The sequence below is a fragment of the candidate division WOR-1 bacterium RIFOXYB2_FULL_36_35 genome (assembly GCA_001771505.1).
Taxonomy (GTDB): Bacteria; Margulisbacteria; WOR-1; order XYC2-FULL-46-14; family XYC2-FULL-37-10; genus XYB2-FULL-36-35.
Window position 1 is genome coordinate 1 of the sequence record MEUA01000016.1, and the last position, 55,752, is coordinate 55,752.

Here is a 55,752-nt window from a genome sequence, read left to right on the forward strand (position 1 = left end):
ATAACACAATATTGAGAAGTTCAGTTGAAGTTGGTATGTGAGAAAATTTGTTAAAACTTAACACAAATTTATAAAATAGTTTATAATATAAAAAAACAAAAGGAGACTTACATGACAGAAATATTGCTTGAAATTAGAGTCGTTCTTAACGCAGACCACAATGAATTAAAGGGGAACAGGCTTTATGTTGCCGCATCGGAGCTGAATAATCAAATAAATGAAATAATGCTGGATCTTTTGGCGGAAGAATATAATGTCAAAAAAAATAAAATAAAAATTATGAAAGGCCAAAATTCAATACAAAAAACTATTAAAATTATTTAAATAACAGTTCCTTCAGGCGGCGCAATAGTAATAATCCCTGAAATTATCTTAGAGTTAGGTATGATTTTACGCTTATTATCAGAAGTTATTAAGGTGGTAGAAAATATTTTAATTTCTTCAACTTTACCTATTATTTTGACAGTGTCATTAATATCTCCAATTTCAACATTGTCTCCAAGCTCAAAAGGCTGAGATATTATTATCATCAAACCAGCTGCAAAATTAGCCAGTGCTCCTTGAAGCGCTAAAGCCATTGCCAAACCAGCGGCACCAATTAGAGCAATAAAAGACGTTGTTTTAATCCCTAATTTTTCCAGAAAAGATAAAATCACAAAAATAATTATGACATAATAAATAAGGTTGCCAATAAAAACAACTAGTGTCTTATTTGTTTTTGATTTTAGCATGGCTTTTTGTGCAATATTGGAAACTAAGCGAGCAAACCAAACGCCAAAAACAAGAATAAATATAGCTACCAATATTTCCAGCCCATTAGTAGTAAAATATAATTTTATTGTATTAATTAAATCAAACATATAGTCAAATTATACACTATATGGAGATACAAATAAAATGATGGCGGTTACAACATGTAGCATTGACAAAATAAATAAAATGAGTTTTTTACCGAAGATTTAATTACAGGCGATGCAAAAGATACGGGATTTATACCTATGGGATCTAAAGCTGTTGGTTCTGGAATGACTCCTTACATGCGGATGAAAACAAGAGGTGGGGATTTAGTCGCAGAAGCTTTGCTTACGGGGAAAAAGATTGCAGTGCTTGGAACAGTTGAAGTAAGCGATTTTATGCAAACTTCGGGACAAAGTCCAGCAGGGCTTGATGCAGGCGTTCAACAATTTATAAGTATTTGGAATGCCCTCGGAGGATCTCCTGAAGCTTATGATGATTCAACCTGCTTTAAGCAGCAAGTAAGGACAATGGCAGAATACATGGGATGGGCTTTTATGTATGGAATGGTTCAGCAAGGATATGAAGCATCAATGCCTAGTTGGCCGGCAGGTGCAACGCTTACTTATCCTCTTGCAGACTCTAATGATTTGATAGGTTCTATGGAATGCAAACTTGTATTTAGCGGCACACCATCAGGTGAAATATCAATAACAATGACCGCAAGTGAAGATGGCTATGGGGCGCCTAAATCAGGAAGTTATTCAGGTACATCAACACTTATAATCCCTGAAGGAACAATGCTTGCAACTGCTACAATGCTACTTGAAGACACAGGAAATGGACCAGATCTTACATCAATAACGATTACTGGAACTACTTCTCCTGACGGTAATATTGTTTCTACTGTAATGCTTCCCGGCGGCACAGGCACAGGGACATTAAAAAATAGCGCAGGGACACAGATAGGCACTATCGAATTTACATCAACTGGCGGGACTTTGTATATGGATACCGGAACATCTGAAGCCTTTACTTATTAAAGTTAAAAAGCAGAAAAACAGATAGTTACTTTGAACGATTTAATTTATCTAGAATTTCGGTAATTGTTAAAAACTCTTCAGGCCTTCTAGGTTTTTTAAAGAATTGGCTTTCAAAAAGACCTTCCAGATCACCATAATTATATCCTGTAGGAAAAACAACTCCTTCCTCTAAATTGTTAACAAGCTCTTCAAAAGAAGATGCCCTATTTTGAGCTAAATCATCCTCCAACAACAAAAATCCTTCCATAGGATCAATAAAATATTTTAAAGTAACTATAGTAAAACCGATAATAATACATCTCAAATCCTGTTCCCTTTCTAAAACCAAGGGCAACAATCTAAAAGCAGCCTCTTTCGCAAGTTTTTCCTTGCTTTGGCGTAGAGTATCAATACGAAAAGAGCTTCTTCGAGTGGCTAATTGTAAAGGCCTTATACCTCCAAATACAACACAAGCATTAAGATCACCCCAATAAGAAAAAACATTTGGAACCAATAAATCTAAACCTTTAACAGTGGGAATCCACTCCTTATGATGAATATACGATCCTCTATCCAAATTATAAAGAAACGCAACAATCTTAGGAGCAGGAATCTTTGCCTTCAAAAGCGCAGGCAAGGGAATAAAATATAATCCTTCTCCGCTATTATCAAAATGGAGTAATCTTTTAACTAATTCAGCAAATTCATCGGGAGTATAATCATTATTGCGCGCAGCGTCAACAGAAAATCTTAAAAGTTCAAAAATATTTCGTGACTTTTCATACTCTTTTTCCAGGGAACGATACTTTTTAATCTTTCTAAGATTCCCTGCAAAATGACCTTTAAACTTGGAATTGCTCAAAACATCTGGCATAATTCCAAAACTTGAGCCATATGGCAGCCTTCTATCGTTTTCAACATCCCTGTGAGCCTGCTCTCTCATACAAATAGAGTTTAAGATCTCTACAGTATTTTTTCTGGGAATACCATACCTTATAAACACAACAGCAACCTTTACAGCTTCAAAAATTAAAGAATCACATATTTTTAAAGGAAGATGAGTTTCAAATCCTGATGTACGATCCCTTGAAATATCATTTATTAAATCGAGATAAAAAATCATGTCTTCACGAGTAGGCAAGCCTTCCACATGATACAAATGTTTTATAACCATTGAGAAAGAAGGGTTGAGTCCAAACTCTCTTTGTAATTTCGAAATTTCTCTTGCTAAACCTGTTCTATATCCATATCCTCTCAAAGCAAATAACAATCTATCTACAGGTGTTTTTTTGATAAAGGGCCCTACCCTGTCAAGCGCTCTATTTATCTTTGGACTAGCATACACCCTTTTTTCAACAGTCCTAAAGAAATTCATTTTAATTTCCTCCTTATTTCCTTATCAGTACTAGCTCTGTCTTCATGGTTTTACATCGAACAAAACCAGCTAGAATTGCAAGGTTCTTTATAAAAATGGGACTGTTGCGAAAACCTTAAAATTACGCGTGGAGGTACCGTGCTTATCCCTTCGTTAAGATATCTTTAAACTCTTTTTCCGATAAAATCTTAACGCCAAGTTTTTTTGCTTTATCATGTTTAGAGCCGGGGTCAACCCCTGCAACTACATAATCAGTATTTTTAGAAACAGAAGATGAAGGGTGCCCTCCCATTTTGCGAACTAATTCCTCGGCATCAGGCCTAGTCATAGACTCAAGCCCTCCTGTAAAAACAAAAGTCTTCCCCTTAAATGGTTGTGGGCCAGATTTTTTTTCCGCGATTATATTAACCCCGGACTTTTTAAGCTTCTCAACCAGGTGACGGTTATCCTTTTGGGAAAAAAAATGCTTCACAGATTTTGCAACCTTAGGTCCAACTCCCTCAATTTTTTCCAGGGCTTCTTCTTTAACATCAAACAAATCATCCAAAGAATCATAATGTCGCGCTATTAAAGATGCAACATGACGGCCTACCATCCTTATGCCCAAACCGTATAAAACCCTATAGTGGGGCACTTTTTTGCTTCTTTGAATTGAATCAATAATATTTTGAGCCGATTTATCCGCAAATCTTTCAAGTTTTAACAAATCATCTTTTCTTAAAGAATACAAATCGGCAATATTTTTAATAAATTTATTTTCAACAAGTTGTTCAACAACAGCAGGCCCGACATGTTCTATATCCATGGCTTCTCTTGTCGCAAAATGTATGATCCTCTCTTTAACCTGGGTAGGACAAGAAGCATTTATGCATCTTAAGATAGATTCACCCTCAGGCCTATAAAGCTCGTAGCTACAAACAGGACACCTCTTTGGCATATTAAACTCTTTTTCTTTTCCCGTTCTTTTCTCTTTTATAACTTTTACAACTTCAGGAATAACCTCTCCCGCTCTCTGAACAACAACATGATCTCCTATTTTTATCCCCTTACGTCTTATTTCATCTTCATTATGAAGAGTAGCTCTTTTAACTGTAACTCCCGCCAAATGAACAGCCTTTAAATGCGCAACGGGAGTTATAGCTCCCGTCCGCCCAACTTGAACTTTAATATCTTCGATCACAGTTTCAGCCTGCATAGGAGGATATTTAAAAGCTATAGCCCACCTTGGGGCGCGAGAGGTCAAACCCAAAGTCTGCTGATCATTAAGGTTATTAACTTTTATAACTATACCGTCTATTTCATAATTTAATCTCTCACGCGCCTCATTCCAATATTTAATATATTTTTCAACCTCTTTTATCCCCTCACAAATTTTTATATTTCGATTGACTTTAAATCCTAATTTTTTTATATATTCCAGGTTTTCATAATGTGTTTTAAATTTTGAATGCGGGATAATTGCATAGTAACAAAATATATCAAGCGGACGGGAGGCTGTAATTTTTGAATCTAACTGTCGCAGAGATCCTGCCGCGGCATTTCGAGGGTTTGCAAACTTAGGTTCATCTTCTGTTTCACGCTTTTCATTTAATTTAACAAAATCATCGTAAGGCAAATAAACTTCTCCCCTGACTTCAATGTCTATTGGCTCATTTAGAATTAAAGGTATGCTTTTTATTGTTCTTAGGTTTTGAGTAATATTTTCCCCATGTACCCCATCCCCCCGAGTTGATCCCTCAACAAAAACCCCTTTTTTATAAGTCAAAGTTACAGCTAACCCGTCAATTTTAAGTTCACAAACATACTCGATTTTATCTTTTTTTATTCCTTCCCTAACCCTCTTGTCAAACTCAAGGAATTCTTCTTCATCCATTGCATTATCAAGGGATAAAAGCGAAACTTTATGAGTAACAGAGCTAAAAGATGAAAGAGGTGTTCCCCCTACCCTACGGGTCGGTGAATCATCTGTAATAAATTCCGGATATTTGTTCTCAAGCTCTATAAGCTTTCTAAAAAGCTTATCATATTCATAATCAGAAATTTCGGGTTTGTCTAAGACATAGTATAAATGCTCATGACGTCTAATCTCTTTGCGAAGCTCATTAATCTCCATATGTACTTTTTCCTTGCTCATTTTGGTTATATTGTATTACATGAAAAATCTTCTATCAATGGTTTATTCTTGCAGATGACAAAAAATCTTCAAAAAAATCATACCTGTAGTGCCTTTGAAATAAAAACAAAACACTGGAAAATAAATTGAAATCGAAGCGAGAGTTTGTTCGACAAAAAAACATACATAATACTTTTTAAGGAGAAATAGATGTCAATAAACAGTTTATATTCTACGTTTTTCATGCAAACAGATCATGTGCCGGATTTTTTGGAATTAAAAAACACAATACAATCTTTATCTGAACAAAAAAACAATGCAAAGACAAGGAAATCAAGACGCGTGATAAAAAGGCTGCTTAGGGACGAAAAAGAAAAACTAAAGAGAGCCTTATATCAAAAAGAGTTGATGTACAAACATCTCTATAAAGAGATTTCCAGAAAAACCTCTTATATAAGTAAATATGCAGAAAGAGCTGAGATAGAATCAATTATTTCAAGCAATGGGAATAAGCCTTTAGTCATTATATTTTATGATGAAAATGCCTTTTACGAACCTGCGTTAGACGTCCCCAATAATCAACAAATAGATGCCGATTTACAAGCATATTTGATTTACAGAGATATGGGAGAGACTATAAAATCATTAAATGATAGCAGGCTCCTCGATTTTGCCATATTTAACATGACAACATTAAATAATCTATGGCCCGAAAGCAGAAAATACGGCGCAAAAAACCGGTTTTCAACTGCTCTCTTTTTAAACGGGGAAATGGTTTTTATCTGCAAAGGAGTCCCAAAAACAGAAGAGATGCGAGGAATAATAGCTGATGTTGAAAAAAAAATCCATGAGGACAAAAAGACTGTAAGCGCTGTTGATGAATTAAAAAGAGAGTCTTTATCCCGTAAAACTACTTTGGACATAAATAATCGGGGTTCATCCTTATATCAATTTTCAGATGCTTCAAAAGGGGCTTCCCCTGATGTAGTAAATAACAATTCATCTGCTTTGTATGAAGCTTCTGACCTTATTATGGATTTAAAAACATTTTCTTCTGAAAGATTTTTTCACTCGGCTTTCAATTTTGAAATTAATGGCGAAGGGTTCTACGCAGTTTCTTCTGCTTATTATCCCCACAGTTTAGAGGGACTGTTTGCCCAAACAAATATACAATCTCTTTCTTATGGAAGTACAATTTGCAAAGAAGCTTACATGCCCACAGATGACCCAAGATATAACAGAAAATATGATTTGTACAATTCAGATGGCGTTATAGTGGGAAAGTTGATTCCAAAAGAAAATAATTTAGGCTTATTTGATGTATACTTTTTTGAAGAGCATGACTATGGGTTTCACATTTTACAGTTGGGACATTTTTCACTGCCGCGCCACAAACTGTATTTATCAAAAGGTTTCAAACAAACTTCTTCCCAGTTTATAGAATATAATCCAACTATTGGGAAATACGAGCCCAAAACTTTTTACGGAATGTTTGTTAAAATCCCCGGAACCAACAAAGCAACTATTTATCTTAAAGGGATTGAGCCTGAATCTTCTGTCGTAATAAAAGTAACTGATTTAAAAGGTAATATAAAAAAATATGAATATTCAGCGGATGAAGCATCTTATCCTTTAAGAATTGAACTATTCCCAGGATTCAATAATAAGGTGGAAATAACAATGTCTGATTCCTTAAGGAATTTAGCAGTCAGCAGGGAAAGTATATCCGATATATTTAGAAGTTCTTTTTTCGTAAGAAAATTACAACCAGGGGACAAAAGAGAAATGAGGCTTTATGATCTTATCAAAACATTTGCTGAGCCTGTCGCAGAAGATGCAGAAAAGATAGAATTTAAGTTCAAGGCGGGGTTTGACCCTCAATCTTTACAAACATTATCTGAAAGCATCAACTTCGACTTGAAAATTATGGAAGGCGCTATTAAAGAAGAAGAGCTTGTCTTTATGAACATTTTTAATTTTTTGATGCAGTCAGCACGTGAAGGAGTGTCTTTCAGAAATATACGTGAAGGAGTGGAAAAACTTTTACCAAAACATGAAATATTTTTTTCGGACAATGATAATACGCAAGAAAGTGAACCCCGATTTCCTAATCGGGGTGAAGTCTTTTATACCAACCAAGATATTGCTTTTATTATGAACATATTTTTCAGGCAGGATAAAAACGGCAAAGTTACTAGACGAAATGTTAACCTGGGAAAAATAGAGAGAAGACTTAACTTATTGAGGGAATCTCGCAAAAAAAGGTTGAGAGATGCTTATTTAAAAACCATAGGCAAAAAACAAAAAGCTTATAAACTCTTAACTGACGCATGGAAGGACTCAATAGATTATATGAATTGGGGATGTCTTGTTTTTAATGGTGAAGAAATAATGCTTAACAGAAGAAATGTTGAGGCTGCATTAGAGTCTGATTTTGTGCCAAATGAAATAAAAAACAAACTAAGAAAGTTATTAAATCTTACCAATCCGGAAGATAGCAATAAATCTGTTATAACTTTTGAAATAAACACCGATTAGCTAGTCGACAAATCAGCCTTGAGCGGTTCTATCATGAATAATCTTTCCAAAGTCCTCGGGAGAAAACAAAACAGATTCCAATTTTCCTATTTTGGCCAAATCAACTAAATGTTTTATAGTTAAAGTCTGAGAGATATCAAAGGGATGACTATAGAATCTCTCAAGCTTTGACAGATGTGCTCCACACCCCAAATCATCCCCTATATCAGAAGCTAAAACTCTAATATATGTCCCCTTAGAACATATTACCTCAAAAACTATTTTATCAGGCGCTATCATTTCTAAAAGTTTTAATGAATAGATGGTTACTTCTTTCTCATCCCTTTCTATTTCGATCCCCTTTCGAGCAAGTTCATACAATTTTTTGCCATTAACTTTTTTTGCCGAAAACATGGGAGGCTTTTGTTTTATTTTGCCTGTGTATTTTTTTAATATTTCTTCTATTACGTTGGTCATTGAGGTATGGGGCGACAGGCAAGGTAATTGTCGTGCCTGACCACTAGCAGGAAGAGATATTGGAGTTCCCGTTAAGTCGAGGGTATTGGTCACAACCCCCAACGTCATCTCTGCAGTATATCCCTTATCTCCCTCAAGAAAATATTTAATAAACTTTGTAGCTTTTCCAAAAAAGACAGGCAGCACCCCTGTTGCAAATGGATCGAGAGTCCCCGAGTGCCCAACTTTTGCGGTTTTTGAAATATTTCTTAGTTTTGCGCAAACATCAAAAGAAGTCCAATCTGGCGGTTTGTTGACTAATATTATTCCATCCATATGTTTAGTCTCCAGCAATCAGAAAAGTACTATTTATAAGCATAACTAGTTATTTTTCTAATGCACTTTTTACTAAATTAAGGACTTTAGTCTGAGCTTCTTCCATAGACATGTCAAGTTCACACCCCGCAGCCAAAATATGCCCACCCCCACCACATTCATGCGCAATTTCAGAAACATTGACCTTTCCTTTTGACCTAAAATTTACTTTTATCTTTCCGTTTTTATCTTCCCTAAAAAGAAGAGCTACCTCTATTCCCTTTATGGTTCTTAAATGATCAATTATTCCCGTGAAATCATCTGCCTTTGCTCCGGAATCAATTATCATTTCCCTTGTAATATTTGTCCATACAACTTTTCTGTCATCGGTATGCTTTAAACGCGAAAAAGCAGCATTGCATACTCTTATAGCTTCAATGGTTTTTGTATTATAAATATTATCAGCAAGATAAGAAGGATTAGCGCCGTTTTCTACAAGTTCCTTGGCAACAAGAAAAGTTGTAGGTTTTGTATTGGGGAACCTAAAGCTGCCCGTATCAGTCATAATTCCAACATAAAGAGGAATTGCTATTTGAGGAGTTATTTTAATAAAAAATTCTTTTGCTATTTTATAAACAATTTCAGCGGTAGAAGAAAGCTGCTCAACACAGTTAACATCGCCAAAGTTTGTATTATCAGGGTGATGGTCTATGTTTAAAATTTTATGGGCTATAATTTTTGATTGTCCGATTCGGTCAATTCCGGAAGCGTCAACTGTTACCATCAAATCGAATTCCTTTTTAGGGGCATGCGTCATAATATTTTCAGATCCAGGCATAAACAAATAAGAAGGAGGAACCCCATCGGGAGAATACATTAAAACATCCAATCCCATATCACCTAAAATTCTCCCCATAGCAAGCATACTCCCTAGAGTATCACCATCAGGGTCGACATGACAGACAATTATTACACTTTTTGACTGGGAGATAATACTTTTCATCGCTTGAAAAGTTTTTTTCATAATTCTTTTTGATCCTTTACTTTATTCATTAAAGATAAAACCCTGCTGCCTCGCTCCAAACTTTTATCATAAACAAATAATATTTCAGGAACAAATTTAAGTTTAAGAACATGACCAAGTTCGCATCTAATATAAGAGGTCGCGCTTTTTAAGCCTGCCAGAGAATCTTTTTTAGCTTTTTCATCTCCTAAAACACTAAAAAATATTTTGGCGATTTTCAAGTCGGGTAAAATTTCCACATCTGTGAGACTTACAAAACCAATTCTTGGATCAGAAACTTTTTCTCTTAATATCGAGCTAACCTCTTTTTTGATAAGTTCCGCAACTCTTTCAATTCGACTCACTTTTTAGACTTCTCCCTAATTTCAAAAGTTTCTATAATATCGCCAGGCTCAAAATCCTGATATCCTACAATAGCGATGCCACATTCATAGCCTTCACTTACCTCTTTAATATCTTCTTTGAATCTTTTCAAAGATTCAAGCTTTCCCTCATAAATTTTTTCGCCATTGCGGAAAATCCTCAAACCATGGCCTCTCACCATTTTTCCGGATTTTACAAAACATCCTGCTATAGCGCCAACTTTTGAAAATCTAAAAGTCTGCCTAACTTCGGCGCTCCCTGTTTTAACCTCTTCATATTCAGGCTTCAACATTCCTTCCATAGCTTTTTTGACATCGTCTAAAAGTTTGTAAATAACATCATATATTTTTATATCTACGCCCTCTTCTTCTGAAATTTCGCGCGCGCGAGGAGAAATAGTAACGCTAAATCCTATAACAAAGGCATTTGAAGCCTCCGCCAGCAAGACATCAGATTCAAGGATATTTCCAACTGCGGCATGAACAATTCTTACTCTACGATCAGAAACGTATATATCTTTTAATGATGCCAGCAATGCTTCAAGTGAACCCTGTACATCAGCTTTTACAATAAGGTTAAGATCTCTCACTTCACCCTCTTCAACTTCTTTTGAAAAGTCCTCTAAGGTATGGTGATGACGCGCAGCAATAACTCCTTTAGATAATTTATTCTTTTCCGCCATCATTTTTGCTTCTTTATCACTATCTGTAACATGCAATATATCTCCTGGAGAAGGAACAACAGATGAGCCCAAAACTTCTACAGGAGTAGAAGGTCCCGCGCTTGTAATCCTCTTTCCAGTATCAGAAATAAGAGCTCTCACCTTTCCATAGGTTGAACCAATTACAAAAAAATCTCCTATTTTTATCTTCCCTTTCTTAATAAGAACAGAAGCAACAGGCCCCCTCCCTTTTTCCAGCTTGGCTTCAACCACAATACCAATTGCTTTTCCTTCAGGATTGGCTTTAAGTTCTTGCATATCAGCTACAAGAATAATCATTTCCAATAAATCATCTATACCTGTTTTTTCTTTTGCGGAAATTGGAACCGTAACTGTACTCCCTCCCCAATCCTCAGGTTGCAACCCATGCTCAGAAAGCTGTTGTTTTACTTTATCCTGATTCACTCCAGGCTTATCTATTTTATTTATTGCAACAATTATAGGAACTCCTGCCGCCCTGGCATGATCTATCGCCTCTATGGTTTGAGGCATAACTCCATCATCTGCAGCAACAACCAAAACAGCTATATCTGTAACCTTTGCTCCCCTTGCACGAAGAGCAGTAAATGCCTCATGTCCGGGAGTATCTAAAAAAGTTATCTTTCTATTATTTACCACAACCTGATAGGCCCCTATATGTTGAGTAATACCCCCTGCTTCTGATTCTGCAACTTTCGTGGAACGAATTGCATCCAAAAGTTTTGTTTTTCCGTGATCAACATGCCCCATGATTGTAACTACAGGAGGTCTATTCTGAAGTTTATTCAAATCTTCTTCCAATATCTCTGATTCTATCCCCTTTTTTGCTTCTGAAATAGGAATTTCAACTTCCACATTACAAGAAAACTTGGCTCCAAGTTCAACTGCAATATCAGAAGAAATTTTCTGGTTTAATGTTACCAATACCCCTTTGATCATCAATTCTTTAATAATATCAGAAGATTTAAGCTTTAACTTTTCCGCAAAATCTTTTAATATAATGCCGTCAAAGGGAATTTTAATTGAGGTTTTAAATTGAGAGGTTACCTCTCTCTCTTGATTTTTTTCTTCATCAACACTAGGTTCTTCTGCTTTTTCTATCGTTACAACTTCCTCTTTAAGAACCTCTTTTTTAACTTGGTCTTCCTTATGCTCAACAATTTTCTCTTTAATTTCTTCTTTTATGGGAAGAGCTTCCTTTTTTCCAGAAGGGGTTAATAATTCTCTAATAACTTTTACAGCTTCCTCGTCAATGGATGAAGCCGCGGTTTTTGCATCAATCCCCATATCTTTTAAAATTAACAAAACTTCTTTTGTTGTCTTTCCAAATTCTTTAGCTAATGCTCCAACTTTTATTTTTTTCACTTATTATTCCTTCTCTTTTTTTTCCGGTTTATTATCAACCTTCTTTTTCTCTTCCTCTTTTTTTTCGTCGGAAACTATGTCTATCTTATAACCTGTAAGCTTTGCAGCCAATCTCACATTTTGGCCTTCTTTTCCTATTGCCAAAGATAATTCTTTTTCAGGAAGGATAACCTTTGCGCTTCTATCCTCTTTATTGATTTTGACATCAGAAACTTTTGCGGGTGAAAGAGCATTGGAGATAAAAGCCGAATCATCCTTAGACCATTCTATAATATCAACCCTTTCCGTGTCCAACTCTTTTGTAATATTTTGAATTCTAGAGCCCATCGGGCCAACACAGGTGCCAACCGCCCCAACATTTTCATCATTAGACAAGACCGCAACCTTAGTTCTTTTTCCCGCCTCACGCGCTATAGCTTTTATCTCAAGGATCCCTTGAGTTATTTCAGGTATCTCTGATTCAAATAATTTTCTAATAATATCAGGATGTGATCTGCTAACTACTATAACAGGACCTTTTGGGGTCTTCTTTACATCTACAATCAATACCTTAACCCTATCCTTAGGCCTGAAATTTTCAGAAGGTATACTCTCAGAAAAAGTAAGAAAAGTCTCAGCGCGTCCCAAATTAATTAAATAACCACCAGGCTCCTTATTTTGTATCGTACCATTTACTATAGTTCCTACCTTACCAATATATTCCTCGTAAACACCCTCTTTTTCCGCCTCACGAATTCTTTGAATAATAACCTGTTTGGCCGTTTGCGCAGCCATACGCCCAAAATCCTTAGGGGTTACATCAAACTGAATTATATCACCAAGATTAGCGCCCTTCATGTTTTTTTTGGCTTCTTTAAGAGAAATTTCCAAATCTTCATTTACAACTTCCTCAACTACAATCCTACCCCTGTATATCCTAGCCTCTCCATCATCATCTATTTTTGTTTCCAAGTGCTCAGCTAAAGGAAATCGTTTCTTATATGCGGACAATAAAGCATCTTTTATTGCATTGATTAAGCTCTCTTCAGTAATACCCCTACTCTCCTCAATTTCAACCAGCATAGCTTTAAAATTTGTTATTTTCACAACAAAAACCTCCATTTAAAACGAAAAGTGGGCGAAAATCCCACTTCTATAATTAAGTACTATAGCTTTTGATTAATTATAGCACTGTACAAAAATGTGTGCAAGAAGATTTTAATAAATTCAATTTTCTTGACACTTTCTTTTTGATCGATATAATAAAAGTGTGGAATATTGATAATAACGCTCAAACCTGATAATGACAAAAAATAAATCAATAAAAATCACCCTTATCTCTCCGCGAACGGGATTATATCGTTATAGAACAGGTGTATTTTCATTTTTTTTAAGATATGCCCCCATGAATTTAGTTACATTATCCTCTTTGATTCCAGAGGAAATTAATGCGACAGTCGAAATTCTCGATGAAAGCGTTGAAATAATCAAGAAGGAATCAATAATTGCGGATATCGTTGGATTAACCGGCATTACTGGAGTATCAAAACGGGCTTATTCCTATGCTGATTACTTCCGTTCCAATGGTATTACTGTTGTAATGGGGGGACCGCATGCTACACTTATGCCCCAAGAAGCAAAAGAGCATGTAGATTCGGTAGTGGTAGGACATGCCTATGAAACATGGCCACAATTACTAAAGGATTTTATAAAAGGGGAATTAAAGGATTTTTATTATCCCCCCCAGAAAATTGACTTTTCAAAAGTACCATCTCCTGACAAAAAATGCTTTTCCAACAAACCATTTATTACATTAAACAGTACTCAAGCCGTATTTGGCTGCCCTAATAATTGTGAATTTTGCGTTACGCCGGTTATTTGCAAGGGGAAATACGAACATCGCCCAATCGCAGATGTTGTTTATGAAGTATCTCACATGAAGGGGAAGTATATTACATTTCTTGACCCAAGCCCTGTTGAAAATCCCTTATATTCAATAAACCTCTATAAAGCGCTCAAACCATTAAAAAAACGATGGGGAGGTTTAGCGACAACGCGCATCGTCGATAATAAGGAGTTACTAGACGCAATGGCAGAAAGCGGATGCTTCGGTTTGCTGATCGGCTTTGAAACATTATCACAAGACAGCAATGTTGCCATGGGCAAGGGGTTTAATAGTGTAGATAAATATTATAAACTGGTTAAAGAACTTCATTCGCGAGGTATTGCTATAATGGGCTGTTTTGTGCATGGCTTGGAAACAGATAACAAAGATTGTTTTAAAAGAACCATGGACTTTGTATACAAAGCCAACATTGATCTTCCTCGTTTTACTATATGCACTCCATTCCCGGGAACCCCTTTTTTCAACAGATTAAAAAAAGAAGCTAGGATTCTTACGGAAAACTGGACTCTTTATGATGCCCAACATGTGGTATTCAAGCCGAAGGGGATGGCAGTTGAAGAGCTTGAAAACGGCCATCTATGGTGTTGGGAAAATGCTTATTCCTTAAAAAATATTTTAAAAAGATTGTCCTGTTCAAGGGCCTTTTTGGAATATACTTTACTGGCAAATTTAGGATATAGATTTTATGCAAGGGGACATCATCGTTTTAATTCAGCTTATATGGAAAATGATTGGAAAACATGAAAATCACATTTATTATGCCAGCTGTAGGCAAAAAAAAATCAGAAAGTTATGTCCGTTCATGGATAATGGAGCCATTAGGACTTGCAATTTTATCTTCTTTAACCCCACCTGAAATAGAAAAGAAATTTTATGATGATCGGCTTGAAGAGATACCTTATGATGAATCGACAGATCTTGTAGCAATTAATGCTGAAACTTATACGGCTAAAAGAGCCTATCAAATTGCTGCAAAATATAAACAAAGAAATGTGCCTGTTGTAATGGGAGGATATCATCCCACTCTTATGCCGGAAGAGGCGGCAGAACATGTAGATGCCATAGTCATTGGAGAAGCTGAACAAATATGGGAAATACTGTTAAATGATTTTAAAAATAAACAACTTAAGAAATTTTATAAATCCTCTACAAAAACGAGTTTAAACAATATTTTTCCTGACCGAAGTTTATTTAAGGATAAAAAGTATTTCCCTGTCACCCTGATTGAAACAGGACGAGGATGCAAGTTTAATTGTGAGTTCTGTTCAATAAATGCTTTTTACAAACGTACCTACTCAACTCGGCCAATTGATAATATTATTGATGAAATAAAACGCACCAGGGCAAAAAGGATTTTTTTTGTGGACGATAACATAGTCAATGATAGAAATTTTGCTTTTGAACTGTTTAAGAGGCTAATTCCATTGAAAATCAATTGGATAAGTCAAGCGTCAATGCATATCCACAATGATGACCAACTACTTGCCCTGATGAAAAAAAGCGGCTGTCGCGGAGTATTAATTGGGTTTGAATCATTAAATAAAGAAAATTTGGAAGTAATGGGAAAACATGTCAATAATGTCCAAAACGGTTATGAAAAAGTTGTAGCCCAATTTCATAAGCACAAAATGGCGATCTACGGAACTTTTATATTCGGATATAATGACACTCCCGATTCTTTTAAGAAAGCATATGATTTCGCTTTAAAAAACAAACTTTTTTATGCCGCTTTTAATCACTTGGTCCCCTTCCCCGGAACAAGCCTTTATGAAAAATTAAAGAGAGAAGGCAAATTATTGTTTAATAAATGGTGGCTTGATTCCGGTTGCTATTTTGGCAATATCTATTTTAAACCAAAAAATCTTACTCCAGAAAAACTTGAACAATTATGTTATAAATACCGTTACAAGTTTTTCAGTTTAGCATCAATTATTAAAAGAAGTTTTAATTTTAGGGTTTACTGGCAAGATATAATTTTCCTTTTCATTTATTTTGCTAACAATTTATTTGCTAACCGAGAGACAGATAGCAGGCATTTTTTGCCTTTTGGAGACGCTAATGACCAATAATAAAACAATAATAACCATAAAAAAATGTGCAAATATATCATTTCAAAAAAAAGATGAGATATTTGCTCTCCATTTGCAATATTTTGACAATACTACATTCGAAAAGTTCAATAAAGATTTTACGGAAAAACAATGGTGCATTATTATCCAAGATATTTACAATAAAATTGTAGGATACTCAACCATTCAACTTATTTTTGATAAGATTTTATCTCTTCCCGTTCTGGTTCTATTTAGCGGGGATACATTGGTTTCGAAAGAATATTGGAATACAAATGCTTTAGTCATAGGATTTTCTAATTTTATAGAATACATAAGCCAACTATTTCCAGATCATAAAAAATACTGGCTATTAATTACCAAAGGATACAGAACATACCGCTTTCTGCCTCTATATTTCAAACAATACTATCCGGCTTATAACATAGAAACACCAAAAGAAATTAGTATTTTAATGAATAGTATATGCACAAAAAAATTTGGTGATAGATACGATTCTCAGAAAGGATTGGTTTTGTCCAATGATAAAAATGATTTTTTAAGGCCGGAGATGGCAGTTGTCCCTCCGGGCAAGAAAAAGGATCCCAATGTTTGCTACTTTTTAAGACGCAATCCCAACTATCACAAAGGTGATGAATTAGTTTGTCTAACAAGTATCGAAAAAGAAAATATTATTAATCGATTATTTTATAGATACATAAAAAAATATCCCGTCAGCATAGATAAGTAACATGGCTGTTTATTATTTCTTTGTAAATATTATTATCTTACTCTCCTGTCTATATGAATGGAGCCTGTTTTTTTTATTTAGCAGATCAGCAAAACAAGTCCAACAGAAATTATTAAAAAACATCTTAAGCACAAACACCAAAACAATTTATGGGCAAAAATACAATTTCAGTAAAATAAAGTCATATAAAGAATTTACAATGCTCCCTTTAACGGAATACCAGGATTATTTCGAATACATTTCTAAAATACGTCAAGGAGATGGTTTTGTTTTAACTTCAAACCCAATTCAAACGTTAATACCAACAAGCGGAACAACACAAGGAAGCAAACTTATTCCATTTAACAAAAAAATAAAAAACCGATTTCAAAAAGGACTTAATGTCTGGCTGTTTAATTCATATTTGAGATGTCCAGCTATTTTAACAGGTCAACAGTATTGGTCAATGAGTCCTATAACAAAAGCTTCAAATGCTAAAAGCGAAAAAATATCTGTCGGGTTTACTGAAGATTCTTCATATTTTGGAGCTGTCAAGAAATACTTCATACAAAAGCTTTTTGCAACTCCCGTTATGCTGCAAAAAATTAGCGATCCTATTGCGCATGAATATCTTACCTTGCTTTTTATGATTTGTGCGAAGGACTTGTCTTTGATATCAATTTGGAGCCCGACTTTTCTTATAGTAAAGCTAGAAAAACTGTTATTTTATTATGATCAAATTATAAAAGACATTGCGCAAGGAACCATAAGCCACAAAATTAAGATTGATCCTGTAATCCGTAAACTACTATTTTCCAAGCTCAAACCAAACCCGAAAAGAGCTAAGGAGCTGTCTGCAATAAATATTTCAGATAAAAATAACTGGCAAAAAATTTGGCCAAAACTCAAAATTATAAGTTGCTGGACAGATGGCAGTTCAGCCACATTTGCTTATAAATTAAAGGGCTTGTTTCCAAAAGTCAAAATCGAGGAAAAAGGGCTTATCTCAACTGAAGGAATAGTAACAATTCCATGGTTTACAAAACAATTAAAACCAGTTGCTTATCGTTCCCATTTTTTTGAATTTCAAGATATTGAAAACAAAAAAATCTATCCATTATGGGAAATTGTAAGAAACAAAAGATATACAGTTATTTTAACAACAGATGGCGGGCTATATCGATACAAATTACACGATACGGTAGAGGTGACTGATTTTATAGGGAGAATTCCATCTCTTAAGTTTATTGGTCGTGAAACAGCCATTGTTGATATGGTTGGAGAAAAAGTTTGTGAGGAACATATTCAGGAAATTTTCAACCGTTTAACTCACTATGATTTTATTTTTAAGCTGGTTAGCCCATCTATAAAAGAAGGCAAACTTGCCTATACTTTGTTTCTTGAGCCTAAAAACTACCACAATTATAATTTTGCCCATTTAAAGCAGGTTTTTGAAAATGAAATGAGATCTAATTTTTATTATTTACATGCTCAAAACATGTCACAACTTGAGCCTCTTCGCATATTTTTAATTAATCATGGGTCAGGACTTACTACATACATAAAAAATCACCTTAGTCGAGGGAAAAAAGAAGGTGATATAAAATATCAATTATTGACCAGCGACTTATCATGGGATAAGATTTTTAAAGGCCAATATGTTTGAAAATAATGACAAAACAGATCATTACATAATTGAACCAGCAAAAGAAAGTGATGGGTTTGAACTTTGCAATATATATGAAGAAGAATCAGCTCCAGGCAACTTAGAAATAACTTTTACTAGACGAGATAACGCATATCTTTCGATGATGCAGGAAGGAAAGATTGTTGAAGTCATCGTCTGCCGCAGGCGAAACAGTTTGGAGATTGTCGGATTTGGCGCCTATGCTATAAATGAATATTTTTTACACGGAACAAAAGAACAAGTAGCTTATCTTTTTGGAATGAGATGTCGCAAAAAATACCGCAATAAAGCAGGGAAAGCAATTCCTTTAATCTATAGCTATATAAAAAAATCTCTGATGACTCACAAAGTTAAATTTATATTTACATCTATACTTGATGATAATATTAAGGCTCAAAAATTTTTAACAAGGTCACATAAAGGCCTGCCAAATTACAAGTTATTAGAGAAATTTGAAGTATATTCAATCAAGACTACTAAAAAAATATTGAATGTCCCAAAAAATATTGTCTTGGTATCTGCCCTTGATTTTGATGAAAATAAATTTTATGAGTTTGCAAATGAAGTTGGCAGAAAATACCAATTATTCCCTGACATAGAAGAAGTCGCCCCAACTCTAAAAAACTTTCTAAATGATTGTTATTTATTAATAGATAAAACTACGGGTGAACTATTAGCTTGTGGTTTTTGTTGGGATCAACGTTCATTTAAACAATATATTTTACAAGGATACAAGGGCCTTTATAAAGGGTTTTATTTCTTCTCTAAAATTCTAACATTACTTGGCTATCCAAACCTTCCCGTGCCAGGATCTATATTAAATTATTTCACATTATCTTTTTGGCTTGTAAAAGACAATAATTCAAATTATTTGAAATGGTTTATTGATTTGCTTTCCAAGGAAAAGAACTCTTATGATTTTTTTGCCTTGGGTATTGGAAGTTCCCACCCATTAAAAAATACAATTAAAAAACTGCCTCATTGGATATATAAAAGTAATATTTATTCGGTTTCCTGGAAAGATTATCCCAAAGAATCTATTTTGCTAAATAACCCCAACCAAATATATATTGAATGCGGGAGACTCTAATTGATAAAAATATTATTGATATTACCATCGGAATTTAAATATCTGCTTGCGAGGCAAATCAGAAAGCAGCAAGCTCCATTTCATAAAAATCAAAAACAGAATCTCCGGTTAATTGAGCATACAGTTTAAGCCTTAAGTCAGAATCCAATAATTGAAAAAACATACCACGATCAGTATCAGGCAAAAATCTAAACATTAGCCCCAATATACGATTATTTTCACCTGCAAACAACTCATTAAAAACTGCTTTATCTGTTTTATACGATACAGGAATAGATTCCCAAAAACATTGGAAATCTTCTAAATCCAAAACCGCGATTAAATCAATTATGCGGTTCTCTTCAAACAAAGGCCTCATCAAAAGCCATTGCATTCCTCCCTGTCCCCCTCTAAAAAGTTGCATACGCTCCAGTTTGGATAATAAGTTAAACAATCTTATACAATCCTTATTACTTCTGGTATTTGAAAGTAATTTCCCCCGTTGCTCAAAAGACATAAGATGATATACCCGTTTTAATCTATTATCATCTCTTATATCCCAGACATCTAAAAACTCAGTACTGTCCAAAGCAAATTCAGAATATTTTAAAAAAGACTTACAGTTAATACCCATTCTTTGAATGCGAACCAAATCTCTTTTCAAAGAAAAAAAACCTTCTTTGCCCAACTGTTCCAGTTGTTCATAAGACAAGGATACAAAAAGCTTTTTAAGGTTATCATCCCCCAAACCCCACACTCTATCCAATAAATTCATTGAATGTAGTCTTTCCACAAAAAGACTAATATCCTCGTCATTTAAAACTTCAACTATATTTTTTATTATACGAACATCCTCTATAGCAGCTAAACCCTTTTCGACAACAAACATTGAGTCGATCAATTCACGCTTCTCCATATCAGTCAACAAAGAATACAACAATCTACGCCCTTCGGTTTCAATAGATAAAAAGAGATTTCTCTTTGCCAATATATGCTCGCCTAAAAATAAATAGAGCTTTAATAAATCTTGGCCTGAGAGAATAATTTCCTCATTTTCAAAATATATTCCGGCATCTTCACATATTACATCAAAGGAGATATCAACTGAATCAGGCAACTTATCATTCCTCATTCGAAACCTCTTTAGCAGCAATACATCCGCAGCCTCTCTTTCTTTTTCCAGGAAATCAAGATCTTCCTTTCTTATGCGATTTGCATAAATTGCCGTAGGAAGGTGTTCCCCCTGCAATAAATTAGATATACCAAACAAATCAATTCCTTTTCTTCTCTTTAATATTTCCCCACCCTGCCCCTTCACCAACTTTGTACTTCTATTTGTTAATACAATATCCTCAGAAAAACGTTTTCTAACCTTAACAACAAATGAGCTTGTAAAATCTAATACATTAAATTTTATTGTTTTTATTCCTTGTAGGCTATTCATCTGTTCCTCCTATGCAATAAAGGAATATATAAAATATGCCCGGGCGTTATAAGGGCAGGAATGCCAAGTATATCATTATCATCTAATCCATAAACAGGTAAATGCTCTCTATCCTTATAAAAAGACCATCCGGAATCATAAGCTTCAACAAAACATCCTTTCCCTCGTAAAGAAAGAGAATGCAAATAATTATAATATGATACCATATGGAATCTTTCTTCTCCAAAAAGATATGTAGGGAGGTTGGGATATCCATAATTATGAACAAAACCATATCCTCCAACTTTTGTCCTATCCCAAATCGATTTAAATAAACGCGTTGAATCTGGATATAAACAAAGAAGATCATGACACACTACAACAGAAGCTTGAGGAACTTTTGAACTAGTAAAAACATCCTCTTTAGAAAAACTGACGCCCGGCGGCACAGCCGAAAGATCCAAACTTATATCAACAGCCCATAATCTATTTACATCTTCATCTTTTAAAAACTTAAACTTTTTTCCCATCTTAATAATATCTTTTATCATCTGAACTCTTCCACTTGGAATATCAAGAAGAAGAGGAGATTTATCTTCTTTTGCCAAAAAAAACCTTACATAATCAAGAAAATTCTTCCCATTATATTTAGGGACTTTACTTAAGTAGACATCCAAATCACAATTCGCAGGCCACCTATTATGTTCGTCTAAAACTTTTGCCAAGGCATAAGAGGCAAGATAAGCATTAGCGTCAATCCCTTTCTGAATATCTATTTGCTTATCACAACTTAAAGCCTTTAGAAAACTTTCAAGATCTTCAAACAGACACTGCTTATCAGGATCAGAAAAACCCGTAATTTCATTTGAAGATGAATTTACAAGAAAAGTATAAGCCTGAAACCTAAAATGCTCCAAAGAATAGCAAAAAACAATTACTGTTCCGCTTTGAGGGTTTGACAACAAAAAACTGAAGTTCTGTTTTTTTGTAAAAAAGTCCTCCCCTCCTATCAAATAAAAATGATTTGCCCCTTTCAAAACCTTGCCATTAAAATTTTTGAGCAAATGTATATTACCATAAGAAGCCATAAACCCCTCAAGCTCATCTTCCACCCCAAATTGCCTTATAAAAAATTCAACATCTTTTTTTAGTATATTTTTTGTAAACCTTCCCAATGATTCATTCCCCACCAAAAACGGCGGAATTTGATGTTCGGAATTACTAACTGACGCCAAAACCGAGGGCGTATCTATTTTTAAAACATCCTTTTGAGAAAAAAGAATGTTAGAATCTAAGGATTCAGCTTCGTATAAATGAGTATCCCTTTTTCCGTAAAAAATATCATCTAAAATGGCTTTCTCATGAACAGTAACAATCATCTCTTTTTTACTGTCTGGAAATTCATATTTTAAAAGCTGTAAACTTTCGGATACATTAGAAACCATGCTAACACCTCTTGAAACAGGGAGATTGCCAGATCTCTGTTTTCTATCCAAAGAAGAAAGCCTTTTTAATGGAATAGTGTAGCTACATAAATATCCGGAGTTGATATATTCTGCAAGCTGAAATGATGATGAGATTCTCATATATATGATATCGGCCTTCCTCTAAAAAAATTTCTTATAAAAACTACATACAAAAGTCATGCTATAATTTTTAAATGATAAAGAAAACCGATCAAGCAGAAATTCAATCATATCTTGAAGATAGCTCCAACCTGCAAGGAGGATATGCGGAAGGTTTGTTTTTGCCTGAAAATGAAAAAGAGATAGCCTCCCTTCTGCAAGAAGCAAATTCAAAAAAAATGCCGCTGACAGTTTCTGCAGGAACAACAGGAACGACAGGCGGATGTATCCCTTTTGGCGGATGGATATTAGGCACCGAAAAACTTGATAAAATAATAAACATTGACCCAACCAAAAAGACTGCTTTATTACAACCGGCTGTAACATTAGAAAAACTTGAAAGTGAAACAAAAAAACTGGGACTCCTTTACCCCCCTGATCCTACGGAACAGACTGCCTTTATTGGAGGAACCCTGGCTACAAACGCTTCAGGGGCAAGGAGTTTCAGATTTGGAGCAACCCGAAATTGGATAAAAAGAATAAAAGTCACTTTAACCTCAGGAAAAACTCTTGACATAAAAAGAGGATATAAAATACAAGAGTATGGCATTAAAACTCCTAATTATAAAATGCCAAATACCAAAACTTCTGCCGGTTATTTTTCCACCCCCGAAATGGAGATGATAGACCTGTTTATCGGATCAGAAGGGACTCTTGGAGTTATAACAGAAATTGAAATTAAGCTTATTCCGAACTTTCATGATACTTTTGACATCATTGTATTCTTCCTAAATGAGGAAACAGCCATTACTTTTGTTGAAAAGGCAAGAATTGAAACTGATGTTTTAAAATTGGAATACTTTGACAATAAGGCTCTTAACCTCCTTAGGCCTTCTTATCCAAAACTTCCTTCTCATGCCGCGACAGCCGTTTATATGGAAACAGAAATTACGGAATCGATACAAAATACCTATCTTGATAAGTGGGCCAGGCTTTTAGAAAATTTGGGAGCTGATATGGAAAAATCATGGCTTGGTGTAACCAACAAACAAAAAGAAGAACTTAAAGAATTTCGTCACAGTATGGCAGAGCACATCAATGAAAAGTTTAAAAAACACCACTCAATTAAGTTCGCAAGCGACATCGCAGTCCCCGACGGCAAATTAATGGAGATGATCAATTTTTACAACGACAAGCTATCAGCCATAAGCCATAAGCTATTTCATGTAAAGTTCGGACATATTGGACAAAATCATCTGCATGTTAATTTGGTCCCCAATACTCCAAATGATATTCCTCTGGCAAAAGAGATTATTGCCGATTTTGTAAGAAAAGGGGTATCGCTTGGCGGGACATGTTCCGCGGAACACGGAATTGGCAAAATAAAACACGACTATTTAAAAATGATGTATGGAGACAAAGGAATTGAAGAAATGATAAAGATTAAAAAAACATTCGATCCGCAAGATATTTTAAACAGAGGGAATATTTTCCCCGCCAATCCCTAAGCTTTATTCCAACCACAACCTAATTTCCCGGCAATTTCAAGCTCTTTTTAACGATATATATGTAGGAAAACAATGGATATAAACAAACCTCGAGGAATAAATGGTAGTCTTTGGGATTCTTCTCCTTACAAAGGAAGTACTTCTTTTAAGCTTAACTTCGACAGAAAACCACCTTTAAATCCTGAGATAAGGGGAAAAATTTTAGCTTTCACTGATAAGGCAATTTCTATGTTTAATCCTGTCTTTGACATAGATCTCACTATTATCAATTTTGCTTTGGGGTTTGAATCGGCAGAAAAAGCGCTCGCCAAAATTGGAAATTTTCTTAATAATAATGATTATTTTGTAAGATCAAGAGCATTAGAAGGGATAAAAAGAATAACCAGAAGAGAGGGAATATTAATTGGAGCACAACCAATTATTACTTCACTGTCATGTTTATCAGAACATCATTCAGAACCATTCATAAAATTTGCAGCAACAGAACTTCTTGCGGAAAATGGCATTATTTATATAGACAATTTAACTCCCCCCGGATATAGGCACTCCTTATCAACCTCGCATGAAATAGAACTTGCAAAAATCTTATGCAAATTTGGGAAGTTGGTTCTTGCAAAAGAATTATTATATGAACTCTTTTTCAGCTCATTAGCTATCCATCAATTAGATGCTGCATTAGCCTTGGCAGAAATAGGAGAAATAGGTACAAAGGAAATAAGAAAAACTATCCAATTACACAAAGAAGATCCTGATCATTTTTGCAAAATAAAAATAGCTGAGCTTTTAGCTTTAAGCCAAGAAAAAGAACAGGCTGAAGATATCCTTTTAAAAATTATTAATACCCCTAATCGTCAATCTGTTCATAGACTTGGCGCACTAGAAGCTTTATCCAAAATAGGGAGTGAAAAAATATTTAGTTATCTATTTGATCATGAAGAATTGTTTGCCCTTAATGAATCACTTGCAGGAAGCTTAATAAGTAATTTCATAGAAAACTATGATTGCCGCGCATTTGTAACCCCCACCTTACAGCATCATTTTATGCCAGCTAATATAGGACAGGCAGCTAAAATAGCAGGCGTAATTCAAACTATTGTTCCAAGCAGGCAATCTAGAAAACCAAAAGTCAGTAGAAGTTTTACAAACAGAGGAATACATCTAGGGCTAAGAGGCGGGGGCTCACAGGGAGGAGGTGATTTTGATCGGATTGAAACTCTACCTATTACTGTATTAAGGGGAGAAAGGGTCAATCAAACAGCCACTGCAAAAATAGCAAGTAGAGGAGAAGTTGCAATAAATAAATCAACTTCACATCAAAGCAGGAATGTTGTAATAGTTCTTGATCCAAGGCTTTTAAAAGAGACGACCAGGGAAAATTTATCGGTTTTAGTGGGAATGTTAGCTCAAAAAGCCCTTGTGCAAAAAGACAGAGTTATGCTTGTTATAGGAGACCATACTTATATTCCCCTATCCGCAAACCCCAGCCATTTAAATAAAATAATAGGCTCAATTTTATCTTTTCAAGAAAAAGAAGGGAATATTCCGCTTGTTTCCATGGCAAGACAAAATCTTGTCAGAAAAAATCTTTCTCCAGGATCAAAATTAGTGCTAGTTTCCAGGTTTAATAACACAACCCAAAAAGATTTAGCTTTAATGGCAAGTATCCCGGGAAGTGAATTTGAACCTATAGTTGTTGATTCTTCTGAAAGGAGAAAACACCAAAATCTAAAATTATCTACGGGGAAATATTGCTTGAAACTTTCTGATGAAGCACGCATGCTTTGGGATCTTCATTATTTCAGATTATTTTTAGGAAATTTGTCATATCGGATGCTACAAAGAGTCTATCTGCCGGATAAAATTATTGACGAAAAATTACTGGCATGTAATGTTGACAAACAATTAAAATCACCAATAACAGACAAAACAGCTGAAACAATCCAAGAACTTTCAGGAAAAGGGAGAATAGTAGAAGAGGAGGCTTCCGTAAGAAAAACACCTCCTCATTTTATAAATGAATTATTGAAAATAACTCTTGCCATAACAGATGATGAAGCCAGAAAAGAATCCTTTAAAGCTCTGGTAATACTAGCAAAATTAAATGGATGGAAAGAGGTTTTTGATTTTATAAATGATAGAATAAAACAGGCGTTAAACTCAGATAGTTTGCATGAGAGAGAGAAAAAAAGCCTGGAAAAAGCAAGCGTCGAATTGGAAAGAAAAGATATGCCGGAAGCTTTATTGATAACCGAAGAAGAGAGAGGCCAAATACTAGAAGACTATTCTTCCCTTTTATCCGCAAAGTTTGAACCTCATACAGTTGCCTATGTATTGTTATCAAAAATGCTATCAGATAAAACAAATATATACCAAAGAGATATAAATAAATTCCTTTGTAGCACATTAGATAAGCATGGTGTTGTTTTGATGGGAAAGGGAAGCATGTACATCAAACTTAGATCTTACGGACCTCTTGATACATCAATAGAAGAAATATGTTTTCTTGCATTTGGCCCATCAAATAAAACATTAGAAGAGCTGGCAGAGATAGAGGCTTTTACAGGTTATCCTAAAATCAAAGAATATAGACCGACACTTCAACCATCTTTGCTGCAAAGAATAAAAAGAAAGCTAACTTCCTTCAGAACTTTAATCTGGGGCGGATTAATTGCTTCATTAATGTTCATTTTTGGATATTTTATTCAAGAATCAAGTCACAAGTCAGAAGAGCTAGGAAATAATGACACCTCTGATTTAAATTCAGGGGCCGCAGACAGTAACGCAGAAAAACAGAATCTTTTAACTTTAAACCCACCACCTGCAGGTAGAAATGCCTATTTAATGGGAAGTATAGGAGGCAAAGTCAATCCTTCAACGTGCGGTTATTCCCCAATTCCTGAAATTACGGCAAAATCCCTTGAAGAAGAAGGGGAAAGCTTTATATCAGCAAGAGCCACAAATGGTATAAAGTTAGGTTCCCCACTTCATATAACAGGAGGAAGAATTATTTCTTCAACCAAAGAGACAATCACATATCAAGTTTCAGATACCCCTCCCCCTGCAATCGCACATATTAAACTTTCTGATTTTAGAAAAGAAGCCCCTTACATATATGGGAAAGAATTATATGACACTTTAACTCAGCCTGTCTTAACTTTAGATGAATTAGAAGAAAGTTTTCCAGAAGTAGCAAGAGACTGGAAAGAATTAAGCCCTAAGTTAGAAGAAATGCCTCTTTTAACTGCTATTGAAACGATACGACAAAACATAGGAAAGATGTTTAGCTATCATCATTATAAATCTTTTCAGCAAAAACTTAAGTTAGGTTTTATTCAAACGCTCTCCCATTATGGTTATTGCGGAGGGGGGGCATTATACCTAAAAACAGCTATTGATTATAGGGGAGGCGTCTGCGCAGAAATGGCAGAGATAGGAAACAATTCTTTAAGAATAGAAAAGATCCCTACCATTAAGATAAACGGTTTTTATGTCCCCGAAGATGGGGTTGTAACAAGTTTAGGTTCACACGCCTATATAGCAATCCCATTGCCACTTGAAATGGGAAAATTCTATGGGTTGCCGGTTGAATTTTCTGTGGCTGCTTTTACCGATCCTAATCCTTCGCAGCAACATTTTATCTCTTCAAATAGTAGAAATAAATTATCAAAAACTCTTCGAGGTACTGCTCTATCACTTGCGTTTTTGGTCTCTGCAGCATATATTTACAGATTCCTGGCAGCTAAGTTGATTCCATATAAAAAAAGCAAAATTGGAGCATCAGAAAAACCATCCCCCAAAGACACTAAAGATGATAAAACATCACAAAAAAGAAAAGAGGAACTCGAAGTGCCGGAAATTATGCGTCCTGTGGTAAAAGCTTGGCAGCGGGCCACTCCCGGCAAGCGAAGGGAAATAGCATATTCTTTGGAAACTCTTTACATGATGCTCGGGAATAACCAAACAATAAGGAATCGCATACTTCAAAACCCTCAAAGAGTAGTTGACGGGAGTAAATATTTTGCCGGTTCAAGTATTGATTATAATAGTGATATTCCACCATATATGGATCAAATATTATATAGATATACTACCGTCAAACAAGGACATTACACAACTTTAAAATGGAGGAAACTTTTTTCTCTTAACCCTACTACGAGTGAAAAGGGATCTCTTTTTTAAAATTAGGCAGAAAAACATCTGCACTCTCAAGCTCTTGAGCCAAGATGTTTTCAACCCCCAATTCATCGGCCCATTTTAGAACTTTTTGGTATTCTTCTAATGTTATCCTTCTATCCAAAGGAGGAAGATCTTTTGCTTTATAACATGGACTATATTGCGCCATGATAGAGAGCCAGATTTCTTTGGATATTGAGGCGAGAAATTTCAAAGAATCGTAACTCCCTGCCAAATCTGCCGGTAAAACAAGATGCCGCACTATTAATCCTTTAATTGCAATCCCTTTATCATCAAGTTTTAGATTTCCAACCTGTTTATACATTTCATAAATGGCTTCACGATTCCGTTTAACATAGTCTTTTATCCCTGAAAATTTATAAGCCGCAGTATCATCTGAATATTTCATATCAGGGAGATAAATATCAACTATTCCTTCGAGCCTTTTTATTGTCTCCGCAGAATCATATCCATTGGTATTATAGACAATGGGTATACAAAGCCCGTTTTTTTTTGCGATTTTCACCGCGTTTATAATCTGGTTTACATATTGAGTCGGAGAAACCAGATTTACATTGTGGCATCCTTCATTTTGAAGGAGAATCATTTTATCTGAAAGAATCTCTTTTGAAATTTCATTTCCCATCTTCTCCCAACTTATCTGCCAATTTTGACAATAAAGGCAACGCATTGTACAGTTTGAAAAAAAGATGGTTCCCGACCCTTGTCTTCCGGAAATCGGCGGTTCTTCGCCAAAATGAGGAGAGATAGCAGCTACTTTAACAGTTATTGCAAACTCCATTTTTTGCCATAAATTTCAACATATTTTTTGGCGGATACTTCCCATGAATAATCTGAAAGCATTATTTTCTTCATCAAATACGTCCAATCTTTTCTTTTATTAAAAGTTAATACCGCGCGTTTAACCGCATCAAACAAAGCTTCGGCCGTATATTCTTCAAAAACAAATCCGTCTCCTGTCGCTTTTTTGATGTCATAATTATGGACAGTATCAGCAAGACCCCCTGTCTTTCTAACTATTGGCACCGTCCCATATTTAAAAGCAATCAACTGCCCCAACCCGCAAGGTTCATATTTAGAGGGCATAAGAAACATATCCGATCCAGCATAAATTAATTCCGCAAGCGCGGCATCAAACCCCAAATTCACTCCTATTTTTTTAGGATTTTTTTTCTTTGCATCCTCAAATAATTTATGATATTTTTGTTCCCCCGTTCCAAGCAAAACCAACTGACAATTTAACTTCATAATTTCATCTAACGCCTCAACTAATATATCAAACCCTTTTTGATCCGCAAGACGGCTTACTATTCCTATTAAGGGAGTAGTCTTTTTTAAAGCAAGTCCATTTTTCTTTTGTAATGCCTGTTTGTTTTCATACTTTAGTTCTATAGAATTGCCAGAAAAGTTTTTAGGGATTAATTTATCGGTCGCAGGATTCCATATTTCATAATCTATCCCATTTAATATTCCAAAAACCCTCTCTTTTCTACTATCAAGAAGTTCATGAAGACCAAATCCAAATTCCTTAGTTTGTATCTCCTTGGCATAAGTCGGAGAGACCGTTGTTATAATATCTGCAAATACAAGCCCGGCCTTTGAAAAAGACAGTTGATCCCAAAATTCAAGTTTATCAAACTTAAACATTTCCCAGCCAAAACCGGTCAGAAGTATATCTTCTTTTGGGAAAAGACCTAAATATCCCATATTATGGATAGAATAGACTGTAGTTGTTTTTCTGAAATCATACTTAAATTTAAAATATGGAACGATAATGGCCGTTTGCCAATCATTACAATGCAAAACATTAGGAACCCATCCAAGTTGTTTTATAAACTCACAAACCGCCCTGCAAAAGAAAGAAAACCTTTCACAATTATCTTTATAATCTATTCCATCCTCTTGATATAATCCCTTTCTTTTAAAATATTTATCATTTGACACAAAGTATACCGTAATATTACTGCCCGGCAATTTGGTTTCATAAACAGAAGCAAATTCGAAATGATCTCCTACAGGAATAGATATTTTTGAGTAAATTTTTTTAAGATCATATTTTTTTTCATCAATCATGCCGTATTTAGGCATTATAATTCTGATATCATGGCCAAGCGCTCCTATAGCTTTAGGAAGCGCCCCTGCTACATCTGCTAAACCACCTGTCTTAGCAAATGGAACAACTTCAGAAGAAACATACAAAATTTTCATAGTGTAATTATTATATTATATATTTTTTACCGAGTCGAGTTTTAAAGAGTGATTTAAAGAGTGATAATCTTTTTTATTTTTTTAGAATAATCATCAATCAATCTTTGAGCAAGGTTGCTAGACTTAGCTTCCGCATATATTTCAATTGTAGGATTGGAAGGATGAGGGAGAATTAGTATCCATTCACTTTTATCCTTAAAATACACTTTGAGGCCATCCACCAATTCGATCTCTTTTTCCTTTATGGTTTCCGTTAGTGTTCTAATAACCCTCCCCTTCAATTCAGATTGGCATACTATATCCATCCTTAAAATGTTACTTTTCGGTATTTTGGAAGCTATTTTAGAAAGAGAGATATCCATTTTACTTAAAAGTTCCAAAATTTTACATGTTGCAAACATTGCATCAAAGGAAGGTTGAAATTCAGGAAAAATAAAGCCCCCCACCCGCTCACCCACAAAACCGGCTTTCCCGAGAGAAGCTACCTCCATCATATCTCTAAAAGATACCTTTGTTTTTAAAACCTTTCCCCCAAACTCTTCTGCGATTTTTAAAATCGCAAGGCTTGTATTTACAGGCACAGCAATAGTAGATTTTGGATATATCGATAAAACAAGATAAATAATCATAGCCAAAGCATCATCTCCAGAAAAAACATTCCCTTTTTCATCACATATAAAAAGTTTTTCAGCTCCAGCATCAAACATAATCCCCGCAGAAGCGTCTACCGATTTTACTATCTGTGAAAGTGTCTTTAGGGATCTGTCAAAAACTTCTTTCGTTTTGGTTATATTAATTTCATCTACATGAGCATTTAAAGTAATAACCTCACAACCCAATTCACCAAGAATATGAGGGAAAATCTCAGAGGCAGCTCCGTGAGCATAGTCAATAACAACTCGACACTTTTTCTTCTTTAATGATCCAAGCTCAAGTTTTGAAAGGACGCCTTCATGATACTGTTCTGCCACTCGATGAAAAGGAAATGATAGTTCTCCCACATCCGAAGTAGAAATTTTTTTAAACTCTTCGCCAAAAAACAAGCGCTCTATTTTCTTCTCTTTTGTAGAAGAAAGATTCATTCCGTCTTCATCAAAAAACTTAATATCAATAACTTCCTGATCAAAAGGTGATTTTCTGACATGAAGCCCGCCAAAACTTTTAGAGCTTTTCAAATCATAACGGGTTACAGGTATTGGCACATTTTCCAAGTTAAAGATATTAACGCCAGCAGACAATATTCCAGAAATTAATGCACGATAAATCATCCTAGAGGCTTTGTGGGCATCGCGGGAAGCTGTAATATGAGTCCCTTTGCCAAGAAAATTACCATACGCAACTCCCAAGTTAGTCACAAATTCAGGAGTTAAATCAACATTAACCGTACCTGTAACGCCAAACGGTCCAAAAATAGTTTTGGGATAACGTCCTCTTAAAACCATAGTCCTCGAAACAATGGAATTTTCCTCAATAATCTTCCCAGGCCAAATTTTGACCCTCGGTTTTATGACAGCATATTTCCCTATTTTGATATCATCAGAAAGAATATCTCCCTCATCAACAATTACTCCATCATCAACTTTACATCTGGATCCTATAGTCGCTTTATCTATTTTGACTTGAGTTCCAATTTCAACATCATCCCACAAAATACTATCTCTTATTATTGACCCCTGGCCAACAACAGAATTGCTTCCTATGACAGAATTTATAATAACAACATTATCTGAAATGACAACATCTTTGCCTATGACAGCAAAACCTTCTATCCTCGCACTCTGTGAAACGGAAGCGGTGTTGTCCACGACAGGCCCTGTATCTCTAAAAATATCGGAAGGAACTTTAACATATTCATCAAGACTTCCTATGTCCTTCCAAAAACCTTCCATGACAAGTCCATAAAGCTTTTTTTTCTGCTCCATAAGTATTGGAAAAAGATCATGACTAAAGTCAAAAGATTTTTTATCCGGTATTTGGTCTAAAACCTTTGGATCTAAGATGTATACACCTGTGTTTATGGTGTCAGAAAAAACCTCACTCCATGAAGGTTTTTCCAGAAATCTTTTTATTCTGCCGTCTCTGCTTGTTATAACAATGCCATATTGTAGAGGATTTTCCGATCTGGTAAGAAGAATCGTGGCAGAAGATTTTTTTTCTTTATGATATTTTATAGCATAAGCTAAATCAAAATCTGTTATAAGATCAGCGCTAATAACAAGAAACGGTTCTTTAAATTTTCCAGCGGCAAGTTTTACAGCCCCTGCCGTCCCGTAATCTTCTTGAGCTTCTATATAAGACATTTTAACGCCAAAATATTTGCCATCGCCAAAATATTTTTTTATAATATGAGGTTGATGGAAAAGAAGGGCAGTAATATCCCTTATGCCATGTTTAGCCAAAAGCTCCACAACATACTCCATAAGAGGACGGTTAGCAATCGGCACCATAGGTTTTGGCGTATTTATTGTGAGAGGATGAAGCCTTGTCCCCAACCCCCCCGCTAAAATTATTGCTTTCATGTTGTATTTCCTAAATGATTATACACCCCAACAACTTTTAAAATCCAGTGAAATTAAAGGTTATAATGCAATAACTCTATAAATAAGCTCTATAATCAAGTCCCATGAAAAGATTGTCTTTCCATTCGAGGTCTTTTACATAAGATTCATCAATGGAATTTGATCTTATCTGATCGTATAATTTTGTAAACCTGCCAATGTGATCCTTAAACCTCTTTACAGCATATTCAACCATCGTACCCATTTTCATTATAAATCCCCAGTCGGAAGATTGAGCCAAAAGAAGTTCCCGCGCCGCCTGGTTTAACGCCCGACATAAAATACCATCCGCATTTGGATAACTCTGCGCAAGTTCAACCATCCTGTCCGCCGCCTTGTGAAGATGCCTGTACATCCAATCGTTACAGCCCGAAAGCCAGACCTCAGCATATCCCTTGTATCCCCATGAAGAAAGGGATGGAGTTGAAACCTGGTTTTTTGGATTCTCCTTTAAATATTCAAAAGGGGTAGTAAGTTTAAAAATATTTTGATCACAAGCTATTTTTCTTATTAAAAAGTTGAGCCATTCCGGCCCTTCATACCACCAATGGCCAAAAAGTTCTGCATCATAAGGAGATAAAATAATCGGTTTCTTGCCCAAAAAATCATATAGATATTCTATTTGTTGCCCCCTGTTAAACATAAAATTACCTGCATGATCCGCGGCTTTATAAAGCGCTGATTTCCTGTCATAAAGTTCTTTGTAATCGGTGTTTCCGGTAATCTTATGATATTTAATCCCAGTGTTTATTCTTATACCATCAGGAGATATATAAGGTTTTACATAATCAAAATCAAGGTCAAAGCCTATATCACGATAAAACTCCCTGTAAACATAATCGCCGGGATAACCTTCTTCCGCACTCCACACAGCCTTTCCCGATTCTACATCTCTTCCAAAAGCGGCAACGCCACTTTTGCAGTAAACCGGAGCAAATACACCATATTTTGGTCTGGGAGACCCATGGAGGATACCGTGAGTATCTGTTATAAAAAACTTTATCCCTGCATCTTTTAAAATTTGATCATCGGAAGGATTATACCCGCATTCCGGAAGCCATATCCCGTTGGGGCGTCTGCCAAAATGCTTCTCATATTCAATAGCGGCAATTTTTATTTGAGCCTCAACCGCCTTCTTGTTTACCTCCATAAGAGGCAAGAAACCATGGGTCGCGCCGCAAGTTATAATTTCAAGTTTTCCCGCGTCCTGGATTTTTTTAAACCCATTAAGCAGGTTCCTGTGGTACCGCTCAACAAAAGCAATCCTCGACTGGATGAAAATGCGATTGTACATGTGTGCCAACTCATTTAAAGGGCCATCCCACTTTGTCCTTTCAATTTCCTTATACGATAACTCTATGAGATTATCCAAATGTTTTATATAACGGTTTTGCAAAAGCTCATCTGCAAGCATTGCAACAAGGGTCGGGGTAATTGACATTGTAATCCTAAAGTCTATCCCATCGGAAATAAGGTTTTCAAAAACATTTAAAAGGGGTATATAAGTTTCGGTTATGGCTTCATAAAGCCAATCTTCCTCAAGAAAGTCTTCATATTCCGGATGCCGCACATATGGAAGATGAGCATGTAATACTAATGCCAGATAGCCTTTTGTCATTTTGAAGTTTCCATTTCCAATTTATTTTGTTTTCCGGTTGATTATAGGAGTTATGTTGCGGCGCTCTCCCCCATCATCCCTTATAGCTTCTATTGGTATTTCATAATTCCCGTCAGGAAGGAGAAAACGAAATGAAAATGTTCCGTCAGAGCGAAGTTTAATTTTTTTCCCCATAACTGTTACGGACGCGGTAGGTTCTGTCGCCCCATAAACAATCAGTTCACAATTAGCAACAAGCCAAAATGGGCGTTTTCCCTCTTTTTTAACGGGAGATCCGGAAAACATCCATGAAGAAGGAAATTGCATCTTTTTAAAGAGCTCTTTTACTTCCATGGAACTTTTTCCAAAACCAAAGCCGCCCGAAAGAGCATACATCATTTCCCAATCGGGAATCATCCACTCTTCATCAATTACATCCGACATGGAATCTCTTGGAGTTGTAACAACATTGCTTCTTGCCGCACAAATAAAAACTCCATCTGTAGTAAGATATCCTATGTCTACACAATAAGAAGTATTAGGCCTCCCAACGTTTATATACCAGTTTCCAATATGGGAGCCCACTGCTATATCAAAAAAATTCCAGTCGGAAGTATTATATATTCTTAATATAAGCGAAGCCCCTCCTAAATTCTCCCCTAACTCTCTTTTTATCTCTCTTATCTTATTTTCGTTAATCTCCCAATAAGTGTAAAGCCAATACGGGTCTCTCACCATAAGAACAATCCTATTGTCAGAGTAACTATAAGGAGGATCAAAAGCCTCCTTTCTTTCTACGTAAGAAGTATAAAATTTTGTCTCTTCTACCTGCTCTTTTATTTTTTGCATCCGATTGATAGTTTCATCAACGGAGTTAGAAGTTAAAACTTTTTTCGGTAGTTTTCTTTTTAAAGGCTTTGAAGAAATATTTTTTTGATCAGACTTTTTCTTTTTGGAAACAACTTTTTTTAAAGTCTTTTTTGTTTTTAAAATAACAGCCTTTTTTTTAAGGAGAGGTTTTTCAACCTTTTTTCTCGGCGACATATATTTCTCCCTCCTTTGTTATCCTCGCTCTATCTTTTAACTCAACTATATGATTTCCCTTAAATACTTTGCGGCTTCTTCCGGAGAAGTAGGATTTATATAAAGACCTGATCCCCATTCAAATCCTGCGGTTTTTGTCAATCGAGGGATTATTTCAATGTGCCAATGAAAATCATAATCGATTGTCCCCCAATAATCCGGTTTTCCCGGTCTTATTACGGGGTTCGGAGCTGTATGAACTACATAATTATAAGGAGGATCGTTAAGTGTTTTCTTAAGCCTCATCATAATATCTTTCATGCAACTAGCAAGTTGTAATCTTTCTTCATCAGATATTTCCTGATATTTTGCATAATGCCGTCTCGGCAAAATCCATGTTTCAAAAGGAAATCTTGACGCAAAAGGTTCAAATGCAACAAAGTATTCATTTTCATAAACAAGACGTTCACCTGAACCCAACTCTTGTCTTACTAAATCACAAAACAAACACCGTTCTTTCCCCTGGAAATATTGCCTAGCTCCTGTAAGCTCTAATTTTATATATCTAGGGGTTATTGGCGTCGCAATTAATTGAGAATGAGGATGAGATAGTGATGCGCCAGCTGCTTTCCCATAATTTTTAAAAACAAGAATGTAACGAAATCTCTGATCCTTGGACAAATCCGTAATACGCTGTTTATATGCCCATAAGACTTTGTCAATCTGTTCTTCCTTCATATCAGCAATAGTCAAATCATGTTTTGGTGTTTCAACTATAACTTCATGAGCGCCAATACCAGACATCATGTCGAAAATTCCTATTCCAGACCGATTTACATCCCCTTCTATGACAAGAGCGGGAAATTTATTGGCAACAACTCGAACAGACCAACCCGGTGTATTTGGGGGTGTGCCGGATTTTCTTGAAGAGATTATTTCCGGTGGTGTTTTGTCTTCATTCCCTTCACATAAAGGGCATTTTGAGGCATCATCCTTTTCTTCCTGCGCTGAAGCTCCGCCAAAATCCGATGGACGTCTTCCTCTCTCTGTTGAAATAATTACCCATCTGTCTGATATTGGATCCTTGCGTAATTCCGGCATTTTTATTGCTCCTTAGCTAACTTTCTATTTTTAAAATCAGTCTATTTGTCCAAACCTCTTTTGGCGCTATATTAATTTCCCAAGAAAAAAACAAACATGACCCCTGATAAGTTTTTTCCAATCCCCCCTCCGACTGAGAAACCGTTTCTATGGGATAACGGACAAAATTACATTCATAATTCAGCTCAAATGATACACTAAAACCTTTCCACTCGTCAACAAGTTGTACAGATTTAACTTCATCCAAAACGCCTTCGCTTGCAAGATAAGAATTTTCAAGTTTTTCCCAGTTAATTTTATAATATCTGTCTGGAGAATTCCCCCCTAAAAGCGTTAAATTAAATTCAATGCCAAAAATACATTTTATATTTTCTTCGCCATTATTTACAATTTCATAATCAACACTTACTATGCTCTGGCCGGACATAAGCGATATTGTTTTAGTCAATTTAACTTCCTGACCATTAACCTTCCCAATCCTTGACAAATTCAACTGCACTTCATCGTTTTTTCTGACAGGGAAAAAGGCATATGGTTTTCCCGCAAAATCTCCCAAGTCTAAAACCTTTGCAAACTTTAATTCATTTAAATCCGCATCAGCACTTAAAAAATGATCGACAAAAGAAGCTCTTCTTAATGAATCATATACAAGATACTTTTCTATTCCTTCTTCTTTTAAATGAATCGCATCATGAATGCTATGCGTCTCTTTCGGTGGAGCATTTCCTGTCTCCCCGTTTAAGATGCTTTCATGATAAGCCTCTTTTCTTCTTGTTAATACATTCATACAATTAAATTCTTTAGGTTTATAATCCATTTCAAAAAGAGCTCCACCCTCTTGCGGGGAAAAATACATATTTAAATACGGATTAGAAAGAAGGATCTCTTCATTTCCTTCTTTATCAAAGTCTGTAATTAAAAGTTCTGTATATTTCTTGTCTCCTCGTTGTAATCTTTGCAATATATTTTCAGCTCTGATCAAATGTTCGTAAATAGCATTCCTCAAATTTGACAAATACAACCCACCAAAAATGCCATGCCAATAAGCGCAATTGCATTGGCCTTTATAAAGATTTTTCTCTGCCTCTTTAATTAATTTTTTTCTATCGCTCGATGGATTTGAATCTCTTACTGCCCCTAATTTCTTGCTTACAAGAAGCATCTTTTTGTGCATATTGTTGCTCTCGGGATATTTCACAAAAAAGTTTCTAAAAAATCCTCCCCTCAAAAACTTGTTGTATTCATCATATTTTCCAGATTGCTTCATTTCTTCTTTTATTTTTTTAAGTTTTATCTGCTGATCAGATGGTAGAGACCATTCCATCATTTCAAAATAAGAAGCCGTAGGAAGATACGTCCTTCCGCTGGAAGGATAGTCTTCCACATAATCAGAAAATTTCATTGGTATAATCCAATCAAGATTTTCATCCAGACAGGACAACAATTTTTCTAAATAACCATCTTCATAAACCCATTTATATGTTCCCGGCCAAACACCAAATTTTTCTCCGTCATCCGCCAAAATCGCGGCCCTATCTCCTTTCTCTGTGGCAATACTCCTTAAATAATTTATCGTCTCTTCAGGCATCTTAAAAGGTATTAAATATCTAAGTTCTTTATTTATGGGAAAGACTTTTAATTTATCTCCTTCTTCTTCGGTTAAATAATAACCAAACAATTTATCTCCTTCTATCCCCGCAGATAAAAAATGATAATCATCAACTGTAATATAGTCGATTCCCGCCTGTGCAAGTATCTTAGGAAGTGTCGGCTCCCAGATTCTTTCCGTAAGCCAAAGCCCCGAAGGGCTTATTTTGAATTTTTCTTTTATAAACTCATTCATCATCTCTATCTGACCAAGTTTATCCTCATCCGGAATTATAGGAAGAATCGGTTCATAATAACCACCAGTTAGTATCTCCACCTGTCCCCGTTGTACCAAATTCAGTAAAAGATCCATTATTTCCGGTCTGTTTTTTATAAACCAATCATAAAGTATCCCGCTGTAATGAACAGAAAATTTTATGCGCGGATGTTTTTCCATCGCTTTTAAAAACGGGAGATAACAACTGTCATATGCCCATTTAAAAACATCTTCAAAGTTCCCAACTGGCTGGTGGCAGTGAATTCCAAATAAAAAATTTATTTTTTTCATTTCTTATATCTTCCAATTATTAAGTTCAAACGAATCATCGGGGACTTTAAATGATAACATCCCTCCTCGGGGCCAATGCTCAAGTTCATTGCCGTCTTTTATAATAACAACTGAAAACTGTACTTCATCTCCAGGATTTGCCCCCAACTCGAAGAAAGATATCCCCATCTCTATTATTTTGCTTATTCCAAAACTAGAAAGTTCTTTTGTCTTTTCCCAATTATCATTATCGTTTAATTTGTATAAACTTAAAACAGGGGGAGGCGATTCGCAATACAATTCCAGTTTGCACTGTTTCGGATGATGGATAAGTATATTAAATTTATATCCTTTGCATTCTCTTTTTTGAAAATTAAGCTGGCAGTCAAGCCTGAAAAAAACCGAAGATTTGCTAAATCCATAGTAAACAGCGCTTACCACCGTATCTATTTGGTGCATTGCTCCTTTTGTCTTGTTTACATCAAAACATCCGGCAGAAAGCCATTCATAATAACTTGTTATAAGTCCGTCCATAACAGGTTCAATATAATACGCCGGTTCGCGTGTCGGTTTTAATGTCCTTAATTGTTTAATAGGTTTCTTTAAGTATGTAGGGATCGGCTTCCCTAAAAGCTGATAAATATTAGACAAATGTTTTCTAAATAATGTGTCAAAAGCAGGATCGTTTTCCGAAGAGTGGTCATCGCCAAACCACCAGCACCAGTCAGAGCCTTCGGCGACATATAGTTCTTTCCACGCGGTTTCATTTTCCTGTCCTTCCAATATATTTCTTGCTTTGCCAAGATAATCCCAAGCTAGGTTATCTTCATCGTGCCCTATCCATATTCTAAAGTTGTTGTTTATCCATGAAGCAGGGAATAATCTTTCAATCTTACTTTCCGGAGGAAATTCTTGTATAAAATCTTTTGGCAGGACAGGTTTTATATTCGGATCTTTTGAAAGCTCGTCATACAAAGTCCTTAAAAATTCTTCTCCTCCGTCCTTAAAATATTCCCACGCGTTTTCACCGTCTAAAATTACGCTTATTAGATATTGCTTTCCGTTATCAGGAAGCGAAGCTTTTATATTGTGCAAATGATGTTTAAAATCTGCGACTGCGTCTTTGGCTCTCCACCTTTGGTAGACAAAACCTATTTGGTCGGACAAAAAGTGGTTTCTAAATATTACATGGATATTGTTCCCATCTTTTGAAATTGTATAGGGCTTATAAAGTTCTTCCGGCGATAGTTTTTTCCTGAATGAATTCGAAAGAACCCCTTCATCGGTTGCAATCCATTTAATACCATTTTGGGCGGCAATGCCTGCAACATCGGGACTTACACTCCCTTCGGACGGCCACATGCCGGCAGGTTTTGACCCAAAATGTTCTTCGTGAAATTTTACCGCTCTTTTTATTTGTTCCATAGCATCTTCCGGGTGCCTAAATCTTGTGCAAGGGAGTTTTATTTCGGGCATAGATTCTTTTGCTATGCTTGTATCGCATAATAAAGGAAGAATAGGATGATAAAAAGGTGAAGTTGTTACTTCTATCTGATTTTTTTCCATAAGCTCTTTGTGTTTCGGTATGATTTTTGAAAGGAGCTCTTTTTGTTTTGCCAACAAGCTTAGCTTCTCTTCTGTTGTAAAATTTGTCTCTTTTTTTATAAGTTCTGAGACTACTGGATCTATTTTTCTGTATATGAAACCGAACCAGGTAAGGTTAAACCAAACTTGGAGATCTAAAATCTCCTGTCGTGTAAATCTTTTCGCGGCATCGGCTATTTCATGATCAGATACAAACCTTCCTCTTTTAAGAAGCATCGCATGATATCTATTGTAAGGTTTTATCATTGTCTCCCAATTTGCCATAAAGAAATTTTTCAGGAGATAGACAAGTTCCTCATCTGAAAGCGATTTTGGATCCTTTTCTGATATTTTCAGACTTATGTCTTTTGCATTATTAAAAACATAATCGTCTATTTGTTCAACAAGCGAAGGAACAAGGTTAAAAGTTGCTTTCATGTTGGGGTAATCTTCAAGGATCGCGACCATATCGTAATAATCTTTTATGCCATGCATGCGAACCCAGGGAAGAAAGTACTCTCCTGTAATTAAATCCTTGTAATAAGGCTGGTGCATGTGCCAAATGAGAGCCAAATATATCGGTTGATGCATGACGAAAGTTATTATACTATTTACAGTGTACACTGTACAGTAAAGAGGATGGTGTTTTATGAAAATAGTAAAAAGTTTTCTTGTTTTTCTTTTCGTTTCTCTTTTCCTGTCCCCTTGTTTTGCCAATAGCCAAACCCTTATTGTCACCGGGGTCGGCAATGTTAATGTAGAGCCTGATACCGCGACGATTACGCTTGGTGTTCAGACAGATGAAAAGACAGCGTCAAAAGCGCAGTCTAAAAATGCAGAGATAATGCAAAAAGTCATCGATTCCATAAAGAGCTTTAACATACCAAAAGATAAAATAAAGACTTCTAGATTTAGTATTGGCCCAAAGATGAAATATGAAAGCGGAAGTTCTTATCTTATCGGTTACACCTGCAACAATCAGGTTTCCGTTACAATAAGCGACGATCTAAAAAAAGTTTCAAAAATAATAGACAAAGGAACCTCTGCAGGCGCCAATCAAGTGTTAAGCGTCAATTTTTCAAGAAAAGATATTTTGCCTTATAGGAAAGAGGCTTTAAAACTCGCAGTTGAATCTGCAAAGTCAAAAGCACGCGCTATTGCGGATGCGGCTGGGCTTACTCTTGTCAGGATAGAAAAAATAGAAGGACAGGAGATAAATAATTGGGGAATAATTTCACCGCAAACAAATATTTCCGTAGAAAGGGCTTTTGGCGGTGAATCCGCAACTCCAATTTACGGCGGAGATATTAATGTTACGATGAGCGTTAATGTTACTTATGTTGTGAAATAGCAACAACCTTATTGCGTGACTTTTCCCCGCGAACGATTGATATTTGGCGTTTTTTGATTTTAAAATGTTCCGAGAGAAATTCAATAAGCGCTTTATTCGCTTTCCCGTCGACAGGAGGAGCCGTCAAATAAACTTTATCCCCTTTTAGCTCGTTTCGTTTGGCGTTAGGAATTATTTTTAATTTTAATACTTTCTCTCTCATTTTTTTATCATTAGACATTAGTCATTAGATATTAGTCATTAATCATTAGTTATTGGAAATTTATTATCCCACTTTGTTAGTTAATCGTCCAATCCCCTCAATTTCCACCACAACCTCATCCCCCCTATCCATCGGTCCCACCCCGGGAGGTGTTCCTGTCAATATCACATCTCCAGGAAGTAGCGTCATTATCTCTGAAATAAATTTTACAAGATAAAGAGGCTTAAATATCATTTGTGAAGTATTTGAATTCTGCTTAATTTCTCCATTTAAATAAAGCTTGATATTTAGATTGTCAGAGTCAATGCCGGATACAATTTTTGGACCTAGTGGGCAAAAAGTGTTAAACGATTTTGCGCGCGTCCATTGGCCGTCTATTTTTTGCAAATCCCTTGCCGTCACATCATTTGCGCATGTATAGCCTAACGATCTATCTTCTAAAATAACAATCGCAAGCTCGGCTTCATAATGGAGGTTTGATGTTTGCGCGGGATAAATTATTTTATCGCCATTCCCTATCACAGCTGTCGGCGGTTTTAAAAATAGAACGGGAGATTTTGGTATCTCCATACCAAGCTCTTTCGCGTGATCGTAATAATTTAATCCGACACAGATGATTTTTGAAGGGCTAAATGGCATCATTTTATTTTTTGCTTTGTGAATATTTGATGCCATAAATCTATTCTATTTTGAAACAAAACTGAAATTGGCTGTTAAAGGAACTTCTTTTTCTTCATTTTTTCCTTTGAACCATTTTTCAAAATTGAGAATAGTAAACCCTGTTATTTTACCTGTTTTGAGATTTTTTCTTATAAAAAAATCGTCCGCAATTTCAGTAGAAACCGATTTTTTAGGTTTCCCAACAGATATATCCAACAGATCATCATCCTTATCGTAATAAAAAATCATTTTTTTATCCATATTGTTTCCCCCAATTTTATTTTATCTGTTATAAAAATAGTTGATATATATTTTTTTGAATTATTTACAACAACTAAAATATATTTCCCTTTATAAACTTCATGATAAAATTTATAATACAAATGCACAGACGAGTCTCGCCTACTTAGTTTGACAAAATCAGGAAGTTTTAAGACTTCTTCAATCTTTGATAAATAAGTTTCAACCTCCGGATGTCTTTCTACTACATGTCGCCAATTATCGTCTGTCAAATATATTTTTTCACCAAAAACTGTTTTATAATGTTTTACCATCCAAACAAATTATATAATAAAAACTAATGAAATTATAGTGAAAGTTTTGTGAAGTTTTGAGTATTTTTTGGCTTTGTTGCTCAAAGAGCAGAGAAAAACCGGATCAGGGCATACATTGTTGACCCCCAAAATTAAATTGAAATTTTCCGTTTTAACCTCCGAAGAAGCTGTGTATATAAAAGGCTTTTAAACAAATAACGGAGGTAAATAAAAAATGAGTAATCTGACAATTTATGGTTTAGGAAATATGTGTCAAAGTAGTATGGTGGAGTGCAAGGCAGAAATAAAAGATAAGTCAGAAGCACAAGATATATATAATGAAGTAACAGACAATTCTCTCCTCAGAGATCAAGAGGCTCTTGACAGCGCATTTGTTAATATGGCAAATTCAGATGGAGATGAAACCCTTTCTCCCTATGAGGCTCAAATTGTTGCAAATGCAGTTGAATATTATGGCGGAAACGTTGGAAAGGTTCTTATCCTTACAAAATGTTTGGCCAATCCTGTTATACGCAGCATTGATATAGATGAACAAGTAAAGATAAATGCGATAGGTGCCCTTCTTGATTGGGGGATGGCTGAAGATGCTATATGTGACATATTTGCCAACAGTGTAAAAATGTACAACCCAACGTATAACTCAACAATCACTGAAAAATTTTGGACACATCTGCCTGAATATCTAAAACTCCTTGACCACCCTGAAAAATTTCAACGTTATACTCTGTCAATAAAAGATTTTGATAAGTTTGGAAGATCAAATTTTTATGCTATTGATTTAACTCAAGTTTTAAACGAAAACACAGGGGAAATAGACCTGAGTAATGACCCTTTTATTAAATTTGATAGAAAAAATGAAGACGCTATATGTTCAATCATTGAAAAAAAGGCTATTATCATAGAGGATGCTAACAGATATTTTGTTGATATGTTGATATTATTTGCCAGTTTAGACCTTCTTTCAAATAAAAGAATAGAAGGCCTTCTAATCTCTAAGGATGTGCCAGAAAGGTTTAAAACTGTTTTAAGATACATCAAGCAAAAAGGAGCTCCTGTCAATTTCGAAAGAGTTATTATTGCACAAGATGGGCGCCTTGATATTGAAAATAATTCACAATCTACAATTCTTCCAAACAACCATGAGTTGGAAGAAGGTATAATTTCATGGAAAGACGGTTTTTGGTTTTTATCTCTTTATGACAGATATAACAATAAAAGATATACCAGTTTTTTAAAAATAGACGGACTAAAAATATATTTAGAGAGAGGCAATACCTTTAAGTTATTTATATTTTTTGATCAAAATGGGGCCCCTAAAAAACCTATCGCATTAAAAGCCAAAGAATCTTTTAATTATATCAATTTTTCAAGTGACAAGATTTCTGCGGAAGGTGAAGAATTGCCGGTTTTTTCCTTTGATTATTATTCTATAGAGAAACAAGGGTCTAATCCCGCGAAATTAACTATAGAAGGAGTAAGAAGCTGTAATCCAAAAGTCGCATTATACGCATATCCAGAAACCCGCTTTACATTAAGAAATGATAATCTTAGTTTTAGTATGGTTTTTAACGGCGAACACGGATTTGTTGATTTAAAAGAGGCTGAAAATTTTTTTACTAATCATTCAAAAATTCCATTAACCATTTCAGCATACAATCTACTCGACGAGAAGCCAAGAGAGTTCTCTTTTTCCGGTTATAGCTTTAGCCATAAAGGAAAAACTTTGGTTATAACCCCTTTCAGCGAGATAGCCATATTTGGAGATGCTGAGGAAACAACCCTCATCAGTCCTTTTTATACCAGTCCGTATAATTTTCCTTACGATGACTTTAAATTAAGAACATCAATAAATACTGTCTCAATAATAGAAGAGGCAGAGGTTCCTACACGCCCATATGGAATACAAATAAGAAAGCCAGCCTATGAGTCTATTAATTATACTGTTTTAAGGAACCTCTATTATGCGCTTAGCCTCTTAACCCCAAACTTAAGGAGAGCAATTTCTTCAATTGAATTTTCAGATGATGATCGTGGAGAGATGAAATGCAACTTCACCTCAAAGAGAATAATTTTAAACTCAGGCTATCCAAAATTCCCTTATTCTTATAGGATTATAAGAAATACTGATGATCCTGAAATATCAACTGATGAAACCGTTTATGTAGGCTTATTAGAATTATATTTGACAGCCGCAAAAATGTTAGCTTATCAATTAAAAGCGACCAATTTTGGAAGGCAATGGAAATTTATACCTGAAATTGGGGATACTAAAGATATTGCTACCAGTGTTGGCCAATTTGTTTACCTTGTAATTTCATCTCCAAAAAAGATAGCTGAGCACTGCCGAAAAACAAGTAATAACTTTAACAAAGACTATTCAGATAATATGAAATTATTACTCCAATACGGTTATATAACAAATGAACAATATAATAGGGCAACAATAATGTGGTGAATTTTTAGAGCCTATTTTTTCTCTGTACTATTTTTGGCAGGTTCAGACTTGTGATGATGGTGTTCCCTGTTTTTATCGTGTTCTGTTCTATGAGTATTTTTACCGTAATCAGTCACATGAAATCCAGAACCTTTAAAAACTACACTTGCCGCAGAAATTAAACGCTTTATTTTTGAGCCGCCGCACTTTATGCACTTTTTAAGAGGCTTCTCCACCATTTTTTGATGGTGTTCATAAACACCGCACTCTTCACACCTATACTCATAAGCTGGCATATTAATATAGTAGCAAAAAAATCATAGAATAGTCAAACAGTAAAATCAAGTTTAGCGCCAATCGATTCAATTTTCCCGGGACTAACATAAATCCCATCGCTAATCTTGGCAAAATTAGCAAGAGAACTGTTCATATTGTGGTTAATCTCTTTCAAGACATTTGAAAAATCATCAATACTCTTTGACGGTTTTTTAGCGCCGGAACTTGGAATAGATAAAAAATTAGGGTCACTTATCAATGTCATTATTTTCCCTCTTTATTTTGAGTATTCATCCCGACGTAATAACCGGAATTTTCTGACAATTCACATAATTATAATCGAAACAAGAAAAGAAGTTCTTGCGCCTTTTAGCAGCTTTTTATTGTTTCAAACTCCAAATAATGTTTTAAACCTTCAGGAATAACAACATCACCATCTTCTTGCTGATAATTTTCTAGAATAGCGGCAAAAGTACGCCCTACGGCAAGCCCTGACCCGTTTAAGGTGTGAACAAATTCAGGCTTTGAGTTCCCATCTCTTTTAAACTTAATTCCAGCTCGTCTGGCTTGGAAATCTTCAAAATTTGAACAAGAAGAAATTTCTCTATATTTATTTTCTGACGGGAACCAAACTTCCAAATCATAAGTTTTGGCAGAAGCAAAACCCAAATCGGAAGTACAAAGCTCAACAACTCTATAAGGAAGATTTAATTCTTTAAGAATTAATTCAGCATCTTGCGTCAACAACTCAAGTTCTTTATAGGAATTTTCAGGCTCAACAAATTTCACCAGCTCAACCTTATTAAATTGATGCTGACGGATAATCCCCTTTGTATCTTTTCCATATGAACCTGCTTCCCGTCTGAAACATGGTGAATACGAACAATATTTTATAGGAAGTTTTTTATATTCTATAATCTCTTCTCTGTGTAAATTTGTCACAGAGACTTCTGCGGTAGGAATTAAATAAAAATCATCACTGCATTTAAAAAGATCTTCTTCAAATTTTGGAAGTTGGCCTGTACCTTGCATAGAATAAGACTTAACAAGGACAGGAGCCAAAACTTCCTCATAGTTATTCTTTTTTACGTGAACATCAAGCATAAAATTTATTAACGCCCGTTCAAGGGCAGCTCCCCTTTTATGATAAACAACAAAACGAGCTCCAGAAATTTTTGCCGCCTCTTTAAAGTTAAGGATTCCCAATCTCTCCCCTATTTCATCATGAGGTTTAGGTTCAAAGTTAAATTTTGCGGGCTCTCCGTATTTTCTAACTTCCTTGTTAAAAGAACTGTCCTTGCCAAAAGGGACAGAAGAATGAGGAAGATTTGGCATCTGAAGCTCTAAATCTTTAAGTTCATCGGAAACAAAACTTAATTCTTCTTCCAATTTTTTTATTTCATCACCGATCAACCTGCTTTTTTCAAGTAAAATGTCAGAATTTTTCCCCTCCTTTTTACATTGCCCAACTTTCTTAGAATTTTCATTGCGATCTTTTTTTAATGTCTCAATTTTAAAAGTAAGTTCCCGCCATTTTTTATCCGTTACAGAAAATTTTTCAACTAAAGATATATCTCCCTGACGAGTTTTCAAGGCATCAACTATTTTTTGAGGATCGCTGCGTAAAAGCTTTGGATCTAACATATAAAAAGTATACATTATAAAAAAAACCGGGTCAAAGTGAAATTTGTTTTGAAATATTAGTCAGTAATCCTACTGAAAACAAACATGTAATCATAGACGTCCCTCCATAGCTTACAAAGGGAAGAGGAAGTCCTGTGGTTGGCAATAAAGCTATTACAACCATTATGTTTAATACTGTCTGTACAAAAAACATTGAAATAATGCCAAATCCTAAGAAAAAATAAAACTCATCTTTTGTTTTTGAAATAATCTGAATTCCTCTAAAAAAGAATACCAAAAAAATACAAATCAAAACAAAAGCGCCAATAAACCCCAATTCTTCACACAAAACTGCAAATATAAAATCCGCATATTGTTGAGGAAGATAATAAAATTTTTGTTTGGAATTTCCAATCCCCAACCCGATCACCCCTCCAGACCCTACGGCAAGCAACGATTGAATAATTTGAAATCCTTTTCCTAAAGGATCTTCCCACGGATTAAGAAAAGCAAGCAACCTTTTTACTCTATACGCGGAAAAAATACTCAAAATAAAAATCAAGACCCCGCCACAAGATCCTAAAAAAACCAGATGTAAAACATTAGCCCCTGCTATAAAAAACATTAAAAAAGAAGTTACAGCTATTGAAAGAGCTGTTCCCATATCAGGTTGTTTAATTATTATTCCGCATACCACGACCAAAACCAAAAGCAAAGGCAGCAATCCTTTTAAAAATTTTTTTATACTATTTTTCAATGCTGAAAGATAAGTGGCAAAAAATAAGACCATGGTAAATTTAACAAATTCCGAAGGTTGAAAAGATATAAAATAAAAATCCAGCCAACGTGTAGCTCCTCCCAACGATTTCCCTAAAAAAGGGACAAAAAGCAATAAAAGAAAAAAAATAGAAACACAAAATATAAGAAGAGTATATTTTTTAAGTTTTTGCAAATCCAGATTAAGGGCAAAAATAAAAACAAAAAAACCTGCAAGCAAATACAATAAATGCCTCTTAAGATAGTAAAAACTATCTCCCATTTTAATCCCCATAACAGAACTTGAAGAAAAGATCATAATAGTCCCAAACAACAGCAACCCCGCTATGGATGCCAACAAAATAAAATCAGGAGATTTTTTTAGTTTTAAAGGTTTTTGACCAGAGATTTAAACACATCTCCTCTCTCTTCAAAATTTGAAAACATATCAAAACTGGCGCAGGCAGGAGATAGCAAAACAATATCTCCAGGTTTAGATAAATTAAAAGATGTAATTACCGCAGATTTAAAATCAGAAGCAATTTCTATGTTTTCAAAATCACTCTGCTTAAGAGCTTTTTCAAATCTCTCTGTTGCCTCCCCTAAAAGAATAACTTTTTTTACACTCTTTTTTATTAAATTAATCATCGCCGTTAAATCCGTTCCTTTATCCCTTCCTCCAAGAAGTAAAATAATAGATTTTTTTCCGGTATCCAAAGTTTTAATAGCTACAATAGTAGAATCAGGATTTGTCGCTTTAGAGTCATTATAAAAATCAACTCCGTTTTTTCTTATAACAAATTCAATGCGATGAGAAACTCCAGAAAAACTTTTTAACACTTTTGGAATTGTATCTTTAGAAACCCCGGCAATTTTAGCCGCAGTAACAGCCGCCGCAATATTCTCTAGGTTATGGTCGCCTCTAAGCTTAATATCCGCAATATTCATCCCCAAAAACAACTCCATCTCTTTTATTATAAACGGGACCAATCTAGCTTCAGAAGCTTGGACTAATTTACAAACCCCCTTATCCTGAGAATTGTAAACAACGTAATCCGTCTTCTTTTGGTTCATAAAAATACGAGCTTTAAAAGTTCCATAGGCTTCCATAGAGCCGTGGCGTTCTATATGATCTTCGGTTAAATTTAAAATTATACTAATCCATGGTCTAAAAGAGACTATTGTTTCTAACTGATAACTGCTGATTTCAACAACAACAAAATCAAGATTCCTATCATCTATTGAAACAAGCGGCAAACCTACATTTCCCGCAACAACAACTGATTTCCCTTCGGCTTTTAAAAGTTCCCCGATTAAAATAGCCGTCGTTGTCTTTCCGTTGGTTCCGGTGACAGCAATTATCGGCTTAGTCAAAAACCTATATGCCAACTCTATCTCAGAAACAATGGGGATATTAAGCTCTTTTGCTTTTTGAAGTACAGGAATATCGGTTCTAACGCCAGGACTTAAAACAATAAGATCAGATTGATCAATACATTTTTGAGTATGCCCCCCCACCTCTAATTGCAAACGGGAATTCAGGTCACCTATGGCAATATTTTTAAATTCTTCAAGTACAGTTTTGTCGATAGATTCTTCTTTCTTGCTATCTGTCACAAAAAGATAAGAACCTAAAGGATAAAGTTTTTTTACGATTGCCAAACCCGATTTTCCAAGGCCAAAAACAGTTATCTTTTTTTCTTCCCATTTTGTCATGCTAAAAACACTCCTATAATACTAAGTAAAAACTGAACTGCCCAAAACATTAAAGTCACATAAACTTCACTCCATCCTAACAATTCAAAATGATGATGAAGAGGTGACATTTTAAAAACCCGTTTTTTAAACAATTTATAACTTAAGACCTGAATTATAACAGATAAAGCCTCTACCAGAAACACTCCGCCTATTATAACAAGCAAAAGTTCCTTATTTAAAATAATTGCCATGCCTGCAAGAATTGCCCCTATCCCAAGAGATCCTGTATCTCCCATAAATATTTTAGCTTTAGGAAAATTAAAAAACAAAAAGGCTAAAAGCCCCCCTATTAAAACAATAGCCAACACGGAAAAAGGCAAAAGATGCCTATGTAAAGCTATCACAAAAAAAGAGGCAAATGCCAAAATTGAAGTTCCTGCAAGTAACCCGTCAATTCCATCTGTAAGATTTGTCGCGTTGCCACATCCAAATATCAGAAAAGTAGAAAATAAAATATACAAAGGGATTCCCAGTATTTTCAACAAATAAGATGATGTTAAATAAGGGGTGCAAAATAAAACAAAGAAAGAAAAGAGACTTGAAAGTAATAATTGAGAAAAAACTTTTTGCCAAAAAGTAAGCCCTAAATTTCTTTTTTTATAAACTTTTATAAAGTCATCAAAGAATCCTATCAATGAATATCCCAAAAAAAGAAAAAGAAGCGGTCTTACTTCAGAAAAAGAAAAACTAAGAACAATAGATATTATGACAAAACCAACACCTCCCATAGTAGGAGTTCCGCTTTTCTTTTTATGACTTTCAGGTCCTTCTTCTCTTTCAAACTGTCCGATATGAATTTTTGAAAAAAATAAAAGTATTAACCATGTTAAGACAGACGTAAAAACAAAAGAGAGAAAAAACAAAAAAAATAACAGCCACATATTATCAATATGATATCATAAAAACCAAAAAAAAAGCCCCCCACTTGCGTGAGAGGCTTTTTAAAGCTTGTAAGCTTATAAATAAAGGACTATTCCAAGTGTTGCAATGGTAGAAGCTGTAAGTAAAGAATATGTGCTTGTGCTTGTTCCTCCAGCGCTTGTTGATGTAAAGTTAATCAAGTTAAGATCGCCAAAAACACCGACATTAGAGCTAAGCATAGATTCTGCTCCAAGAAACCCACTGACAGTAATAGGTGTAGTTGTTACTCCAGCATTATTTCTAGAAGTAATATTTGCTGACAACCCCCAATAAACATCGACTGAATTTCCTACAGGCATAAACACTGAAGAGAATCTAACTAATGCTCCAAGAGTAGTATTTGCAGCGCCTCCTGCAGTATTATCTGTATATGTTGCTCCAAGATCTAGCGCCTTGCCTGAACCAAATTCCAACCTTAAAAATGGAGTTCCTCCCAATGAACCAATACCACTAATTGCAGCAAATGAAGAAGAAGCCATTAATAAACCTAACATCAAAACTAAAGCTACTAATCTTTTCATTTTATTCCTCCTTAAAAATTTAAAAAAACACTAACTTTTATAGGCAAGATCACCTCCTTTTTATTTCAACTCAACTAATTAAAATATATAACCGGCATAAACAGCGGCAGAACCCACTCCTATAGATGTAGTTGTCGCGTTATTCTGCGATGTAGAAGAAAAAGATACAGGAATTAAATCAAACCCAAGTAAAAGATTTCCTGTAACAACAGCTTCCGCACCATATATCAAATTTACAGTAAACAAAGATCCTGAAGGAATGCTGTTGTAAGAAAGAGAAGCGCCTAAATGAATAGGGACAGTTCCCCCTGTCAGATGAAAAGCAAATAAACCAGTAGCGCCAAAAACAGAGGTATTAGCGTTATTAGCGCTAATACTCAAATAATTCACTCCAATCCCACTGGTATAAGTCTCTCCTATAAATTTAAGCATCAGGACGCTAGCCCCGCCAAGATTTACACCGGCAACATTGGTTCCGCCCATTAAATAAGAAGCAAGCCCCATCTTCATGTTACTCCCGCTTGATGTAATAGCCTTTGCAACAGGCAAACTCTTAGTTTTTTGAGTTTTTGTTGGCGCAGTAGCAGCTAAAGAAAAAGAACTTACTAAAAAAAACATTAAAACAAAAACAGTTAAAATTCTCATTATAAAAACCCCCTTTAAATTTAAAATCTTTCTATTTTCCTTTTATCAAGTTTGAAACAAAATCTGCCATTATATCCTTACACCCCAAACCAAAGGCAATCGCAACAGCCAAGCCCAAAGATCCTATTATAACACCAATGCTTGGGATAAGAAGATCTGGCCCTATTCCAAGCTGTTCAATTGCAAGGAGAAAAGCCATAACAACAGCAGCATATTGAGTAAGACGGGAAATTGTCTTTGCTCCAGGCAATCTAAAATTTGCCCCTATTAAATAGACCAAACCGCCCAAAAACAAGCCAATAAAAGTACCAATAGCAAGAACAACAGTCGCAAGTAAAACAACCGTCAAATAGGAAAATAGTTTTGCTAAAACGATTTTAATCGGAAGTCCAACCAAAAATGCCACACTAATTATAAAAAAGAACATTAGTATCCAATACAATGTAGCTCCTAAAAGCTTTGAAGGAGAGCTAAGAATATTCCCTTTGCGTAAAAACTGATCGAACTTCAAAAAATTTAAAATATTATCAAAAGAAATCAATTCCAAAAGAAAAACAAGAAATTTTTCCAGAAGGCGCGCCAAGAAAAACCCTATCAATAAAACTAATATGCCGTAAAAAACAACCGATAATTGCTCAAACGTCTGTTGCAAAAAATCTTTAAGCAACACAATAGTAAATTGCACAAAAACCTCCGTTCAAAGTTTAATAACACCTAAGACTAAAGAGACTACTAGAAAAATAATAACTGCTGATGTTGTAATCTTATCCAATCCTTGCTCTAGCCCTTTTGGCGTTCCAAACAATTTAGCAGCCCCTCCGATACCTCCCAACCCCTCCCCTTTCGCTGAATGCATCAAAACAGTGACAACAACCACTATCGCCGATATAATTTGAATTCCTATTAATAAAACCTTCATTCACATGTCTCCTAACTTTAAATTTACAATATCTTAACACAAGCCACAACCTTGTCAATACTGGTTTTTTGCCTTACTACAATCAAAGACCTTTGTTTGTCTTGAAAATAGGCAAATATAACCATCAAAGAATGGAGCTGATCGGGATCGAACCGACGGCCTCGTCGTTGCGAACGACGCGCTCTCCCAACTGAGCTACAGCCCCAGCTATAGTCTATTGTAAGGGGCGGTTCGCGAACCGCCCCTTACACGCGAACCACCCCTTACACGCGAACCGCAATTACAATCAAAGACCTTTACTTATCCTGCAAACAAGCAATCCCCGGCAAAACCTTACCCTCCACAAACTCAAGGGATGCTCCCCCACCTGTTGATATGTGGGAGATTTTACCGGCAAGTCCTGCTTTTTCTATTGCTGCAACAGAATCGCCTCCACCAATAACAGAAATAGCCCCTTTTTCTGTTGCTTCGGCAATCATTTCGGCTATCGCAAATGTCCCATGTTCAAACTTGTCAAATTCAAAAACTCCCATAGGCCCATTCCAGAAAATCGTTTTAGCTTTCTTTATAGCATGTGAAAACTTTGTAATAGTATCAGGGCCTATATCCATACCCTGCCAGCCATCAGGAATTCCGCCTCTTGTTACTAACTGCGTATTAGCATTAGGATCAAACTTATCGGCAACAATATGATCAATAGGAAGCATTACAGTCTTATTCAAATCTATAGCTGTCTTTAAAACTTCTTTTGCGACAGGAATCTTATCCTCTTCAACTAAAGAATTGCCAACACTGACATTCCTGGCTTTGAAAAAAGTATAAGACATGCCTCCTCCTACAATTAATGTATCAACACGAGGAAGGAGATTTTTTATAACATCAATCTTGCCCGATATTTTGGCTCCACCTAAAATTGCAACAAACGGATGATCAGGGTTATTTATAAGCTTCCCCAAAAATTTGATCTCTTTTTCCATAAGAAATCCTGCATAACCTTTTAAATACTTCGTAACCCCTTCCGTTGAAGCATGAGCGCGATGAGCCGTACCAAAAGCATCATCAACATAAACTTCGGCAAGTGAAGCTAATTTCTTCGCAAATTCAGGATCGTTTTTTTCTTCTTCTTTATAAAATCTGACATTTTCCAAAAGGAGAACATCTCCTTCTTTTAAAGAAGCAACAGCTTTCTCAACTTCAGTTCCTATGGAATCTTTTACATATTGAACCTGTTTTCCAAATAATTCAGATAATCTTTTTGCCACAGGTTCCATGCGGAATTTATCTTCCGGCCCGTTTTTTGGGCGTCCCAAATGAGACACAAGAATTACCTTAGCCCCTTTATCTGATAAATATTTTATTGTAGGAATTGCCGCTTTAATACGGGTATCGTCCGTAATATTTAATTTATCATCCTGAGGAACATTAAAATCAACGCGAACCAAAACTCTTTTCCCCTTCAAATCCTTTATATCTTCAACTGTTTGCTTTGCCATGTAAACATCCCCTTTCTTTGATTCATTTTAAAACAAAAAGGAATAATTTACAATTGAAGTTTGAAAAATATAAGAAAAACCGCTTTAACCCCGATTATTCATAGACTAACAAAATTTTAACAGTCTATTGGAAAATTCCTTAGGTATGAACCCCGATTTCCTAATCGGGGTGAATAATCGGGGTTAACTTGAGCAAAGGCATGTCGTCAGGTGGTTTATTCGTTTTTCATCTGTTTCAAATTAAAGTCTAATTCAGCAATTCTATTTTTAGTAATTATAGAGGCGACCTCAAAAAATAAATAGACTGTCGCACTGGTTAAAAATATAAATCCAAACATCTTTTTATCAAACCAATCAATATTATTGTAAAACTTATAAATTCCTACCAATATTAAGCCAGCTAATACGCGAGGGCCTTTCCCTTCTTTTGTTTTCATGGCCTCTAAAAAATGTAATGCCAAGTTATATCTCTGCAAAGATACGGACATTCCAACAGAGGGATCTTTTCTAAGTGTAGCATTCCAGCTGTATGCTGTAGAAAGATAAGAATTTCGCGTGGCTATTTTTGTTGCAAGCTTGGTATCTGATAATGGAGTATGCCGTATTGCGCCTGCCAATAATCTTGTTTTTAAGGGAGGTATTTGCATTGTCATCATGTCATTCCATCGTTATTTGTTGAAGAAAATTTCAGGTTGTATTGTTATTTGAAGTAAAAAAGGAGCTGAAGAAAAAACTCCAGCTCCTTTTAATTGATAAAACTACTTAACTCTTGCTTGCAATAAGCTTCACAAGATCAACAACACGACATGAATAGCCCCATTCGTTGTCATACCATGAAACAACTTTAAAAAATCTCTTTTCACCCTTTAAATTATTCTGAAGAGTTGCAAGTGAATCGTATATTGAAGAGCGATTGTCATGTATAAAATCAGTCGACACAACTTCTTCAGTTGCGACGCCTAATATCCCTTTTAAATAAGTTTGAGAAGCTTTTTTCATCATTGCGTCAATCTCTTCGATGGAAGTGTCTTTTGCCGCTCTAAAAGTCAAATCAACAACAGAAACATCCGCAGTAGGAACTCTAAAAGACATTCCAGTCAACTTTCCCTTTGTTACAGGCAAAACTTCACCGACAGCTTTTGCGGCGCCAGTTGTTGAGGGGATAATATTGATCGCCGCCGCACGACCACCACGCCAATCTTTCTTTGAAGGCCCGTCTACTGTCTTTTGTGTCGCCGTGTATGCATGGATTGTTGTCATTAACCCAGTCTCAATGCCAACTCCTTCTTTTAAAATAACATAGACAACAGGGGCAAGACAGTTGGTAGTACACGAAGCAT

Annotated in this window: 46 protein-coding genes, 1 tRNA gene and 1 pseudogene; 12 read left to right on the forward strand and 36 right to left on the reverse strand. The window is 35.4% G+C overall.

The window, feature by feature from the left end:
- The first annotated feature begins 111 nt into the window (after window positions 1–111).
- On the forward strand, window positions 112–324 hold the full coding sequence (locus A2290_06755; GenBank protein ID OGC15932.1) for a hypothetical protein: 213 nt from the start codon (window positions 112–114) through the stop codon (window positions 322–324).
- Here A2290_06755 and A2290_06760 read toward each other — a convergent pair.
- A complete protein-coding gene (locus A2290_06760; protein OGC15933.1) occupies window positions 321–860 on the reverse strand; it encodes a hypothetical protein in 540 nt (179 codons plus the stop codon). The two genes, A2290_06755 and A2290_06760, sit on opposite strands and share 4 nt — an antisense overlap.
- Window positions 861–998: 138 nt before the next feature.
- On the opposite strand from A2290_06760, the gene A2290_06765 reads away from it, so the two are divergent.
- Window positions 999–1,778, forward strand: a complete 780-nt coding sequence (locus tag A2290_06765) for a hypothetical protein (GenBank protein OGC15934.1) — start codon at window positions 999–1,001, stop codon at window positions 1,776–1,778.
- Between the two features lie 25 nt (window positions 1,779–1,803).
- On the opposite strand, the gene A2290_06770 is transcribed toward A2290_06765, so the two are convergent.
- The gene (locus A2290_06770) at window positions 1,804–3,132 is read right to left on the reverse strand and encodes a hypothetical protein (GenBank protein OGC15935.1); all 1,329 of its coding nucleotides are present in this window, start codon (window positions 3,130–3,132) and stop codon (window positions 1,804–1,806) included.
- 142 nt (window positions 3,133–3,274) lie between these two features.
- Window positions 3,275–5,266 carry a DNA ligase (NAD(+)) LigA gene (ligA, locus tag A2290_06775; GenBank protein ID OGC15936.1) on the reverse strand — a complete coding sequence of 664 codons (1,992 nt, stop codon included), beginning with the start codon at window positions 5,264–5,266 and terminating at the stop codon, window positions 3,275–3,277.
- Window positions 5,267–5,455: 189 nt separating this feature from the next.
- On the opposite strand from ligA, the gene A2290_06780 reads away from it, so the two are divergent.
- On the forward strand, window positions 5,456–7,783 hold the full coding sequence (locus tag A2290_06780; protein ID OGC15937.1) for a hypothetical protein: 2,328 nt from the start codon (window positions 5,456–5,458) through the stop codon (window positions 7,781–7,783).
- Between the two features lie 12 nt (window positions 7,784–7,795).
- Here A2290_06780 and A2290_06785 read toward each other — a convergent pair whose 3' ends face one another.
- Genes A2290_06785 through A2290_06805 form a run of 5 tightly spaced genes read right to left on the reverse strand, consistent with a single transcriptional unit; the run spans window position 7,796 to window position 13,086 of the window.
- On the reverse strand, window positions 7,796–8,554 hold the full coding sequence (locus A2290_06785; protein ID OGC15938.1) for a tRNA pseudouridine(55) synthase TruB: 759 nt from the start codon (window positions 8,552–8,554) through the stop codon (window positions 7,796–7,798).
- Between the two features lie 49 nt (window positions 8,555–8,603).
- Window positions 8,604–9,557, reverse strand: a complete 954-nt coding sequence (locus tag A2290_06790; protein OGC15939.1) for a hypothetical protein — start codon at window positions 9,555–9,557, stop codon at window positions 8,604–8,606.
- Window positions 9,554–9,901, reverse strand: coding sequence for a ribosome-binding factor A (locus A2290_06795; GenBank protein OGC15940.1), 348 nt, complete (start codon window positions 9,899–9,901; stop codon window positions 9,554–9,556). The genes A2290_06790 and A2290_06795 overlap by 4 nt, the downstream gene beginning before the upstream one ends.
- Complete coding sequence (locus tag A2290_06800; GenBank protein OGC15941.1) at window positions 9,898–11,985, reverse strand: translation initiation factor IF-2; 2,088 nt, start codon at window positions 11,983–11,985, stop codon at window positions 9,898–9,900. The genes A2290_06795 and A2290_06800 overlap by 4 nt, the downstream gene beginning before the upstream one ends.
- A 3-nt stretch (window positions 11,986–11,988) precedes the next feature.
- The gene (locus A2290_06805) at window positions 11,989–13,086 is read right to left on the reverse strand and encodes a hypothetical protein (protein ID OGC15942.1); all 1,098 of its coding nucleotides are present in this window, start codon (window positions 13,084–13,086) and stop codon (window positions 11,989–11,991) included.
- Between the two features lie 181 nt (window positions 13,087–13,267).
- Here A2290_06805 and A2290_06810 point away from each other — a divergent pair, with 181 nt between their 5' ends.
- Genes A2290_06810 through A2290_06830 form a run of 5 tightly spaced genes read left to right on the forward strand, consistent with a single transcriptional unit; the run spans window position 13,268 to window position 19,425 of the window.
- Window positions 13,268–14,614, forward strand: coding sequence for a hypothetical protein (locus tag A2290_06810; protein OGC15943.1), 1,347 nt, complete (start codon window positions 13,268–13,270; stop codon window positions 14,612–14,614).
- Window positions 14,611–15,939 (forward strand): hypothetical protein, encoded by a 1,329-nt coding sequence (locus A2290_06815; protein OGC15944.1) that lies wholly within the window; start codon window positions 14,611–14,613, stop codon window positions 15,937–15,939. The genes A2290_06810 and A2290_06815 overlap by 4 nt, the downstream gene beginning before the upstream one ends.
- Window positions 15,929–16,669 carry a hypothetical protein gene (locus tag A2290_06820; GenBank protein OGC15945.1) on the forward strand — a complete coding sequence of 247 codons (741 nt, stop codon included), beginning with the start codon at window positions 15,929–15,931 and terminating at the stop codon, window positions 16,667–16,669. Before A2290_06815 ends, A2290_06820 begins: the two co-directional genes overlap by 11 nt.
- A 1-nt stretch (window position 16,670) precedes the next feature.
- Window positions 16,671–18,314: a hypothetical protein gene (locus tag A2290_06825; GenBank protein OGC15946.1), complete on the forward strand. Its 1,644-nt coding sequence runs from the start codon at window positions 16,671–16,673 to the stop codon at window positions 18,312–18,314.
- On the forward strand, window positions 18,307–19,425 hold the full coding sequence (locus tag A2290_06830) for a hypothetical protein (protein ID OGC15947.1): 1,119 nt from the start codon (window positions 18,307–18,309) through the stop codon (window positions 19,423–19,425). Before A2290_06825 ends, A2290_06830 begins: the two co-directional genes overlap by 8 nt.
- 58 nt (window positions 19,426–19,483) lie before the next feature.
- Here the strand turns inward: A2290_06830 and A2290_06835 are convergent, their stop codons facing one another.
- Both A2290_06835 and A2290_06840 read right to left on the reverse strand, forming a co-directional pair.
- A complete protein-coding gene (locus A2290_06835; GenBank protein ID OGC15948.1) occupies window positions 19,484–20,848 on the reverse strand; it encodes a hypothetical protein in 1,365 nt (454 codons plus the stop codon).
- Window positions 20,845–22,413, reverse strand: a complete 1,569-nt coding sequence (locus A2290_06840; protein OGC15949.1) for a hypothetical protein — start codon at window positions 22,411–22,413, stop codon at window positions 20,845–20,847. Before A2290_06840 ends, A2290_06835 begins: the two co-directional genes overlap by 4 nt.
- 74 nt (window positions 22,414–22,487) lie before the next feature.
- Between A2290_06840 and A2290_06845 the strand changes: the two genes are divergently transcribed.
- A complete protein-coding gene (locus A2290_06845; protein OGC15950.1) occupies window positions 22,488–23,900 on the forward strand; it encodes a hypothetical protein in 1,413 nt (470 codons plus the stop codon).
- 72 nt (window positions 23,901–23,972) lie between these two features.
- Window positions 23,973–28,079: a hypothetical protein gene (locus A2290_06850; protein OGC15951.1), complete on the forward strand. Its 4,107-nt coding sequence runs from the start codon at window positions 23,973–23,975 to the stop codon at window positions 28,077–28,079.
- Here A2290_06850 and A2290_06855 read toward each other — a convergent pair.
- The 8 genes from A2290_06855 to A2290_06890 all read right to left on the reverse strand — a co-directional run bounded on the left by A2290_06855 (window position 28,051) and on the right by A2290_06890 (window position 40,794).
- Complete coding sequence (locus tag A2290_06855; protein ID OGC15952.1) at window positions 28,051–28,875, reverse strand: hypothetical protein; 825 nt, start codon at window positions 28,873–28,875, stop codon at window positions 28,051–28,053. The genes A2290_06850 and A2290_06855 overlap by 29 nt on opposite strands.
- On the reverse strand, window positions 28,860–30,302 hold the full coding sequence (locus A2290_06860) for a starch synthase (GenBank protein OGC15953.1): 1,443 nt from the start codon (window positions 30,300–30,302) through the stop codon (window positions 28,860–28,862). The genes A2290_06855 and A2290_06860 overlap by 16 nt, the downstream gene beginning before the upstream one ends.
- Window positions 30,303–30,355: 53 nt before the next feature.
- Window positions 30,356–32,821, reverse strand: a complete 2,466-nt coding sequence (locus A2290_06865) for a hypothetical protein (GenBank protein ID OGC15954.1) — start codon at window positions 32,819–32,821, stop codon at window positions 30,356–30,358.
- 76 nt (window positions 32,822–32,897) lie between these two features.
- Complete coding sequence (locus A2290_06870; GenBank protein ID OGC15955.1) at window positions 32,898–34,478, reverse strand: glycoside hydrolase; 1,581 nt, start codon at window positions 34,476–34,478, stop codon at window positions 32,898–32,900.
- Window positions 34,479–34,499: 21 nt separating this feature from the next.
- A complete protein-coding gene (locus tag A2290_06875; protein OGC15956.1) occupies window positions 34,500–35,501 on the reverse strand; it encodes a hypothetical protein in 1,002 nt (333 codons plus the stop codon).
- A gap of 45 nt (window positions 35,502–35,546) precedes the next feature.
- Complete coding sequence (locus A2290_06880; protein OGC15957.1) at window positions 35,547–36,581, reverse strand: galactose-1-phosphate uridylyltransferase; 1,035 nt, start codon at window positions 36,579–36,581, stop codon at window positions 35,547–35,549.
- 16 nt (window positions 36,582–36,597) lie between these two features.
- A complete protein-coding gene (locus A2290_06885) occupies window positions 36,598–38,736 on the reverse strand; it encodes a hypothetical protein (GenBank protein OGC15958.1) in 2,139 nt (712 codons plus the stop codon).
- 3 nt (window positions 38,737–38,739) lie between these two features.
- Window positions 38,740–40,794, reverse strand: coding sequence for a hypothetical protein (locus A2290_06890; GenBank protein OGC15959.1), 2,055 nt, complete (start codon window positions 40,792–40,794; stop codon window positions 38,740–38,742).
- Between the two features lie 154 nt (window positions 40,795–40,948).
- On the opposite strand from A2290_06890, the gene A2290_06895 reads away from it, so the two are divergent.
- Window positions 40,949–41,650, forward strand: coding sequence for a hypothetical protein (locus A2290_06895; protein OGC15960.1), 702 nt, complete (start codon window positions 40,949–40,951; stop codon window positions 41,648–41,650).
- On the opposite strand, the gene A2290_06900 is transcribed toward A2290_06895, so the two are convergent.
- Genes A2290_06900 through A2290_06915 form a run of 4 tightly spaced genes read right to left on the reverse strand, consistent with a single transcriptional unit; the run spans window position 41,631 to window position 43,066 of the window.
- Window positions 41,631–41,870 (reverse strand): hypothetical protein, encoded by a 240-nt coding sequence (locus tag A2290_06900; protein ID OGC15961.1) that lies wholly within the window; start codon window positions 41,868–41,870, stop codon window positions 41,631–41,633. The genes A2290_06895 and A2290_06900 overlap by 20 nt on opposite strands.
- 45 nt (window positions 41,871–41,915) lie before the next feature.
- On the reverse strand, window positions 41,916–42,494 hold the full coding sequence (locus tag A2290_06905) for a hypothetical protein (protein ID OGC15976.1): 579 nt from the start codon (window positions 42,492–42,494) through the stop codon (window positions 41,916–41,918).
- A 42-nt stretch (window positions 42,495–42,536) separates the two neighbouring features.
- A complete protein-coding gene (locus A2290_06910) occupies window positions 42,537–42,773 on the reverse strand; it encodes a hypothetical protein (protein ID OGC15962.1) in 237 nt (78 codons plus the stop codon).
- Window positions 42,758–43,066 (reverse strand): hypothetical protein, encoded by a 309-nt coding sequence (locus A2290_06915; protein ID OGC15963.1) that lies wholly within the window; start codon window positions 43,064–43,066, stop codon window positions 42,758–42,760. Before A2290_06915 ends, A2290_06910 begins: the two co-directional genes overlap by 16 nt.
- Before the next feature lie 214 nt (window positions 43,067–43,280).
- Between A2290_06915 and A2290_06920 the strand changes: the two genes are divergently transcribed.
- A complete protein-coding gene (locus A2290_06920; GenBank protein OGC15964.1) occupies window positions 43,281–45,521 on the forward strand; it encodes a hypothetical protein in 2,241 nt (746 codons plus the stop codon).
- Between the two features lie 11 nt (window positions 45,522–45,532).
- Here the strand turns inward: A2290_06920 and A2290_06925 are convergent, their stop codons facing one another.
- The 14 genes and pseudogenes from A2290_06925 to A2290_06990 form a co-directional block, all read right to left on the reverse strand.
- On the reverse strand, window positions 45,533–45,796 hold the full coding sequence (locus tag A2290_06925) for a hypothetical protein (GenBank protein OGC15965.1): 264 nt from the start codon (window positions 45,794–45,796) through the stop codon (window positions 45,533–45,535).
- Between the two features lie 32 nt (window positions 45,797–45,828).
- On the reverse strand, window positions 45,829–46,041 hold the full coding sequence (locus A2290_06930; GenBank protein ID OGC15966.1) for a hypothetical protein: 213 nt from the start codon (window positions 46,039–46,041) through the stop codon (window positions 45,829–45,831).
- 104 nt (window positions 46,042–46,145) lie between these two features.
- Window positions 46,146–47,420: a serine--tRNA ligase gene (locus A2290_06935; GenBank protein ID OGC15977.1), complete on the reverse strand. Its 1,275-nt coding sequence runs from the start codon at window positions 47,418–47,420 to the stop codon at window positions 46,146–46,148.
- A 31-nt stretch (window positions 47,421–47,451) separates the two neighbouring features.
- Window positions 47,452–48,564, reverse strand: coding sequence for a cell division protein FtsW (locus tag A2290_06940; GenBank protein ID OGC15967.1), 1,113 nt, complete (start codon window positions 48,562–48,564; stop codon window positions 47,452–47,454).
- A complete protein-coding gene (locus A2290_06945) occupies window positions 48,543–49,871 on the reverse strand; it encodes a UDP-N-acetylmuramoylalanine--D-glutamate ligase (GenBank protein ID OGC15968.1) in 1,329 nt (442 codons plus the stop codon). Before A2290_06945 ends, A2290_06940 begins: the two co-directional genes overlap by 22 nt.
- A complete protein-coding gene (locus tag A2290_06950; protein OGC15969.1) occupies window positions 49,868–50,794 on the reverse strand; it encodes a phospho-N-acetylmuramoyl-pentapeptide-transferase in 927 nt (308 codons plus the stop codon). The genes A2290_06945 and A2290_06950 overlap by 4 nt, the downstream gene beginning before the upstream one ends.
- Window positions 50,795–50,869: 75 nt before the next feature.
- Window positions 50,870–51,355, reverse strand: a complete 486-nt coding sequence (locus tag A2290_06955; protein OGC15970.1) for a hypothetical protein — start codon at window positions 51,353–51,355, stop codon at window positions 50,870–50,872.
- Window positions 51,356–51,433: 78 nt separating this feature from the next.
- Window positions 51,434–52,000, reverse strand: coding sequence for a hypothetical protein (locus A2290_06960; GenBank protein OGC15971.1), 567 nt, complete (start codon window positions 51,998–52,000; stop codon window positions 51,434–51,436).
- A 31-nt stretch (window positions 52,001–52,031) separates the two neighbouring features.
- Entirely contained in the window at window positions 52,032–52,670 is a 639-nt protein-coding gene (locus tag A2290_06965; GenBank protein ID OGC15972.1) for a hypothetical protein, read from the reverse strand.
- Between the two features lie 27 nt (window positions 52,671–52,697).
- Complete coding sequence (locus A2290_06970) at window positions 52,698–52,919, reverse strand: preprotein translocase subunit SecG (GenBank protein ID OGC15973.1); 222 nt, start codon at window positions 52,917–52,919, stop codon at window positions 52,698–52,700.
- A 132-nt stretch (window positions 52,920–53,051) separates the two neighbouring features.
- Window positions 53,052–53,124: transfer RNA gene (locus A2290_06975), tRNA-Ala, on the reverse strand.
- A 91-nt stretch (window positions 53,125–53,215) separates the two neighbouring features.
- Complete coding sequence (locus A2290_06980) at window positions 53,216–54,412, reverse strand: phosphoglycerate kinase (protein ID OGC15974.1); 1,197 nt, start codon at window positions 54,410–54,412, stop codon at window positions 53,216–53,218.
- A 215-nt stretch (window positions 54,413–54,627) separates the two neighbouring features.
- Window positions 54,628–55,068, reverse strand: coding sequence for a hypothetical protein (locus A2290_06985; protein ID OGC15975.1), 441 nt, complete (start codon window positions 55,066–55,068; stop codon window positions 54,628–54,630).
- Between the two features lie 106 nt (window positions 55,069–55,174).
- A pseudogene (locus A2290_06990) lies at window positions 55,175–55,752 on the reverse strand (type I glyceraldehyde-3-phosphate dehydrogenase).

Coding starts and splice junctions, on each gene's coding strand:
- A2290_06755 (OGC15932.1), top strand. CDS start 112: ATGACAGAAATATTGCTTGAAATTAGAGTCGTTCTTAACGCAGACCAC.
- A2290_06760 (OGC15933.1), bottom strand. CDS start 860: ATGTTTGATTTAATTAATACAATAAAATTATATTTTACTACTAATGGG.
- A2290_06765 (OGC15934.1), top strand. CDS start 999: ATGGGATCTAAAGCTGTTGGTTCTGGAATGACTCCTTACATGCGGATG.
- A2290_06770 (OGC15935.1), bottom strand. CDS start 3,132: ATGAATTTCTTTAGGACTGTTGAAAAAAGGGTGTATGCTAGTCCAAAG.
- ligA (OGC15936.1), bottom strand. CDS start 5,266: ATGAGCAAGGAAAAAGTACATATGGAGATTAATGAGCTTCGCAAAGAG.
- A2290_06780 (OGC15937.1), top strand. CDS start 5,456: ATGTCAATAAACAGTTTATATTCTACGTTTTTCATGCAAACAGATCAT.
- A2290_06785 (OGC15938.1), bottom strand. CDS start 8,554: ATGGATGGAATAATATTAGTCAACAAACCGCCAGATTGGACTTCTTTT.
- A2290_06790 (OGC15939.1), bottom strand. CDS start 9,557: ATGAAAAAAACTTTTCAAGCGATGAAAAGTATTATCTCCCAGTCAAAA.
- A2290_06805 (OGC15942.1), bottom strand. CDS start 13,086: ATGGAGGTTTTTGTTGTGAAAATAACAAATTTTAAAGCTATGCTGGTT.
- A2290_06810 (OGC15943.1), top strand. CDS start 13,268: ATGACAAAAAATAAATCAATAAAAATCACCCTTATCTCTCCGCGAACG.
- A2290_06815 (OGC15944.1), top strand. CDS start 14,611: ATGAAAATCACATTTATTATGCCAGCTGTAGGCAAAAAAAAATCAGAA.
- A2290_06820 (OGC15945.1), top strand. CDS start 15,929: ATGACCAATAATAAAACAATAATAACCATAAAAAAATGTGCAAATATA.
- A2290_06825 (OGC15946.1), top strand. CDS start 16,671: ATGGCTGTTTATTATTTCTTTGTAAATATTATTATCTTACTCTCCTGT.
- A2290_06830 (OGC15947.1), top strand. CDS start 18,307: ATGTTTGAAAATAATGACAAAACAGATCATTACATAATTGAACCAGCA.
- A2290_06835 (OGC15948.1), bottom strand. CDS start 20,848: ATGAATAGCCTACAAGGAATAAAAACAATAAAATTTAATGTATTAGAT.
- A2290_06840 (OGC15949.1), bottom strand. CDS start 22,413: ATGAGAATCTCATCATCATTTCAGCTTGCAGAATATATCAACTCCGGA.
- A2290_06845 (OGC15950.1), top strand. CDS start 22,488: ATGATAAAGAAAACCGATCAAGCAGAAATTCAATCATATCTTGAAGAT.
- A2290_06850 (OGC15951.1), top strand. CDS start 23,973: ATGGATATAAACAAACCTCGAGGAATAAATGGTAGTCTTTGGGATTCT.
- A2290_06855 (OGC15952.1), bottom strand. CDS start 28,875: ATGGAGTTTGCAATAACTGTTAAAGTAGCTGCTATCTCTCCTCATTTT.
- A2290_06860 (OGC15953.1), bottom strand. CDS start 30,302: ATGAAAATTTTGTATGTTTCTTCTGAAGTTGTTCCATTTGCTAAGACA.
- A2290_06865 (OGC15954.1), bottom strand. CDS start 32,821: ATGAAAGCAATAATTTTAGCGGGGGGGTTGGGGACAAGGCTTCATCCT.
- A2290_06870 (OGC15955.1), bottom strand. CDS start 34,478: ATGACAAAAGGCTATCTGGCATTAGTATTACATGCTCATCTTCCATAT.
- A2290_06875 (OGC15956.1), bottom strand. CDS start 35,501: ATGTCGCCGAGAAAAAAGGTTGAAAAACCTCTCCTTAAAAAAAAGGCT.
- A2290_06880 (OGC15957.1), bottom strand. CDS start 36,581: ATGCCGGAATTACGCAAGGATCCAATATCAGACAGATGGGTAATTATT.
- A2290_06885 (OGC15958.1), bottom strand. CDS start 38,736: ATGAAAAAAATAAATTTTTTATTTGGAATTCACTGCCACCAGCCAGTT.
- A2290_06890 (OGC15959.1), bottom strand. CDS start 40,794: ATGCATGGCATAAAAGATTATTACGATATGGTCGCGATCCTTGAAGAT.
- A2290_06895 (OGC15960.1), top strand. CDS start 40,949: ATGAAAATAGTAAAAAGTTTTCTTGTTTTTCTTTTCGTTTCTCTTTTC.
- A2290_06900 (OGC15961.1), bottom strand. CDS start 41,870: ATGTCTAATGATAAAAAAATGAGAGAGAAAGTATTAAAATTAAAAATA.
- A2290_06905 (OGC15976.1), bottom strand. CDS start 42,494: ATGATGCCATTTAGCCCTTCAAAAATCATCTGTGTCGGATTAAATTAT.
- A2290_06910 (OGC15962.1), bottom strand. CDS start 42,773: ATGGATAAAAAAATGATTTTTTATTACGATAAGGATGATGATCTGTTG.
- A2290_06915 (OGC15963.1), bottom strand. CDS start 43,066: ATGGTAAAACATTATAAAACAGTTTTTGGTGAAAAAATATATTTGACA.
- A2290_06920 (OGC15964.1), top strand. CDS start 43,281: ATGAGTAATCTGACAATTTATGGTTTAGGAAATATGTGTCAAAGTAGT.
- A2290_06925 (OGC15965.1), bottom strand. CDS start 45,796: ATGCCAGCTTATGAGTATAGGTGTGAAGAGTGCGGTGTTTATGAACAC.
- A2290_06930 (OGC15966.1), bottom strand. CDS start 46,041: ATGACATTGATAAGTGACCCTAATTTTTTATCTATTCCAAGTTCCGGC.
- A2290_06935 (OGC15977.1), bottom strand. CDS start 47,420: ATGTTAGATCCAAAGCTTTTACGCAGCGATCCTCAAAAAATAGTTGAT.
- A2290_06945 (OGC15968.1), bottom strand. CDS start 49,871: ATGACAAAATGGGAAGAAAAAAAGATAACTGTTTTTGGCCTTGGAAAA.
- A2290_06950 (OGC15969.1), bottom strand. CDS start 50,794: ATGTGGCTGTTATTTTTTTTGTTTTTTCTCTCTTTTGTTTTTACGTCT.
- A2290_06955 (OGC15970.1), bottom strand. CDS start 51,355: ATGAAAAGATTAGTAGCTTTAGTTTTGATGTTAGGTTTATTAATGGCT.
- A2290_06960 (OGC15971.1), bottom strand. CDS start 52,000: ATGAGAATTTTAACTGTTTTTGTTTTAATGTTTTTTTTAGTAAGTTCT.
- A2290_06970 (OGC15973.1), bottom strand. CDS start 52,919: ATGAAGGTTTTATTAATAGGAATTCAAATTATATCGGCGATAGTGGTT.
- A2290_06980 (OGC15974.1), bottom strand. CDS start 54,412: ATGGCAAAGCAAACAGTTGAAGATATAAAGGATTTGAAGGGGAAAAGA.
- A2290_06985 (OGC15975.1), bottom strand. CDS start 55,068: ATGATGACAATGCAAATACCTCCCTTAAAAACAAGATTATTGGCAGGC.